The following is a 55,468-nucleotide window of genomic DNA, read 5'->3' as shown; positions in this document are numbered from 1 at the left end:
CCCTTGACCTCCAGCGCGTCGCCCGACAGCGCCATTTTCGACCGGTAGGTCTTGTCGGTATCGGGCGCCCAGATGGTGCCGCCGGAATAGGCGCCGCCGCCCTCGGCTGTCATGTCCCAGATGAGTTTTTTGCCCAGATGCGCGTAATCGGCCGAAGCCGCGCCGCTGGCATCGAAGGCCTGGGCGATGGTGCCGCAGATCGCCGCGCCGCAGGGCCCGATGGTCACATGCAGATAGCCGCCGGTCTCGCCCTCGGCGGTTTTCCAGGTGCCGTCCACCGGATCGGCCAGCGCCGCGCCGCCCAGGGCCGCCGCCAGTGTGAGCCCGAAGAATGCTGATTTCATGCCTGATCCTCCCTTTGCCGCCAGTCTCGCCCAGCTGCGATGCCGGGGCAAGCCCGGCGCGCGCCGCACGTTGCGTCAAAAATCGCGATATGCGATAGCGCGCCGACGTATCGGAAAGGTGACAGGCTCATGATCCTCTACCCCGCCATCGACCTCAAGGACGGCCAGGCCGTGCGCCTCCTGCGCGGCGAGATGGAAAAGGCCACCGTGTTCAGTGACGATCCCGCCGCCCAGGCCCGCGCCTTTGTCGAGGCCGGCTGCGAATGGCTGCACCTGGTGGACCTCAATGGTGCCTTTGCCGGCACACCGGTCAATGCCGCCCCGGTCGAGGCGATCCTCGCCGCCTGCGACGTGCCGGCCCAGCTGGGCGGCGGCATCCGCGACATGGCCACCATCGAAAGCTGGCTGTCCAAGGGCCTGGCACGGGTGATCCTGGGCACCGTGGCAGTGGAAAATCCCGCCCTGGTGCGCGACGCGGCCAGGGCCTTTCCCGGCCAGGTCGCCGTTGGCATCGACGCGCGCGAGGGCCGCGTCGCCACCAAGGGCTGGGCCGAAGAGACCGATGTGGATGCCACCGACCTGGCGCGCTCGTTCGAGGATGCCGGGGTGGCGGCGATCATCTATACCGACATCAACCGCGATGGCGCCATGCAGGGCCCCAATGTCGAGGCCACGGCCGCATTGGCCCGCGCGGTGCAGATCCCGGTGATCGCCTCGGGCGGCGTCTCGTCTCTGGCCGATCTTATCGCGCTGCGCGATTGCGGCGTGGCGCTGAACGGCGCGATCTCGGGGCGTGCGCTCTATGATGGCGCGCTCGACCTGCGCCAGGCCTTGGCGGCCCTGGCGGATTGATCAGGCGCATCGCCTAAGGTGCGTTGCTGCACGAAAGTTTTGCCAACCCCTGCGTCATCGACGGTGTCGACCACGGCCAGACGCTCTATGCCATGGGGGTCTCGGGCTGGTTCATGCTGATCACCCTGCCGGTTGCCGCAGTGCTGTTCCTGCTGCTGGTCTGTCTGATCATGGCCGACCTCGTACGCCGGGCCAGGCGCCGCCGAACCAACTGAGCACCGCGACCACCTATCGCATGGCATCCGCCGCCCCCCGCGTAGAAAGTCGGGGGCAGATACCGGCCGCCGGAGACGCGCGATGACCGCCGTGACCAAGACCCCCCTGCCCGACTCCTCGAGGCTGCCTGCACTGTGGCGCAGGGGCGATTTCCTTGACGGATATGCCACGGAAACCTCGCTTTCCGTGCAGTCTGCCGCGGCAATCGCCTTGGCCATGCCCGGCTGGGCCCGCGGTTTGCTGAGGGTGCGCAACGCGCTGGTCCGCCCCTTTGGTCTGCATGTCGCACCCCCGTCCGTTCCCGCGATCGGCCTGTTTCCGGTGGTCCACGAAACCGAAGCCGAGATGGTTCTGGGCTTTGACGACCGACATCTCGATTTCCGCATCGGCTTGGTCCGGGAGGGCCGCCTGCTTTACATGGGCACCTGGGTCCGCCCGCATAACCTGGGCGGGCGGGCCTATCTGGCGGCGGTTATGCCCTTTCATGTCCTGATCACGCGGAACGCCCTGGCGCGCGTCGCGCGCGCAACCGCCGTTGCATCCGAGCACCCGGCTGCGTAGAGAGAGCGCAACCGGAGACCAGTTCACCCATGCTCAAGACCCGCATCATCCCCTGCCTCGACGTGGCCGATGGCCGCGTGGTCAAGGGCATAAACTTTGTCGATCTCGTCGATGCCGGCGATCCGGTCGCGGCCGCCCGCGCCTATGACGCCGCCGGCGCCGACGAGCTGTGTTTTCTCGACATTCACGCCACCCATGAAAACCGCGGCACCATGTATGACCTGGTGCAGCGCACCGCCGAGCAATGTTTTATCCCGCTCACCGTCGGCGGCGGCGTACGCAGCCGCGATGACGTGCGCGCGCTGCTACTGGCCGGGGCCGACAAGGTCAGCTTTAACTCTGCCGCCGTCGCCGATCCCGAGGTGGTGGCCGAGGCCGCAGCGCATTTCGGCGCGCAATGTATCGTCGTGGCGATCGACGCCAAGACGGTCCGCCCCGGCAAATGGGAGATCTTCACCCATGGCGGCCGCCGCGCCACCGGCATCGACGCGGTCGAATTCGCCCGCACCGTCGCGGCGAAGGGCGCCGGAGAGATCCTGCTGACCTCGATGGACCGTGACGGCACCCGCGCCGGTTTCAACCTGCCGCTGACCCGCGCCATTGCGGATGCGGTGGACATTCCCGTCATCGCCTCGGGCGGCGTCGGCACGCTGGACCATTTGGTCGAGGGCGTGACCGAGGGCGGCGCCAGCGCCGTGCTGGCCGCCTCGATCTTCCATTTCGGCGATTACACCATCGCCGAGGCCAAGCAGCACATGGCCGCCGCCGGCATCCCGATGAGGCTGGCATGACCACCCTCGCCGCCCTCGCCGCCACCATCGCCGCCCGCAAGGGCGCCGATCCGGACAGCAGCTGGACCGCCAAACTCCTTGCCAAGGGCCCGGAGAAATGCGCCGAGAAATTCGGCGAAGAGGCCATCGAGGCGATTATCGAGGCGGTCAAGGGCGATCGCGCCGGCCTGACCGCCGAAGCGGCGGATGTGCTCTATCACCTGCTGGTGATGCTGGCCGCGCGTGACGTGACGCTGGATGATGTGCTGGCCGAACTCGCCCGCCGCCAGGGCCAGAGCGGCCTCGCCGAAAAGGCCGCCCGCAAGGGCTAGCCCGCCGCTTCTTCTTGTCTGCAAAAATGCGCTCGGGGCGCACCGGATCCGGTCCGGGGCGGGGTCAGACAGCCCGCTCCACATCAGCCACCCCGCGCAACGCCAAGAATTTTAATGCAAAATTCTTGCCCGCCAACGCCGCTTACAGTTTCGACGAAATCACCCCGGTGGCGAATCCGCCCATGCGCAGCTCGCCGAACAGGCGCTGGTATTCGATCTTCGGGCAGCGGTTCTGAATCACCGTCACCCCGCGCGCCTCGGCTTTGGCCGCGGCCTCGGCGTGTTCGACGCCGATCTGCTTCCAGATCGTCTTCAGCCGGGGAAACGCCTCCAGCGCCGCGTCGACAATCGGCGGCACCGCCTCGGACCGGCGGAAGATGTCCACCATGTCGACCTCGGCGCGGACATCCTCCAATGATGCCACCACCTCGCGGCCGAACAGCATTTTGCCGGCCTGGCCGGGATTCACCGGATGCACCTCGAAGCCTTTCAACGCCAGGTAGCGCGCCACAAAATAGCTGGGCCGCACCGGGTTGGCCGACACGCCGACCACCGCGATCACCCGGGTTCGCGTCAGCACCGATCTGAGGAAGGAGTCGCTATATTCTGTCATGGCCGCAGCTTACCCAGCTCTACGTGACAAAAAAAGCGCCCGGAGCAAACCGGGCGCAAGTACGGAACGAGGGACAGTAATATCAACCACGGGGTTCCGGCCCGCGGTCGCAGTTGATGTATGAGCCAGCCGTCAGAAGTGAAGGGAAAATCGCAATACTGTGATCTGGGCGCGGATCACTTGCGGCCCAGCACCGCCAGCCAGTTGCCATCGGCCCGTTCGACATGGCCGGAAATATCGGACAGCCATTGGTTCAACGCCCGCCGGTCATGCACCAGATACAGCCGGCCGTTGTGGATGCGCCACAGGTCCGGATCGCCCTTGGCGGCAAAGCCGCGCGCCATCGCATAGGCGCAATAGCCGCCATAGCGCGGTGCATAGGCGCGCGGCATCCGTTCGAAGACCTCGCGATTCTGCGCCGAGGAAAAATGCCAGACCGCGCCGCGCCATTTCAGCCGGTGCTCGGCGCTGCCCCGCCGCGCCACGCCTTCGGTGAAATAGGCCACCGGATCATAGCCGCCGATCGCGGCGCCCTCCAAGGCGCAGACCACCGGCGGCTTGGCGCGCGCGACGCCCGCCAGGGGCAACAGCGCGGCAGCGGCAACAAAGGTCCGGCGGGTCAGCATGTCTTTCTCCGGTTGGTCCGGACACAGAATGGTATGGCACCGCCCGGCTGAGAAGCCCCCAAACGCCGATGTGAGCGCGGCCACGCCAAGCTGTGACCTTTGTTACATACCCACCCCGCAACCCGGCATAGAGTCTGCTTGCCCAAAATTCGCCTAATGGGTGAATTACAGCCGCAAGGTGTGCTGCACCGCCCCGCCCATCCGAGGGAGAGTTTCATGCAATCGCCCATCGACAGCCTGCTGAAGGGCCAGCTTGACAGCCGGACCTTCCGCCAGCCCGACCCGATCCCGCTGCGGCAGAAACAGCTGGCGGTCTATGTCGGGCTGGTGGCGTTCTGCCTGCCGGTGGTGCTGTATATCGGCACCGGGATCGCGCCGTTCTGCCGGCCCAGTTCGATCAGCCACAGCTATTACGTGCCGTTTTTCGGCCCGCTCTTCATTGCTGCCATGGGCTTTATCGCCGTCTTCCTGTTCTGTTTTCCCGGCCACAGCAAGGCCGACGGGCGGCTGGCCACCCTGGCCGGCGCCGCGGCGCTGGGGGTGGCGCTGTTTCCCACCGCGCGCGACGGCTGCGCGCTCCGCCATTATACCGGCCAGATCTTTGTCACCTATCGCGAAGGTCCCGAGGGCAGCACCGTGCCCGAGCTGTTTTACGACTACCTGCTGTTCCCCAATGTCACGCTCCTGGGTCAGCCCATCGGCACCCAGGTGATCCATTTCCTCTGCGCCGGTATCTTGTTCGCCATCCTCGGCTTTTTCTCGCTCTGGTCGTTCCGGCGCAACAATGGCGAGGGCGTGATCGCCCATCCCGATGGCAGCTATGCGATGAGCGTGGCCAAGCGGCGGCGCAACCGCATCTACACGATCTGCGGGCTGGTCATCTTCGCCTGCATGGCCCTGCTGCCGCTTTTCGGGCAGACCGGCGATGGCGTCGACACCGCCCTGCCGCCGGTCTTCGTGATCGAAAGCGTGGCGCTATTCGCCTTCGGTCTGTCCTGGGTGGTCAAGGGCCGGCTGCTGCCGCTGTTGCGCGAACCCGAGGATCGGGCCCTGGCCCGGCCGGTCAGGACCGGCTGGCGTAAAGCGACACCGCCGCCGCGTTCGACACGTTGAGCGATCCGAAGGCGCCGGCGGCATCGATCCGCACCAGTTGATCCACCACCTCGCGCGTCTTGGCGCGTAGTCCCGGCCCCTCGGCCCCCAGCACCAGCGCCACCGCACCCTGGCGGCGGCCTTCCAGCGCCTGGTCCAGCGTCAGCTCGGCCTCGCCATCCAGGCCCAGCACCAGATAGCCCATCGCCTGCAACGCGCCGATCGCTTCGGCCAGGTTGCGCACCCGCAGATAGGGCTGGCGTTCCAGCGCGCCGCTGGCGGTCTTGGCCAGCGCCCCGGTCTCGGGTGCCGCGTGGTGGCGGGTGCCGATCACCGCGCTGGCGCCGAACACCTCGGCCGAGCGCAGAATCGCCCCCACGTTATGCGGGTCGGTCACCCGGTCCAGCAGCACCACGCGCGGCGCCTCGGCGCCGATGCAGACCTCTTCCAATCGGCCCCAGTCCAGCGGCCTGGCCTCCAGCGCCGCGCCCTGGTGGACCGAGCCGGGATCCAGCGGCGCCGGAAACTTGCGCGGATCGGCGATCTCGGGCTCGATCCCGGCCTGGTCGATGGCCTCGCCCAGCCGGTCACGGGCGTTCAACGTCACGATCAGGCGCAGTTTCTCGCGCCGCGGATTCAGCAGCGCGTCGCGCACCGCATGGATCCCGAACAGCCATACGGTCTCGGACGCCGCAGCCTTGCGCGCCTGTTCCTTTTCCACAACCCATTTCGGTTTTTTCATCGCCTCAGCCCCCGGCCCGGCCGCCTGCACATATCCCGGCAAACCGCCGGATTTTCCTGTTGACGCCCCTTTGGACCGCTAGTAATCACGCCTCCACGTCGGAGGCAATGCGCCTGCGTCGTGTGGGCGACAGGCCGCAAGGTGTGGCAGGGGACTGTAACTCCCTCGCGGAGACGCACGCCTGGTTCGATTCCAGGGTCGCCCACCATTTTCCACTTTCCGCGTATCTTATTCGGTGCCGATCGTCGGCTGACGCTGGCCAAGCGGCCGGGATAACTGGTGACACGCTTGGCCCCTATCCCGCAGGTGGCGCGACACTCGAAAAAATTTCTTCGTTTGAAGTGATCCGCGCCTATGCTTCTGACGTAGCAAAGATATGCTGATGGCCACCGATAACAGTGCGTGCAGGGAACAGCCCGGAAGGGTTGCGCAGGACAACGGACGGATTCAGGTGGGTCAGGATAAGACGGAGTTGTCCCAGGAAACGGTTTGGATGCTGGCGGTGCGCGATGCCCGCGACCGCGCCTCTTTCGAAGCGCTGTTCGACTTTTTTGCACCGCGGCTGAAGGGCTTTGTCATGCGGTCGGGCACCTCTGCCGACAAGGCCGAAGAGGTGGTGCAGGAGGTGATGTTGTCGGTCTGGCGCAAGGCGGCTCAGTTCGATCCGCATCGCGCCCAGGTTTCGGCCTGGATCTACCAGATTGCCCGCAACCGTCAGATCGACCTGATGCGCCGGGAAAACCGGCCCATGCCCGAGGAGCTGAAGGAAGAGCCGGGCAGCGAACCGGATGCCAGCCAGGTGCTGGCGCTGGCCCAGGAGGCGGCACAGCTGAAACGCGCCCTGGCCAAGCTGAAGCTGGAGCAGCGCGAGATCATCGAAAAATCCTATCTCGGCGAATTGACGCATCAGCAGATCAGCGACCAGACCGGCCTGCCGCTGGGCACAATCAAATCACGTATTCGCCTGGGCCTGGAGCGCCTGAGGCACGACTTGAAGGATCTAAAAGCATGAGTGTCATCCGGCACCATATTCCCGAAGAGATGCTGGTTGCCTATGCCGCCGGCACCCTGCCTCACGCGTTTTCCGTGGTGGTGGCAAGCCATGTGTCCATGTGCGCCGCCTGCCGGGCGAGCCTGGAGGCACATCAGACGATTGGCGGCATGCTGTTGGAAGACATGGCCCCGGTGGCCGTCTCGGACGGGTTGAAATCGCACCTGCTGTCGCATCTGGACGACCCGTTCCGGCCCGACCCTGTATATCAAAAATCCGGCGTACTGCCCGGCCCGGTGATGGCGGCATTGAAAGGCCGGCCGCCACGGTGGAAAAAGTTGGGCATGGGAGTCTGCCAGGACATCCTGTCGGAAGGGCCGGAGGGGTCGGTTCGGCTGCTCTACATCCCGCCGGGACAGGCGGTGCCCGATCACAGCCACGGCGGGTTGGAACTGACCCTGGTGTTGCAGGGGAGTTTCCAGGACGCAACCGGCCGATATGGCGTCGGTGACCTGGAAATTGCCAACGAAGATCTGGAACATACGCCGGTCGCCGATGCCGGCGATCCGTGCATCTGCCTGGCCGCCACCGACGCGCCGCTGCGCTTTCGCGCATTCGTGCCGCGCCTGTTACAGCCGCTGTTCCGGATCTGAAGGGGCGGCCTACTTGCCGCGATAGACCAGAAGATCGGGCAGATAGTCCAGCGCCCGGATCACCCAGGAGAACGGCGCTGGAAAATCGGTGCGAAACCGCTGCTTGGCCATCGCGTTCAGCACCTTTTGCGCCGCCTCCTCAGGGCTCATCAGCATCGGCATGCGAAACTCGTTCTTCTCGGTCAGGCGGGTCTTGATAAAGCCGGGGTTGACCACCCGCACCACCACCCCGGTGCCACGCAGGTCGTGGCGCATGGTTTCGGCCAGGCTGATCACCGCCGCCTTGCTGGCGCCATAGCCAATGGCCGCCGGCAGACCGCGATAGCCGGCCAGCGATCCGATCAGCGTGATATCGCCCCGCCCGGCCTGCACCATGCCGGGGACGATTTCGCCCATCACCCGCATGACGCCCAGGAAATTGACATCGCAGATCGCCAGCGCGGCATCGGTCTGCCAATCGGTGGCGCGCATCGGATCATAGGCGCCGGCATTATACACCACCCGGTCGACCGATCCGACCTTGGCCACCGCAGCGCGCACCTCGTCCATTTTGGTCACGTCAAAAGGCAGGACACTGGCGCGCGGCAATTCCTCGGCCAGTTCGTTCAGCCGGTCGGCGCTGCGGGCGGAGAGGATCAACGAGGCGCCCTCGGCCGAGAGCTTGCGCGCCAGCGCCCGCCCCATGCCTTCGCTTGCGCCGATCAGCCAATAGCTCTTGTTTGCAAACTCACTCATTCGGCGTTCCCTTGCATGGTTTGCCCCTGCGAGATCAGCGTCGCGGGCGGCGGCTGGCGGTTCAGGAACGGCGCGCGCTTGAGATAGAGGATCAGCGCCTGCCAATGGATCAGCGCCAGCACACGCCCCGCGCCCAGCGGCCGGCGCAGCGCGGCCCACAGCAGCGACCGGTTGGTGGCCGGCCGGCGCAGCCCCGACAACGTCGCCAGCACGCCATGGCTGCCGTTCTCATAGGAGATGCGGATATGGATCGCCCGCTGCGACCAGGCGAGGTTGAACATATAATCGCCCTGCACCGTCTGGAACGGCGAGACATGCATCAGCTTGGTGGCCTTCAGCCGGTCCGTCGGCAGGATCGGGCGGAAATCCTCATGGGCACAGAAATAGCAGTGGCGCTGGCCGAAGGTGCTGTTGACCTCGGCCACGAAGGCACAGACCTGATCGTTGCGCAACGACAGCCAGAAGCTGACCGGGTTGAAATGGAACCACAGAAAGGATGGCTGGGTCAGCAGCCGCAGCTCGACTCCCTCCAGCGGAAGGCCCCGTTCGGCCAGCAGCGCGCGGAACCACGCCACCCCCTGACCCGTGCCGCGCGGGCCGCCATGGTGACGGTCCCATAACGACCACAGGTTGAACCGGTTGCGCGACAGAACCACCGGTTTCAGCGGCGCGTCGAGGTCGCACAGCACATAGTCGACGCCATAGCGAAAGGCGTTTTTCAATGCGCCGCGCCGGACGTGAAAGGTCTGACCCTGGATGTGTTCAAGCATATCACTGAATTATACGCCCCCCGCGCCCGGACAGATCATTTTGGATCTCGTGCCGGCGGGAAATTTCCACAAATTGGTTTTCTTTTTTTGATCCAAGGTCGGGCGCGATACGTAAACGCTCACAAATAACAAAACCTTAGGGAAACCCATGTTCGATCAGACGCAAGGCCCGCGTAAAAAGATCGCGATTGTCGGCGGCGGCATTTCCGGCCTTGCATCGGCCTACTACCTGTCTCCCACCTGTGACATCACCCTATTCGAGGCATCACCCCGCCTGGGCGGCCATGCCCGCACGGTGATGGCCGGCCGCAATGGCGACCAGCCGGTCGATACCGGGTTCATCGTGTTCAACTACGTCACCTATCCCAACCTGACGCAGCTGTTCCGCGAGCTCGACGTGCCGGTGATCAAGAGCAACATGAGCTTTGGCGTCAGCATTGATGGTGGCAAACTGGAATATGGCCTGAGCAACCTGCGCACCATCGCCGCGCAGAAACGCAACCTGCTGCGGCCGCAATATTTCGGCATGATCGCCGATATTCTGCGTTTTGGTCGCAAGGCCGAGGCCGCGGCGCAGGACGATGACACCACCATCGGCGAGTTGATCGACGATCTGCGCTTGGGCCGGTGGTTCCGCGACCACTATCTGCTGCCCATGTGCGGCGCGATCTGGTCCACCCCGGTGGCCGAGATCGACCAGTTCCCGGCCAGATCGTTGGTGCAGTTCTTCCGCAATCACGCGTTGTTGGCCGGGACCGGGGAACACCAGTGGTGGACCGTCGAGGGCGGCAGCATCGAATATGTTCGCCGTCTGGAAAGCGCGTTGTCGGCGCGCGGCTGCGATATTCGCACCGGCACGCCGGTCACCGGCATCGTCCGCGACCCGGCGGGGGGGCGGGTGTTTTGCAAGGATAACGTCGCAGAACAGTTCGACGAGATCATCTTTGCCTGCCATTCCGACCAGGCGCTGGCGATCCTGGGCGATGACGCCAGCGTGCACGAAGCGGCCGCGCTGGGCGCGATCCGCTATCAGCCCAACACCGCCGTGCTGCATTGCGACACGGCGCAGATGCCCCGCCGCCGCGCCTGTTGGTCCAGCTGGTCCTACCGCGCGCAACAGGGCCGTGTCGGGGTCACCTACTGGATGAACCGACTACAGCAAATACCTGATAATGATCCAATTTTTGTCACTCTTAATCCCTCCTCCACGATCCCCGAGGACAAGATTTACGACAGCACCGAATTTGCCCACCCGGTGTTCGACACCACCGCGATCCGGGCACAACGCGCATTGCGCGAGATGCAGGGGATGAATCATACTTGGTATGCCGGCGCCTATCTCAGGCACGGGTTCCACGAGGACGGCATCGCCAGCGCCATGCGCGTCGTCCGGGCCCTGGGCGCCGCAGACCAAGCAGAAGGAACCGAAGATGCGTATTACGGACAAGGCCCTGAAATCGGAATTCCTGTCGGTTTGTGATCGTCTACGTGAGGGGCGCCTTACCCTGCACACGCCAGAGGGCGCGACCTATCGTTTTGGCACCAGCGGAGAGGAAGCCGAGCTGGTGATCCGCGACTGGTCGGCGGTGTCGGCGATGGCCGCCCATGGCCAGGTGGGCCTGGGCGAGGCCTATGTGCAGGGGCTGTGGGACACATCCTCGGTCGAAGGGTTTGTTCGGCTGGCGATGCGCAACCGCCATCACCTGGGCACCTACGATCAGGCTAGCCTGGCGAACAAGCTGAAATTCCGTGTGGTGGATTCAGTGCTGCGGGCCAATTCACGGCGCGGGTCGCGCAAGAATATCCGCGCGCATTACGATGTCGGCAACGAGTTCTACCAGCTGTGGCTGGACGAGGGCATGACCTATTCCTCGGCCCTGTTCGACGGGTCGGATGACGATCTGGCGCGCGGCCAAAGCCGCAAGAATGCCCGGGCGCTGTCGCGGTTGAGCGAGGGCGAGCGGTTGCTGGAGATCGGCTGTGGCTGGGGCGGCTTTGCCGAGGCCGCGGCGGAACAGGGTCGCGATGTGACCGGGGTGACGATTTCGCGCAACCAGCATGGCTATGCCGAATCCCGGCTGGACGGACGCGCCGAGATCCAGCTGCGCGATTACCGCGATGTCGAGGGGCGGTTCGACAATATCGTCTCGATCGAGATGATCGAGGCGGTCGGCACCCGCTATTGGCCCAGCTATTTCGCCACGCTGAAACGCAGCCTGGCCGAAGGTGGGCGGGTTCTGCTGCAGGCGATCACCGTGCGGGACGACGTCTTCGAAAGCTATCGCACCTCGTCGGATTACATCCGCCAATACGTGTTTCCCGGTGGCATGCTGTTGTCGGACGGGGTGATCGCCGATCAGGCGGCAAAGGCCGGGCTGAGTATTCGCGACACGTTTGCCTTTGGTCCCGACTACGCCCGCACCTGTCAGCAATGGGCCAGCCGGCTGACCGCGCAGAAACGCCGGATCGACGAGCTGGGCTATGGCGAGAGCTTTTTCCGCAACTGGAAATATTACCTCGAAATCTGCGCCGCGTCGTTTTCCATCGGTCACACCGATGTGGTCCAGGTGGAACTGGCCCATGCCTAGGCAAGCAGCGTTTCGCGCCGGATACGGCCGGGGCATCGCCGACAGCGCCGCCGCATCGTGATGCTGTATCCGCGTGTCAGCCTCTATGCGATGATGCTGGCCGCGGGCGGCATCCCGCTCTACATCCATTTGCCGCGCTTTGCCTCGGTCGAGCTGGGTATCGGCCTTGGGGCGCTGGGCACGTTATTGCTGCTGATCCGGGTGGTCGATCTGGTGCAGGACCCGCTGCTGGGCTGGATGATCGACCGCTGGCCCAAGGCACAGCTGGTCTTTGCCTGCACCGCGGCGGCCGGGTTTGCACTGGGCTTCCCGCTGCTGTTTTCGCTGGAGGCCGGGCCCGGTGTGTTCGCCCGGCTTACCGGCATTCTGCTGCTGCTGTTTTCCGCTTACAGCCTGGGGATGATCCTGATCTACGGGCGCAGCGCCACGCTGGCCAGGCGCGCCGAATCGCAGGACCTGGTGACCGTTGCCGCCTTTCGCGAAGGCGGAATGTTGGCCGGAGTGATCCTGGCGTCGATCGCGCCAACGCTGCTGGCCGGGCTTGGCGCCGCCGGGCAAGGCTATGCCGCCTTCGGGTTATGCCTAGGGGTCTTCGCCCTGGCCACCGCGGCGCTGACCGCGCCGATCTGGCGCCGTCCGGCGGTGCTGGGCGATCGGCTGTCGTTGGACGATCTGAAGGCAGCCGGAGCCACGCGGTTGCTGCTGATCGCGCTGGTCAACAGCCTGCCGGTGGCGCTGACCTCGACCCTGTTCCTGTTCTTCGTCGAAGACCGCCTGCAACTGACTGGCCAGTCCGGGCCGCTGCTGATCCTGTTCTTTCTCAGCGCTGCGGTCAGCGTGCCGCTGTGGACCGGGCTCAGCCGCAGGCTGGGCGCGAAACTGACGCTGCTTCTGGCAATGCCGCTGGCGATCCTCGGTTTTATCGGCGCGGCCTTCCTGGAGGCCGGCAACCTGGTTGGCTTCGCGCTGGTCTGCCTCGCCTCGGGCGCGGCGCTGGGGGCCGACATGGTGCTGTTGCCGGCGATGTTCTCGGTGGCGCTGACCCGCGCCGGGTTGAAGGCGTCGCTGGCCTTCGGCATCTGGTCCTTCGCCGGCAAGCTGGGGCTGGCGCTGGCCGCCTTCGCGGTGCTGCCGCTGCTGGAACGCAGCGGCTTTAGCCCCGGCCAGCCCAACAGCGCCGCCGCCCTGCACAGCCTCACCATCGCCTATGCCGTCCTGCCCTGCGTGCTGAAACTCGGCGCCTGGGCGCTGGTCCTCACGCTCCCCACGGAGAAACAACCGGCATGAAACTTGTGAGCCTCCTGCTCGCCCTCGGGCTGCTGGCCGTTCTGGCCAAGACCCTGTTTTTCAGCTTCCGCGCCCAGGACCCCGCCGATTATGCCGAGACCGGCCCGGCATTTTCGCTGAAACAGCATCTGTCGGGTGAACTGATCTCCGAAGGGCTGATCTTTGGACCCACCGGCAAAATGTCGACAAGTTTTGTCGCCCGGATGGTCGGCGAATGGGACGGCGATACCGGCACGCTGAGCGAAAGTTTCACCTATTCCAACGGGCGGGTGCAGGAGCGCAAATGGTTCCTGACCCTAGGCGAAGGCAACAGCTTTACCGCCACGGCGGATGATATCATTGGGGAAGCACAAGGCACGCTATCCGGTGCGACGGTGCGGCTGCATTATACCATCGTCCTGCCCGAGGATGCCGGCGGCCATACCCTGAACGCGACGGACTGGCTGTATCTGACCGAAGACGGCGTGATCATGAACAAGTCGGAAATGCGCAAATACGGGATCAAGGTTGCGGAACTGGTCGCCACCATGCGCCCGGTGGCCGAAGCGCCGCAGTGACGGGCCGCGCGCGGGCGGCGCCAAGAGGAACTGCCATCGGAGACCCGTGACAAACACCACGTCCGGCGCCGTACCGGCGGTTAGAAACGAAAAATGCCCGCCGCGGTTGCGACGGGCATTCGCGTGTTAGGGGCTTGCCCTTACATGCAGTCGCGAAGCGCCTGCGCGTCGGGGCCATCCGGCGAACGGCCGAGGTTGTAGGGCGCCGAGGCATCGCGCCACTGGGCGTAATCCTCCAGATACTCGATCATGCTCAGATAAACCTTGGCCGAGTTCGGGTTCTCGCAGGCGGTCTCGATGATGACCTCGTTGGCCATCGACTGAACCTGCGCCAGGGTTTCATCGTCATAGCGGTTGATTTCCACCGCTTCGTTGAACTCGGCATAGGCTTCGGTGGCGCGCTTTTCGGTGAAGGCCAGCGACCACAGCAGGGTTGCATCCGCCGCGATCTGCAGCTTTTCCTGCGTCTCCGGGCTCAGCGCGTCCCAGGAGGCCTTGTTGATCATCACGCCGAAGATCGAGGCCGACTGGTGCCAGCCCGGCGTTGCCCAATAGTCGGTCACCTGCTGGAACCCGGCTGACCAGTCGACATTCGGGGTGGAGAATTCCGCGCCGTCGATCACGCCGCGTTCCAGCGCCTGGTAGATCTCGCCACCGGCCATCGATACCTGATTGCCGCCCAGCCGCTCCAGCAGCTTGCCCTGCTCAAGCCCCGACAGGCGCAGACGTTTGCCCTGCAGGTCGTCCAGGGTCACGATCGGTTCATTGGTGCGGAAGCCGGATTCATTGTTGGTCACGCCATAGGGCAGATAGACCATGCCGTAATTGCCATAGATCTCGTTATACAGATCGGCACCGCCCCATTGCTGGATCCAGTTGACGTAATCGACCGCGTTGAACAGCGAGGGTGTGGTCGCCAGCGGCGAGAAGGCCGCGTCGCGGCCGGCCCAGTAGCCCGGCCAGTCGCCACCGGCCTGGATGGTGCCGGATTCGACCGCACCGAAGACTTCGCCCGCGGGAACCAGCGCGCCACCTTCGAAGAACTCGATGCTCAGCTCGCCGGCGGTCAGCTTGTTGGCCAGTTCGACGAATTTCTTGTCGGTCTCGATCAGTTCCAGCGACGACGGCCAGGTGGTCGTCATGGTCCAGCTTTGCTGGGCCAGCGCGGGCAGACCCGCGGTGGCGGCCAATGCCGCGCCAAGGGTCAAGGCTTTTATGGTCATGGGTCAATCTCCTCTCGATAAATTTAGTCCCGGCACGTCAAGCCGCCGGGACAGGACGCGCCGCCTCAGCCGTAAAGTGCGGCCGGCAGCCAGGTGACAAGCGACGGGTAAAGCGCAACCAGCAAACACATCACCACGATCAGCACGATGAAGGGCAACACCCCGACAACGATCTGGCCGGTGCGCACGTCGCGCGGCGCAATCGCCCGCAGATAGAACAGGGCATATCCAAAGGGGGGCGTCAGGAACGAGGTCTGTAGCACCACCGCCATCAGCACCACGAACCACAGCAGGCTGACCCCCTCCATTTCCTGCACGATGGGCAGGAAGATCGGGAAGGACAGCAGCACAATGCCGGTCCAGTCCAGGAAGGCGCCCAGCAGGAAGACGATGAACATCATCATGGTCAGCAGCATCCAGGGCTCCATGTCGAGGCCGCGAATGATTTCCTGGGTGGCGCGCAGGCCGCCGGTGATGTTGAACACTCCGGTAAAGGCGGTGGCACCGACCACGATGAACAGGATCATCGCCGAAGTGCGCCCGGTTTCCAGCAAGGCGCTGTAGAAGGTCGCCCATTCGAACCGGCCGCGCACGATCACGATCACCAGCGCCAGCGCCGCGCCGATGGCCGAGGCTTCGGTGGCGGTGGCGATCCCGGCCAGAAGCGAGCCGAGAATGCCGAAGATCAGCACCAGCGGCGGCATCGCCTCGAATGCCAGCATCCGCAGCAGCGCGCCGCGGCCGATCTTTTCATCGGGTTCGACCGCCGGGGCGAGATCGGGGCGCAGGACCGAGATCACGTAGACATAGAGCGCATAGCTCAGGCCCAGCAGCACGCCGGGGATCATCGACCCGGCAAAGAGTTCACCCACCGACAGCGGCGAGTAGCTGGCCATCAGGATCAACATGATCGAGGGCGGGATCAGGATGCCGAGGCAACCCGAGGCGGCGATCACCCCGGTGGTCAGCGTCGGGGCATAGCCATATTGCAGCATCGGCCGCAGCGCCATCACCCCCATCACGGTGATCGATGCGCCGATGATGCCGGTGGTGGCCGCCAGCAGGATAGAGATGAAGACAACCGCCAGCGCCAGGCCGCCGCGCACCCGGCTGAGCAGCAAGCGCAACGATTCGAACATCCGGTCGGTGACACCGGAATCCGACAGGAACCGGGCCATCAGCACGAAGAGCGGAATCGCGATCAGGGTGAAATTGTCCAGCACATCGCCGAAAATGCGGTTGATGACGATGCCCAGCACCATCGGCTTGCCGGCGATCACCGCGGTCAGCACGGCGGTGCCGCCCAGCACGAAGGCCAGCGGATGGCCCATGAACAGGCCCAGCACCAGCAGGCCGAACATCAGGGCGGCAAGGATTTCCGGACTCATGCCTGTCACTCCTGTTCCGGCCGCTGGCCGAGAAGAATTTTAAGCACTTCGGAAACTCCCTGGATCAACAGAAGGCCCGCCGCCACGCACATCGCCATCTTCAGCGGATAGACCGGCATCTGAATCGCGCCATACGTGGTCTCGCCCTGGTTCCATGACCGCAGGGCAAATTCCCAAGACCGGGTCACGAAGACCCAGGTGAACGGGAAAAAGAAGATGATATAGCCCAGAACCTCGACCACGCGCAGCGCATTGGGGCCCAGCCGTTCGGTCAGGATGTCGACCTGCACATGCGCCCGGTGGCGCAGCGCATAGCCGCCCAACATCACAAAGTAGAACCCGAACAGCTGTTTGGTGACGTCGAAGGCCCAGCGTGTCGGCTCTTCGAAGACATAGCGCAGGATGACGTCATAGATAATGATCGCTGCAAAAACCACGGCGATGATACTCACCACCCTGCCAACGGTTTCGTTAACCGCATCTATCGCACGGATAATCAAAATGTCCCCTCCCGCCGGTTGTCATTTCTGCTTTCGCGGCGCCGCTGCGTGCACCCTGCTGACCTTGCCGAGAAGTGTCAACGCGCGATTTCGAGGCGAACAGCTTGGCGCGAAAGATTCTTTAACTTGTTTCGAAGAATGAGCGCGTTTTTGGCGAACGCCTTCTAGATACTCACAAATTTTTGATGAGTCTCCAGGCGTTCTCCGACGCGGGAAACGCAGGACATCAACGAATCCCAGCAACCGCGTTCCGGGTCACGGACCGTTGAGAAACCGATCTGTGTGCCGAACAAAGCCGCCGGCGCAACCGGCTGCCCGATCCCGAAATTACGCTCAGGCCGGCAGCACCAGCAGATCATCACGCGAGAACCACAGGGCCCGGTCCTGTCCGGGCTGTGGCAGGTCGCCGCCATTGGATTGGTTGAACAGGTCGACCGACACCGCCTGCCCGGCCACCTCGACCTGGGCGCGGATCACCGAGCCCAGAAAACTGGTGTGTAGCACCCGCCCCTCGACCCGCAGGTCATCGCCGTTTCGCGGGGCCAGCGACAATGTCTCGGGGCGCAGCGCAACGGTGACCGCTGCGCCGGCCCTCAAGGTCGCGGCCTTGCCGGGCAGGCTGTGCCCGGCAAAGCGCACTGCGCCGTTTTCCCCGACCTGCGCCTCGAAAGTGTTCAGATGGCCGACGAAGCCGGCAACAAACCGGGTGTCGGGGCGGTTGTCGATCTCGGCCGGCACGCCGATCTGGTCGGCGCGGCCCTGGTACATGACGACGACGCGGTCCGAGATCGACAGGGCTTCTTCCTGATCATGGGCGACAAAGATCGTGGTGATCCCCAATTCACGCTGGATGCTGCGGATGTCGTCGCGCAGCGACACGCGGATCTTGGCATCCAGCGCCGACAGCGGCTCGTCCAACGGCGCCCTATGCCTGCTTGGTGAACGGAGGATGAGACATTTGTAGCAAGGTGGTAACGAAAGGCGGGCGCCTCACGCGCCCGCCCGAAACACCGCGAAACAGCTGCGCGGCGTGTCAGAACTTGCCGACGGTCCAGAAAAAGGTCTCGCCCGAACTGTCATCGACGCCGTCATTGTCGGTGGAGACAAAGACGGTGCCATCCGTAGCGATCGCCAGGCCCTCGACCTTGTCGACGACATAGCCGGCATTGGCCGCAAGATCGGGGATCAGATCGCGCACGACCTCCTTGGTCACCACCTTCAACTCTCCATCCAGCGGCGCCGGCTGCATCTCGGACAGGGCAACGCGCGTGATCTGCTTGATTTTCGCGGCATCGCCGATCTGGTTGTCTCGCTCGACGAGATAGACATGATCGCCATGTGCCACGATTTCCGACAGGCCGATCCAGCCGGTATCAACCGGATCCAGGGGATACAGCACGGCGCCCCATTTCTCGGTCTCGATGTTATAGGCAACCAGCTTGACGAACCCTTTGGCATCATCGCCCCATTCGCGCTGCACCGCCAGCCACAGCGTGTTGCCAACCTGGGTGATCCCTTCGAAGCCAAAGCGTTTCTCGACCGCGGCCAGCGCGGGTGGTATCGCGATTTCCCGGGTGATCTCGCCCGCGCTGTTCAGGTGATAGATGGCATGCGGGGTCAGGCGATCGCTCCGGCCTTCGGAGGCCACCCAGAAACCGCCCTCGCCGTCGGTGGTGATCCCTTCCAGATCGAGTTTCTGCGCCGGGCGGCCACCTCGGGTGATCTCGGTAGCGGCGATGATCCGGGCCGGCTGCTGCGCCGGGTCGATGGTGAAGATGCGCGGCTGGTACCCATAGAAGCTGTCATTGACGGCATAGATCATGCCGTCATCCGCTGCCACCATGCCCGAAATCGCGCCCCAGCCGATCAACTCCTCTGCCCCGGCAGAGGTCAGCTGCGGATAGGCGGCCGGGGCGTTCTGCAATTCATACAGCATCACATGGGCGCGAACGCCGCCGTCTTCCCCCAGGTCGACCTCGTTTGCGGTCGCCAGCAATCCGCGCGACGGAATCGCGATGGCGCCTTCGGGCGAAATGCCCGAGGGCAGCAGCTGGGTGAACACCGGGTTGGCCGGATCGCTTACGTCATAGACTGACACGGTCGAGGCGCGCTCGGACAGGATGAAGGCATAGGTCACATCGCCGAACTTGGCGATCTCCATGCCTTCGGGCTCAACGCCCTTGGCATCCGACCGCCGGTCGGGATAGTGGCCGGCCTGGATGATCGGCGTTTCGAACCCGGCGCCCGATTCCCACACCAGCGTCCCATCCTTGTGGAACACCGTGATCGAACGCGAACCACCATCCATATCGCCTTCATTGGCAAGCATGAAATGGTCATCGTCGATCCATTGCAGGCCGTCGGGTTCACGCAGTCGGCCTGGCTGGCTTTCGGTGAAAATCAGCGCGGCGCGTTCATCGGTGGCGTCGATTCCGTTCAGGTCGACCGCCCCGGCTGAAAACTGCGACAGCACCGAACCGTCGGCATTCAGCACCACGATGGCGTTGTTTTCCTGCAGCGTCACCGCGATTTCGCCGAGCCCGTTGATATCGACGAATTCCGGTTCCGGATCCTCGGGGGCAATCTCGGTCAGGCCGGTCAGGTCGATCTGCACCAAGCTGCCGCAATCCAGCGCCTCATCGGCAACGGCAATTGTCACCATGTACCCCGCCGGCATCTGGCCGACACGTCCATCGCCGAGATCTTCGTCGCGTTCGTTTTCGATCGCCACGGCGACCAGGTCGCCGGCATCGGTATGCGCGGCGGAATCGGGCTGTCCGCCAAGGTCGCAGCTGCCGGTGACCGTTCCGTCCGCCAGATCGACCGAGACCAGCTTGCCCGAGGGGGCGGTATAGGATTGCGAGGTGTTGACCGCGACAAAGGCGGTATTGCCGATCACCGTCACCGACGTTGGCTCACCATCCATATCAACCGTACCCTTGGGTTGCGGCTTGGCCGGATCGGTAATGTCGATCATGCCAATCGCCCCAAGCGGGCTGTCGGTATAGACCAGGGTCAGCCCGTCATCGGATGCCGCGATGATCTCGGCGGCGGATTCCGCCGCGGTATCGGCGTTGTTCCGCGGCGTTGCAAAGGAAGATATCCGATTGAAATTTGTCTCGGCCAGCGCCTGACCCGCGGTCAGGGCGAGAACCGAGGTCAAACAGACAGACTTGAAGGTCATGCGATGCTCTCTGCGTTAAATTGGGAAGACAGAAAGCGATTGATCCAGTTCCATGACCGCTTCGTGATGGTCGGGTAAAAGAAATGTAACAACAGGGCGGCAAGAGGCGGCGCTTCCAGACATCGCCGCGCCGGCGCAGGTTTTGGGCGAGCGCTGGCCGCTGACGTCGCCGCCGGGTCTTGCACCCGACGAAAAAGGGGCTGTGGCCATCGCAGGAAGGCGGTCAACGGCAACAGGAAGGCCGGACTGCGAAACGATCCCCGATTGCGCCAATTGACGAACCTGTGCCAGTGTCGCGGACAATCTCGCGGGTCCGGGAACAACAGGCACTTCATGAACGACGGCTCATTCTTCGGGTTCGAGGGCTATCACATCGCCCTTGGCGCCGTCGGCGCCACTATTATTCTGGCCTATTGGCTGCCGCGTTTCTTCAGCAACCGGGAGCCCGCGGCGTCGGGGCTGCTGATCCTGATCGGGATGCTGGCCTTTGCCGTGGTTCCGGGCCTGCCGCAAATCCCCGATCCGCGCAGCAATGCGCTGCCCTGGGAGTTGGTGGCGGAACTGACGGTTATCGTGGCGCTGTTTGCCACCGGGCTCAGGATCGACGATCTGTCCAGCCTTTCTCGCTGGGGGCCGACAATCCGGCTGCTGGCGATCACCATGCCGCTGACCATCTTCGCAATTGCCTTGCTGGGATACAGCTGGGCCGGGATGACGGTGGCCGGCGCCATCCTGCTGGGCGCGGTGCTGGCCCCGACCGACCCGGTGCTGGCCGGGGATGTGCAGGTCGGTCCGCCGCTGGAGGGCAACGAACATCCGGTCCGCTTTGCGCTGACAACCGAGGCGGCGATCAATGACGGCCTGGCCTTTCCCTTTGTCTATCTTGGCCTGCTGGTGGCGGCCGAGGGCTTTGCCCCCGGCACCTGGGGGCTGGAATGGATCGGCCGGGACATTCTGTGGCGGATTGCGGTGGGCGCCGCGATGGGCGCGGCTGGCGGCTGGGCGCTGGGCCAGATCCTGTTCGTGCTGCCCCGGCGGGCGCCGCTGGCCGATACCGCCTCGGGCGTGGTCGCCCTGGCCGGCGTTCTGCTGTGCTATGGCACCACCGAACTGGTCGAGGGCTATGGCTTCATCGCCGTCGCGGTCACCGGACTGACGGTGCGGCGCGTCGAGGCGGATCACCAGTTTCACCGCCGGCTTCACGATTTTACCGAGGCGATCGAACATGCGTTGACCGCCGTGCTTTTGGTGGCGCTGGGTGCCGTGCTGCCCGCGCTGTTAAGCCAGCTCAGCCTTGCCTCGGCCGCGATCGCGGTGGCGCTGGTTTTCCTCATTCGTCCGCTGACCGGCTGGATCGCGCTGGCGGGTTCGCCGCTGAAGGGGCGCGAACACTGGGTGGTGGCGGCCTATGGCGTGCGCGGCATCGGCTCGATCTACTACCTTGCCTATGCGGCCGGGAAGGTCGAGTTCTGGGACAAGGAACAGTTGTGGGCGCTGGTTGGCTTTACCATCCTGCTGTCCACCCTCGTGCACGGCTTTACCGCGGGCATGGCGGTGGGCAACCTTCAGGCGCACGGCGAACCGGACCAGCGCTGATCGCACCGGGCCCATCGCCCGGTGCGGCCGCGACACACAGCGTGCCGGCGGCCATCGCTTGACCGGCACGCGCCCGTTTTCGTGGCCTCAGTGCGCGATCATCACGTGGCGGGCGACGGTATAATCCTCCAGCGCGTACATCGACAAGTCCTTGCCATAGCCCGATTGCTTGAGCCCGCCATGGGGCATTTCATTGACCAGCATGAAATGGGTGTTCACCCAGGTGCAGCCATATTGCAGCCGCGCCGAGATATCGAGCGCGCGGCCGATATCCCCGGTCCAGACCGACGAGGCCAGACCGTATTGGCTGTCATTGGCCCAGGCCACCGCGGTGTCGGCATCGTCAAACCGCGTCACCGAAACCACCGGGCCGAACACCTCGCGCTGCACGATCTCGTCGCTTTGCAGGGCGCCCGCCACCACCGTGGGTTGATAGTAAAACCCGCTGCCTCCGGCGAGTTCACCGCCGGTGGTGATTTCGATATGTTTCAATTCCGAGGCGCGCTGGACAAAGCTGGCCACCCGGTCGCGCTGGCGCTGAGAGATCAGCGGCGGGATTTCATTCAGCGTGTCATCGGCATTGTCGAAGACGATGGAAGAGACCGCACCGGTCAGATCGGCGACCAGGTTGTCGTAGATCTTCGGCCCGGCATAAATCCGGCAGGCGGCGGTGCAATCCTGTCCCGCGTTGTAATAGCCGAAGGCGCGCAGCCCCTCGACCACCCGGCCAAGGTCGGCATCGTCCATCACGATCACCGGCGCCTTGCCGCCAAGTTCGAGATGCGTACGCTTTACCGATTTCGACGCCGCCTGCAGCACCTTCTTGCCGGTGGCGACATCGCCGGTGATCGACACCATGTCCACCTCGGGGTGGTTGATCAGCGCGTTGCCAACGCTGGCCCCCTGCCCCACGATCACGTTCACCACGCCTTCGGGAAACAGCCCGGCGATGATCTCAGCCATCAGCAGCGCGGTCAGCGGTGTCTGTTCCGAGGGTTTCATCACCACCGTATTGCCCCCGGCCAGGGCCGGGGCCAGCTTCCAGGCCATCATCATCATCGGGTAGTTCCAGGGCGCAATCGAAGCCACGACGCCAATCGGGTCGCGCCGGATCATCGAGGTATGGCCGGCCATATATTCCCCTGCCACCGGCCCCTGCATGTTGCGCACGGCGCCGGCGAAGAAGCGGAAACAATCGACCACCGCCGGGACCTCCTCGTTGAGCACCTCGTTGATGGGCTTGCCGCAATTCAGCGACTCGAGCTTGGCAAACTCCTCGGCCCGCGCCTCGATCGCGTCGGCCAGCGCCAGCAACTTGGCCGAGCGTTCGCCCGGCGCGGTCCGCGCCCAGCCGGGAAACGCCGCCCGGGCCGCCGCCACCGCGCGGTTGACCTGGTCCAGGTCCGCCTCGGGCATTGCCAGGATCAGCTTGCCGGTGCGCGGGTTCAGAACCTGTTCCTCGGTCTCGGTGCCTGCCTCCTGTGCGCCACCGATCAGCATCTTGGTCTGCATGGGTATCCTCCGTTATTTTCCTTGTCCGGCAACCTGTTCGGTGCCGCGCGTGAGATAATAGGCGCCCAGGATGGGCAGCAGGGTTACGACCACCACGATCATCGCCACCACGTTGGTGACCGGCCGCTCGCGCGGGCGCACCAGCTCTTCCAGCATCCAGATCGGCAGCGTTTGTTGCTGCCCGGCGGTGAAGGTGGTCACAATCACCTCGTCAAAGCTGAGCGCGAAGGCCAGCATGCCGCCCACCACCAGCGCGGTGGCGATATTGGGCAGGATCACGTGGCGCAGGGTCTGGAACATGTTGGCGCCCAGGTCCATCGATGCCTCGATCAGGCTGCCGCTGGTGCGCCGGAACCGGGCAACCGCGTTGTTATAGACGATCACCACGCAGAAGGTCGCGTGGCCCAGAACGATGGTCCAGGTGCTGAACGGGATTTCGGCGATGGAAAAGGCCGAGCGCAGGGCGATCCCGGTCACCACCCCCGGCAAAGCGATGGGCAGGATCACCAGCAGCGAAATCGTCTCGCGGCCGAAAAACCGGGTGCGGCTGACCGCGGCGGCGCAGAGCGTGCCAAGGATCATTGCCACCACCGTCGAGATCGAGGCCACCTTGACCGACAGCGTCAGGGCCTCCCAGACGTCCGGCCGGTTCCAGGTGACCGCGAACCATTTCAACGTCAGTCCCGGTGGCGGCCAGGCAAAGCTCTTTTCCTCGGTGGTGAAGGCATAGACGAAGATCAGCAGGATCGGCAGGTGCAGGAACAGCAGCCCCGCGACCACCGCGATCTTCAGCGGGAGTGAGGCGCGATCAGAGTGCATCGAAAGCCCCCATGCGTTTTGCCCCCCACAGATACAGCGCCATGATCACGATCGGCACGACCGCAAAGGCGGCGGCCAGCGGGATGTTTCCGGCGATGCCCTGGTGCTGATAGACCGCCTGCCCGATGAACAGGCGCGAGGTGCCGATGATCTGCGGGATGATGTAATCGCCCAGCGTCAGCGAGAAGGTAAAGATCGATCCGGCGACGATCCCCGGCAGCGCCAGCGGAAACAGCACGTAACGAAAGGTCTGGCCAGGTCGCGCGCCCAGATCGCCCGATGCTTCCAGCATCGAGGTCGGCACCCGTTCCAGCGCCGCCTGGATCGGCAGGATCATGAAGGGCATCCAGACATAGACAAACACGATGAAGGTGCCCGTGGTGCTGACCGAAAGCGAATTGCCGCCAACCACCGGCAGTGCCAGATACGCGTCAAGCAGCCAGTTCAGACGCAGCCCTTCCAAGGCCCAGGTCAGAATGCCTTCCTTGGCGAGGATCAGCTTCCAAGCATAGATCTTGACCAGGTAGCTGGACCAGAGCGGCATCATGATGCCCAGATAGAACACCGCCCGCCACCGCCCCTTGGCGAAGCGCGCCGCGTAATAGGCGATGGGAAAGGCAATCGTCGCCGACGCCAGCGTGGCGCAGATCGCCATGGTGATGGTGCGCAGGATGATGTCGAAATTCGCCGGCGTGAACAGTTCGGCATAGGTCGCCAGGGTAAATTCATAGCGGATCACGCCGCTGAAATGGTCGATCGAGAAAAAGCTCTGCAGCAGCAGCGCGAACAGCGAGCCCAGATAGATGATCCCCAGCCACAGCACCGGCGGCAGCAGCAGCAGGATCAACAGCAGCGCCGGACGCCGCCACAGCGTGTCGGACAGCCGCGTGCCGACCCCCTCGCTTTGGGCGGTCGTCGGTTGGCTGAAGCTGGTTCCGGCCATGCTCATGTCCCGGCCCGCATCAGGTGCAGGTCATCCTCGGCCCAGGTCAGCGCCACCTCGTCGCCCTCTGCCGGGCGCGGCGCGTCCTGCGGCAGCAGCGCGGTCAGCCGGGTGCCCTCGGCCTCGAAGCTCACCCGCGTGTTGTGCCCCAGGAAGCTGAGGCCGGTGACCCGCGCCCGCAGCGGCCCTTCGGTCGCCAAGCGGACTCGTTCGGGCCGGATCGCCGCCGGGCGGGTCTGGCCCGTCAGCCGTGCCACCAATGCCGCCGGCAGCACGTTGGACGAGCCGACGAAATCGGCGACAAACGGCACTTCGGGCCGGAAATAGATATCTTCGGGCGCGCCCACCTGGATGATCTTGCCCTCGTTGAACACGGCGATGCGGTCCGCCATCGACAGTGCCTCGCCCTGGTCATGGGTGACGAAGACAAAGGTGATCCCCAATTGCCGTTGCAGGCCCTTCAACTCCTCCTGCATCTGTTCGCGCAGCTTGAGGTCCAGCGCCCCCAGCGGTTCATCCAGCAACAGCGCCCGCGGTTTGTTGACCAGCGCCCGCGCCAGCGCCACCCGCTGGCGCTGACCGCCCGACAGTTCCGAGGGCTTGCGGCTGCCGTAACCGTCCAGCCGCACCATCTCCAACGCCGCCTCGGCCGCCGCGTGACGCGCTTTCTTGCCCTCGCCGGCGATCATGAGACCATAGGCGACGTTGTCGATGACGTTGAGATGCGGAAACAGCGCGTAATCCTGGAACACGGTGTTCACGTGACGCTTGTAGGGCGGCAGATCGGCCACCGCTTCTCCGAAAATCCGGATGTCCCCGCCGGTGGGCCGTTCGAACCCGGCGATCAGGCGCAGGCAGGTGGTTTTACCCGAGCCGGATGGCCCCAGCATGGCAAAGAACTCGCCCTCGGCAATTTCAAGGCTGACGCCATCCACCGCCCTCACCGCCCCGAAGTGGCGCGAGACGTTCGCAAAAGTTACGGCTGACATGGAAATGGTCCGGTCTTGGCCCGTGCCGCCCCAAGGCGGCACGGACGGGGTTGCAGAAGATCAGCGGCCGCCGATCACACCGATATAATCCGACACCCATCGGTAATAGGGCACGCATTCGTCCTGGCTTTCGCAATTGGCCACCGGAGTCTTCCAGAACTTGATCTTTTCGAACTGGGCAAGGCCGTTGGCGTCACAGCCTTCCTGGGTCTGCATGCCCGATCCGTCGGAACAGGCGGCCGGAACCGACGGAACCGCCCCGAACCAGACCGAGAGATCGGATTGCAGGTTCGAGCTGAGCGTGTGTTCCATCCACATATAGGCGCAGTTCGGATGCTCGGAATCGACGTGCAGCATGGTGGTATCGGCCCATCCCGTCGCGCCTTCCTGCGGGACCACCGAGGCCACGGGGACATTATCGGCCTGCAAGAGGTTTACCTGGAACGGCCAGGACCCGGAGGCGGCCATCCCTTCGTTCTTGAAATCGTCGATCTGGATGAACGCGTCGTGCCAGTAGCGGCTGACCAGTTCGCGCTGGCCACGCAGCAGATCCAGCGCGGCGGCATATTGGTCGGGCGACAGTTCATAGGGGTCGACGATGCCCAGGTCGGGCTGGTGATACATCAGGTAGTTGGCCGCATCGGCGATGTGGATCGGCCCGTCATAGGCCTGGACCCGGCCCTTGTTCGACTGACCGTCGGCCAGGGTGGTTTCCTCGAACACCACGCTCCAGGAAGTCGGCGGCTCGGCAAAGGCTTCGGTGTTGTACATCAGCACGTTGGGCCCCCACATATAGGGTGTGCCATAGTGCTGGCCGTCGACATAATGCCAGGGCGCTTCCTTCAGCCGCTCGTCCACGGTGTCCCAGGACGGGATCAGGTCGATATTGATCGGCTGAACCCGCTTGCCCGCGATCATCCGCAGCGAGGCATCGCCGCTGGCGGTCACCAGGTCAAAGCCACCCTCGTTCATCAGGGCCACCATTTCGTCCGAGGTGTTGGCGGTTTTGACCGAAACCATGCAGCCGGTGGCGTCTTCGAACTTGGTCACCCAGTCAAAATTCGCGTCGGTCTCGCCGCGCTCGATATACCCGGCCCAGGCGACAATCGACAGCGCGCCCTCGCCTTCGCCGATCTCGGATATTTGCGCCGGCGCGACGGTTGCAACCGAGGCGGCGGTGATCGAACTGACCACGGCTGTGATGACTCTCTGCTTCATAGCAATCTCCCTGCGGGGCGATCCGCGTGGCCCCACTGGCCGGTCAGAACTGACCAGCCGGCGCCGCCGGTTGCCCAAGATGATTTTGGTTTTGACCCGGTCGCATGCCGGGGCGCGATCCAGAATCGCCCGCTGTTCAGGCGCACGATTCATTTGCCGCATGGTCACTATGGTAAGACGCCTCTGCGTTCGCAAATTCATTAATCAGAAACTGGCATTCGGAATTTCCGATAGCTCGTACCGGCTAAAGCCGCAGATGTTTGCCCGCCTGTCCCATCCGCGCAAGCGAGATAAAGTCGCGCACCGCCGTCGACAGCGGCAGCCCGCGCCGCCACACCACACCAACCTGAACGATGGGCAAGGCGCCCGAGACATCGCGACTTTCGATCCGGTCGCCATCCAGCGACCAGGGCCGATAGACCAGGTCCGGCAACAGCGCCACCCCCGCCCCGGTGGCGACCAGGCTGCGCACCGCCTCGACGCTGCGGGTCCGGAACGCGATCTGCGGCTTTTGACCGAAGGCCGACAACAGCTTGACCGCCTCTTCTTCCATCTCGTCCACGTTCAGCATGATCAGCGGCTCGCGCGCGACGTCGTCCAGCCCGATGCTCTCCCGCCTGGCCAACTTGTGCTCGAGCGGCAGCCACAGGCGGAAGGCCGAGACATCGAGGATCTCGGATTGCAGCGCCATTCGGTCACGCAGGTTGGAAATCACCATGACGGCCACATCCAGTTCGCCGCCGATCAGCAGATGTTCCAGGTATTCGCCGGAATCCTCCAGCGCCGAAACCGTGACCGACGGGTTCATCCGGCGGTAGCGGGACAGCAGATCGGACATCACATAGCCCGCCATCAGCGAGGTCACCCCGATGTTCAGCCGGCCCGAGGTTTTCCCCGGTGGTTTCTTGAACGCGCGCCGCGCCCCGGACACGTCCGACAGGATCTTGGTGGCGTGGCGCAAAAACTGGTGGCCGCTGTGGGTGATGTTCAGCCCGCGGGCATGACGCTCGAACAATGTCACGCCCAGATCGGCCTCGAGGTTTTTCAACGCCTCCGTGACCGCGGATTGCGAGATTGACAGCGTCTGTGCCGCGCCGATGACCGAGCCCTTTTCGGCGACCGCAACGAAATAGCGCAACTGTTTCAGCGTGAATGACATATACCGGCACTTTCGGTTGCCCGGCCTGGGCCGGCAATTGGGTTTCCATGGACCAGCTAACGACAGCGCGGCCGTCGGAACAAGCCTTATGGCAACCGCAGCAAGGGTTTAGGTTCCCCTGGCAACGCCCTGCGCCGCCAAGTGGCTTTCGGCGCGATTGTTCAGTCTGGAACCGGATAGGTGATATGCGTCTGGTCTTCTTCGAACGCGTCGAAGCTCTTGGTCCATTGCCGGCCCGGCCAGAACAGATCGACCTGGCCCTCCGCAGGCCGATAGGCCGCAGTGTAGAGGGTGCCAAAGCCGCGGTCGAAGGCCAGGGAATACAGCGGCGGGCGCAGGAAGGCGCGGATGAACTTGTGCTCGGGCTCGGTATGCAGCGTCAGGCGCTGCAACAGATAGCGCTCGCGCTCGACCGTGGCGGTGACGCGGGCGTGAATGTTCCACTCGACGCGCTCCTGGTGGTTGGTCGCCACCGCGGCATGGCTGATCACGGTGCGCCGGTCCGGGGCCAGATAGGCGGTCACAAAGCGGCGGTCGCGGTCCAGCACGGTGACGTTATAGCTCATATGGCTGGGCACCCGCACCAGCACCTCCTGCGCCTCGGCCGTGGTGCGGCAGGTTTGCAGGATGTACCGCAGGATCAACGGCACGCCAAAGCCGGGGCCAACCTCCTGCCGGCCGCCAAAGGTCAGCGATACCGCCAGCCCATCCTCGTTCATGCCGTCCACCAGGCCGAAAAGGCCGTCCGACATGCCGATGACCCTGCGCCCCTGCCAGCCGGTTTTCAGCAACACCGCGTCGACGGCGGCAGGGTTATAGTCGTAGTTCCGCACGATCAGCGGCCGGTCACCGGGCCAGATCGCCTGGCTGCAGCCGGATAGATAGCGCGGCGGGCAGTAGAAGCTGAGGAACCGGGCCTCGCGGTCGCCACCGCCGGCAAGCTCGACCAGCTGTTCGTAAAGCGGCACCAGCTCGGGCATATGCCGGCGCAGCGCGTTCAGCCCCTCCATATAGGTGGGCCGCACCCCGATGCCCTCGCGTTCCCACCAGGCGAGGTAGGAGTCGCGATATGCCGAAAACAGGCCGGCCCATTTGGGGCCGGGCGCGTCTTCGCTGAGGGCGGTGAAGGTCAGGGACATGGGGTTTCATCGCCTGAATGGGGTGGAAGGGCAAGGGCCGGAGCCGAACCGGCCACGGCCTCCGCCGAGGTTGATCCGACTTAGGATAAGCCGGCAGAGCCGGGCGCGGTTCCCCCACAGCATTGACCTAATTCCGTGACCACCCGCGCCCGGAACACGCGCCGGTGCATCTGTCGGTGGGAACATGTCGTGTCACCGTTCGAGCCCCTCGAACCAATCGAGGACAAGATTTGCCCATTGGCTGGGAAACCCGTGCCCACCGGGATGCAACACGACCTCCACGCTGCCGGCATCACAGCTCCACCACCTGCGCCAAATTTCACCGCTCGCATCGTGGCCGGACGGTTTGGAAGGACAGCCGTTGGTGCGCCGCCAGAGTTGTAGTCCGCTCCAGATATCGGCCTGCGTAAACCGCCCCAGTCCAGGGTTGTCGATCGTGCGACCTTCCAAAGGCACCACCTGATCGGAAAAACCGTGAATATGCAGGAGATCGACAGGGCCGATACAGTCCCTGGTCTCCGGCAGCCAGAATCCTCCCGCGACGGCAGCATAGCCGCGGGCCAGGGTCGGGTGCAGGCAGGCGGCCTCCCACACCATTGACCCGCCGCGGGAAAAGCCCGTCAACAACACCCGGTCCGGGTCCACCGCCACGCGTGCGACCGCATCGTTCAGCACGTCGCTCAGGAATTGCAGGTCGTTACGCGGGTACGCCACCCATCCGTCCCGGATGGCCCAGTCCGTGGGATTGCCTTCGCGCCAGGGCAGCGCGGTGGGCGCAATGAACGCATAACCGCGCCCGGTGAACCCTTCGACCAGAGTCGTTGTTCCCAGAACTTTGGCACTGCTGCTGCCGTAGCCATGCAGATAGATAACAGCGGGTCCACCCTGCCATCCATCCGGCAGGACAAGGTGGTAGGCGCCGGTCGCGATCCGGCTGGGGTCTTGCGCACCGCCGCACGCGGCGACGGCGACCGGCCCCACGGCCCATAGCGTCAGCAGACAGGTGCGAATGAGTTGCAGCACATTGGTCCTCGCTCGTCATCCTGCGCGTCGCCAACCGGACGACATGGAATCCGTTGCGCGGCCACTTTGAGATCCGCCTCGGCAGTGCCGCCGCTCACCTGTGCCCTGTGCCTGCGACGCGGGCAGCAGGCCGGATTTCAGCCTTACATGATCTTGAACGCCGGATCCTCGAAGGTTTGCGCCGAGGGAAGCTGGCGCGCCTTATAACAGGCCTTGATCCCGTCGATCCAGCGCTTGGATTTGTCGGTCAGCTGAAAGCTTGGTGTCATCGACCGGCCGCGGGTGACCAGAATGCCAAGGTCGGCGCCCTCGTAACGATAATCGCCCACGTTGGAGATACGCAGGAAAAACGCCTCGTCCTCGGTCTCGACCGCGCGGCGGTGATAGTCAAAGCGGTTGAACACCACCTTGCCTTCCGGCGTCATCCGGTAAATGCCCGATTGCGGCGCCTCGGTGATGATGTCGACGCTGTCCTCGGTGTGCTTGATCACCATCTGCGACCAGCTGTCGATCATGTCGGGATCGGACCAGCGCGCGTTCAGTTCGTCCACGTCCAGATCGAAGGGTTTCTTCGAGAATTCAAGCAGGTGGAACAGGAACAGCGGCGCGTCGGCATGGGCAAAGGCGGCGTGGTTGGTCATCGACGAAGCGCCGGTAATACGCGGGTTCAGCTCGCCCAGCCAGATATCGTCGTTCTTCTTGTCGATCAGGAAATCCAGCTCGAAATAACCGCGATAGCCCTCTTTCCTCAGCTGCTCGCCGAACTGGAAGGTCAGCTCGCGCGCCTTCTGCCGCTGCTTGGGGCTGAACGCGGTCGAGAAGATCTCGTTGCCGCACCAGCCGCCCCGGTAGGGGGTCAGCTCCTTGAACCCCACCAGTTCCGTCATCAGCGGGCCAACGATAGTGCCCTGCGACGTGGCGCAGGCCTCGATCGCCGAGCCGCGGCAATCGATCCGCTTCATGATCTTGATCTCGCCCTCGCCGACGATCTCGTGTTCGTATTTGCGGAAATCGGCCTCGGACTTGATGAAGAACGTGGTGTGGCCGCTATCGCCAAAGGCCGATTGCAGCACCAGGTCATCGCCCAGCCCGGCCTTTTTGCAGATCTCCTGCAGATGGGCATAGTCCTTCACCTCGGACAGGGTGTTGGGAACCGAGGGCACATCGGCCTTGTTGCCGACGCGGACCGTTTCGATCTTGTTATCCATCGCGGTGCGCAGCTTGGCCTTGGGGAACCAGACCTCGCCACCAAGATCCTTGGCCAGTTTCTCGGTCTTCTCGTCGAACATCAGGAAGACGAATTTCGGCTTGCCGCCGCGCGCCTTCACGTAATCGACCACCTCCTTGTGCTGCAGCAGGTAGTTGTTGATGTCCTCGATCGACTGGAATTCGTCATGCGGCATTTCCGAGGGGCACAGCACGTTCGGGTGACGCCCGTCGAAACAGTCCATATAGCAGATATACTTGAAGTTCTTCACCCACTCGTCCAGCCCCAGCAGGTTGAAGTTGGTCGCGGACACGAAATAGATCGGATCCTTGTTGGTGTGGAAATACCGGCGGATTTCCGAGATGTTCTTGAGCGTTTTCTTGACCATTCCTTGGACCTCCCGTCGGTTTATTTTTTGGACAGCGCGTCGAGCGCTTCCTTGGTGAACACGCGCAGACCCAGATCGGCGCGGTATCCGTGGATTTCGCTGACATCCAGCGCCCGCATGAATTGCAGGATTTCGGGGCTGATCACCTGCCCCGGCACCAGGATCGGAAAGCCCGGCGGATAGGGGATGATAAAGCTGGTCGAGACCAGTTCCTCGCCGCTTTCCAGCCGTTTCATCAGGCCGTCGTCCAGCGCGAGATAGTCGCATTTGTCCTCGTCATAGGCGAGGAAATACGCGGTGCGGATATCGCCTTCGGGCGTGTCTCCCCCGGCACGGAACGCGTCGTGGAAGCGGCTGAAATCGGGCAGCGGCGGCACGTGTTCGATCAGCGCGGCGACGCGGTTTTCGAAGGACCGCTTTTCCATCTTCGAGGCGTCGTCCAGCAGGTCGTCCAGCTCGTTCGCGATCTCGACCAGCACCTCGATCAGATAGGCGACCGAAGACCGCGTGGTGCCGATATTGGTCATGAACAAGACGGTGTTGCGCGAGGTCTTGTTGATCTGGATCCCGTATTTGTCCATCAGGATCTTGGTCTTGAACGTGTCGCCATCCCAGCCGGTGCCGCCCACCGCCAGGGTGATGCGTGTCGGGTCCAGCACGAATTCGTCCTCGGCCCACATCGCCCATTTGTCGGTCCAGCCCTGCTTGGGGTCGTAATAATGGGTCGACGCGGTGGATCGATAGGTCTCGGGGATCACGTCGGCCACCGTCAGCACCTTGAAATACTTCTGCAGCAGCGGATGCGTGGACACCGCGCGGCGGATCGCCATGGCGCTTTCCACCTGCCTCTGCACGAACTCGAACCCCTCCAGTTCGACCTGCCGCCGCCCGACATCCAGCGAGGCGATGATCTGGTAATTGGGCGAAGTGGACGTGTGGGTCATGAAGGCTTCGTGAAAGGCCTGCTCGACCTCGCCTTTGAAATCCTGATCGTTGACATGGATCATCGAGCCCTGCCGCAGCGAGGTCAGGGTCTTGTGGGTGGATTGCGTGGCATAGACCCGGACCCGGGCGTCCGGCGGCGGCACCAGCCGGGTGTTCAGCCACTTGGCCTCGTCCGCATCCGCCAGCTTGGCCTGCTGCGCCTCCCAGGCGGCGGCAGCTTCGGGCGCCTTCAGCTTTTGCCGCAGCGCGTTGGCGGTGCTCATTGCGGTGCGCTGGCGATAGGTCGGTTCGAACCGGGCAAAGGCAAACCACGCCTCGTCCCACAGGAACACCAGGTCCTTCTTGATGGCGAGGCATTCCTCCATCACACGCTCGACGTTATAGACCACGCCGTCGAAGGTGCAGTTGGTCAGGGTGATCATCCGCACCTTGTCCAGCTTGCCCGCCGCCTTCAGCCTGAGCAGCTGATGCTTGATCTCGCTGGTGGGCACCGCGCCATACATCGAATATTCGTGCAGCGGATAGCTGTCCATGTAGACGACATTCGCCCCCGCCAGCACCATGCCGTAATGGTGCGACTTGTGGCAGTCACGGTCGACCAGCACGATGTCGCCGGGGCGGATCAGCGCCTGCACCACGATCTTGTTGCAGGTCGAGGTGCCGTTAGTGGCGAAATAGGTGTGTTTCGACCCAAAGGCCTGCGCCGCCATGTCCTGCGCTTCCTTGATCGGTCCGCGCGGCTCGAGCAGGCTGTCGAGCCCGCCGGAGGTGGCCGAGGTTTCGGCAAGGAAGATGTTGGGACCGTAAAACGCGCCCATGTCCTGGATCCAATGCGACCGCGAGATCGACTTGCCGCGGCTGATCGGCATGGCATGGAACACGCCGGTGGGTTGCTTGGAATATTCCTTGAGCGCGGTGAAGAACGGCGTCTTGTACCGCCGCCCGACGCCGCGCAGGATGTTCAGGTGCAGCTCCAGAAAGTCTTCCTGGTTGTAAAAAACGCGGCGGCAGCGGCCAAGGTCCAGCCCCGCGATATCTTCCGCCGACCGGTCGGTGATCAGATAGGCGTCCAGCTCGGGCCGGATCTTGGCGATCAGCCGGCAGGCTTCGGGCCCGTATTCATAGGGCTGGATCGCGTCGACCTCTTCTTCGTCGCCCACCCATTTCAAATATTGGCTGATCACCGGCAGCGCGTTTTTCGACTTCAGCGTCAGGCCGGGCCGGACCACGACGGCCTGCACGTTGTGGTTGAACAGGATGCCGATCAGCGCGTCTTCCAGCGAGGGCACCACCACCGGTTCGTAGATGAAGGGATCTTCCATTCGCCGCATCCGTTGCAGGCTGTGGCGCAGGAACCGTTCCTGGTGTTCATTGACCTCGTCGACGATCAGCACCTCGAAATAGGGCCGGCCCAGCGCCCGCGCCTCGGGCGCCAGCGAGGCTTCGTCTTCGTAATCCTCGTTATCGGCCTCGTCCGAGGACAGCGGGATCGCCCGGCGGCGATAGGCGCCCGAGGTCAGCGCCCGCGCCACCCGGCGCACCGAGGTCAGCAGATCCTCGTAATTGCCGTGATCAAGCAGTCGGCGCAGATGCGCAAAGCTGCTGCCGCCCGGAAACGCCCAGTAGGCCTCGATCGGTTCCAGCGCCTCGAAAAGCTGGGCCGCGGTTTCCAGCAGTTTCTTGCCCTTGCGGCCCTCGTCGCCGCTGCGCAACAGCCCCTCGGCCGCCTCGCGAAGCGCGCTCCATCGGTCCGAGCGCAGCTGGGTCGCACTGTAATAGTCGCGAATGGATGGGAGCGAACCGTCTCCGGATTGGGCATTCATCGCTGGGTCCTCCTTCACGCGATTGATGGTCCGCTCCTCCGTCGCCCTCAGTCCGAGCCGGTCTTTCCCTGGAAGACGGACAGGTTATGCGGCGGGATATCGGGCCGTTCGGTATGGTTGAGCGCGGTGCGCGGGTCCGACATGTGCAGGCCGCGCGTCGACCCCTGCCGCGGAGTCTCAAGCGGGCCGAGGGTCTTCAGATAGGCATCGGCCCCGCTGCTGCGGTCATAGACGCTGAACTCGGCCTCGCGGTCGCGGAAGCTTTTCAGCACCTGGCCCAGCCCCTTGATGCCGGTCTCGCGCTGGCGGCGGACCTGGTCGAGGTCGACCTCGATCGGGAACATGTCCTCCTGCCCGGCCGACTGGTGCAGCACCGTCGCCGCCGGATCGACCACCAGCGACCGTCCGACGCCGCCAGCGCCAAGGCCGTTGACGTCGATGACATAGCACTGGAACTGCGCCGCGGTGGCGCGCGCGATGGCCAGTTCGGCGTCGCGGTCGGTGGTGCCGGTCAGCACCGGGTGCAGCAGCACTTCGACCCCGGCGCTGGTCAGCTGCCGTGTGGTTTCGGGGAACCAGATGTCATAGCAGATCGACAGGCCGAAACGCCCGACCTCGGGCACGTCAAAGACGCAGAATTCGGTGCCCGCCGCGATGCCGGCCTCGTAGGGCCGGAACGGGAACATCTTGGAATATTTGGCAACGATGTCGCCATCGGGGTTGATCACCACCGAGGTGTTGTAGACGCGGCCGTCTTCGGCCCGTTCGAACATCGAGCCAGGGATCAGCCAGATGCCAAAGCGGCGGGCGTCGTCGCGAAATTGTTGGAGCGCGTCATTCGGAAACGGCTGCGCAAAACGGTCCAGCGGGCCGAAGGGCGCCAATTCCGAGAACAGGACCATCTGGGTCCAGGGAAAACGGGCCATCAGGACTTCCAGCCGGTGGCGCATGCCTTCGACGTTGGAATGCAGCGCCGAAACGTGCATCTGCACGCCGGCGATGGCGAAGGGGGTCATGTATTGCGGGTCCTTATTGTTGCTCGCCCGCCGCGCAGGAGGGGCGCAGCCGGGTCGTTCGTTTGTCGCGTCAGGCGCATGTCTGTCATCACCGCACCACGAGTACGGGAATCGGGGAATGTCTTACGACCTTGCCGGCATATGAGCCAACGAGAATCGAGCGCAAGTCGTCCGGCGGGTGCGAGGCCATCACAATCACGTCGGCAGCGACATCGCTGGCCGCCGCCAGCACCTTTTCGGGAATATGGCCATGGCCGACATGGACCCTTGCCTTGACGCCTTCGGGAATCCGCTCGTCCCGGAAGGTCTCGAGATCGAATTCCATCTTTTGCAGGGCCTCCTGTTCGAAGCCGGCGGGCAGATAGCTTGCCACCATCGCCGCACCGAGGTCATGCACGATGCCGAGCACGTGCAAGGTGCCGGTGTGGCCGCACATCTTCACCGCCATCGGCAGCGCCTTTTCCCAGGATTCCGGGTGGGTCAGGTCGATCGGCAGTAGGACATTGTCAAACATGGCGCGGCTCCCCTCGCTCAGGCCGTGGCGGCGACGCGGCGGGCGCGGCCGCGTTGCAGGAAGATCACCAGCGCCAGAACCGCCAGCGCCGGCAGGTACATCCAGTATTTGGTCGGCTGCTCGGCGGGTGCGAAGACCTCGACAATCTCCTGGTCCCAGTCAAGGCCGGCATCCTGCGCCGGGCTGCCGAAGGCGGCGTTGTCGATGATCACCTTGCCGTCGCTCTCGATCAGGTCGAGCCCGACGGCGGCCACCCTCTCCTCACCAGTCGCGCCTTCGGGCACCGGCAATAGCGCGGTAAAGGTGATCGGATCGCCCACCGCATTCACCCCGTTGATCGTCAGGCGCAGGTCCTGCCCCGCCTCGGCATCGCCCATCGCCTGTGCCAGTTGCGACGGCGGCACGTTTTCGAAGGGCGGCACGATCATGTCCATCCAGAAGCCCGGCCGGAACAGCGTGAAGGCCACCAGCAGCAGGATGATGGTTTCATGGACCTGGTTTCGGGCCAGGAACCAGCCCTGCGTCGCGGCGGCAAATAGCAGCATCGCGATCGTCGCCACGATGAACACGAATATCCCGTGCGCCCAGTCCACGTTGATCAGCAGAAGGTCGGTGTTGAAGATGAACAGGAAGGGCAGCGCCGCCGTGCGCAGGCTGTAGAAGAACGCGACCAGCCCGGTGCGGATCGGGTCGCCGCCCGATACCGCCGCGGCCGCGAACGAGGCCAACCCCACCGGCGGCGTCACATCGGCCATGATGCCGAAATAGAACACGAACAGGTGCACCGCGATCAGCGGCACGATCAACCCGTTCTGCTGGCCCAGCGTCACGATCACCGGCGCCAGCAGCGCCGAGACCACGATGTAATTCGCCGTGGTGGGCAGGCCCATGCCCAGGATCAGCGACAGGATCGCGGTCAGGAACAGGATGGCCAGGATATTGCCGCCCGACAGCACCTCGACCACGTCGGCCAGGGCCGAACCGACGCCGGTCTGGCTGACTGCGCCGACGATGATCCCGGCGGTCGCCGTGGCGATGCCGATGCCGATCATGTTGCGCGCACCGGCCTCAAGCCCGCCCAACAGTTCGCCGAACCCGCGCTGCGCCGCGGCGGCGATATTGCCCTCGTTGCGGAAGATCGCTTCGATTGGGCGCTGGGTGATCAGGATGAACACCATGAACGCCGCCGCCCAGAAAGCCGAGAGGCCGGGCGACAGGCGGTCGACCATCAGCGCCCAGACCAGCACCACCACGGGCAGCAGGAAATGCAGCCCCGAGCGGATTGTCGGCCCCGGCAGCGGCAGTTTGGTCACCGGCGCGTTCGGATCCTCCATCTCCAGCCGCTTCTCGCGCGAGGCGACGTAAAGCAGCCCGACATAGGCCGCGACCAGCAGCAGGAACACGACATAACCCGCCGAAGCGCCAAAGGCGGGGCGGATCCAGCCCATGCCGTAATAAACCGCGAAGGACAGCGCGCAGATCACCGCGACGGTGAAGGCCAGGCTGATCAGCCAGGCCACCAGCGGCTTGGGCGCCTGCGGGCGCGGCAGGCCCTGCATGTTGGCCTTCATCGCCTCAAGATGCACGATATAGACCAGCGCGATATACGAGATCACCGCCGGCAAAAACGCGTGTTTGACCACGTCGAAATAGGGAATGCCGACATATTCCACCATCAGGAAGGCCGCAGCCCCCATCACCGGCGGCATGATCTGGCCATTGACCGAGGAGGCCACCTCGACCGCGCCCGCCTTTTCCGAGGAAAACCCGACGCGTTTCATCAGCGGGATCGTGAAGGTGCCGGTGGTGACCACATTGGCGATGGACGAGCCCGAGATCAGGCCGGTCATTGCCGAAGACACCACCGCGGCCTTGGCCGGACCGCCGCGCAGATGGCCCATCAGGCTGAAGGCGACCTGAATGAAGTAATTGCCGGCCCCGGCCTTGTCGAGCAGCGAGCCGAACAGCACGAAAAGGAACACGAAAGAGGCCGAGACCCCCAGCGCGATGCCAAATACGCCCTCGGTGGTGATCCACTGGTGGTTCACCACTTCGGACAGCGAATTGCCCTTATGCGCAATGATCCCCGGCATCAGCGGACCCAGGAAGGTATAGGCCAAGAACACCGTCGCCACGATCATCAGCGCCGGGCCCAACGCACGGCGCGTCGCCTCCAGCAGGATCATCAGGCCGAAGGCGGCAACGACGAAGTCCTGCAGGATCGGCGCGCCGACCCGCTGGGCGATGCCGTCATAGAAGACGAACAGGTACAGCGATGCGCAGGCCCCCAAAATTGCCAAGGCCCATTCCCAGACCGGGATCCGCGTTTTGGGCGAGCCCAGCAGGATCGTCCCGATCATCGCCAGGCCAACGATCGGGATCCACCAGACCGGCGTGTCTTCTTTCGCGCCGAAGATGAACAGGAAGGTCAACAGCGCCGGCACCACAACCCCCAGCCCGATCTGGAACGGCGTCCGGGTGGCGGGATAGGCGGCAAAGGCAAGGAACAGCGCAAAGGCCAGGTGGAAGGACCGCGCCTCGGTATCGTTGAAGACGCCAAAGCCCAGCATGAAGGGCAAGGGACTGGCGATCCAGAGCTGGAACAGCGACCAGATGATCGCGATCACCGTGATCAGCCGGGCAACCGGGACCGAAGGCGAGCGACCGCCGATATCGGAGGAAGCGACAAGTTCGTCGATTTCCGCCTGGCTGAGACCACCCCTGCCCGCTGCCTCCTGCTCGACTGCGGATGCTTTTTGCTGGCTGCTGTTATCCGTCATATGCGCGCCCCTGCTGACTGGGCGGCTGCCTCGGCGGGACAGTGTGTCCCGTCCGGGAAGTCACCCGGCTTCCTGACCGGACAAGCGCCAAGCGCCAATCCGGAGATGGGATCGTAGGGCCCCGCCCAAGCGGCGGGGCCGGAGGTCGGCGGTTGAGGTCAGGATCAGTTGATCCAGCCGCGCTCCTTGTAATACATCTCGGCACCCGGATGCAGCGGGGCCGACAGGCCGGCCGAGATCATGTCCTCTTCGTTGAGGTTCTCAAAGGCAGGGTGCAGATCTTTGAAACGGTTGAAATTTTCGAACACCGCCTTGACCACCTCGTAGACCACTTCGTCCGGCACATTGGCCGAGGTCACGAAGGTCGCCTTGACACCAAAAGTTTCCACATCCTGATCGGTGCCCTTGTACATGCCGCCGGGGATGACCGCCTTGGCGTAATAGGGGTTCTCCGACACCAGCGTGTCGATCGCCGGGCCGGTCACTGGCACGATATGCGACTCGATGGTCGATGCGGCCTCCTGGATCGAGCCATTGGGGTGGCCGACGGTGTAGATGATCGCATCGACCTTGTTGTCGCCCAGGGCCGCGGATTGTTCAGCCGGCTTGAGTTCGGAGGCCAGCGAGAAATCGTCGATCGATTTGCCGACGGCATTCAGCACGACTTCCATCGTCGCGCGCTGGCCCGAGCCCGGATTGCCGATATTGACGCGCTTGCCGAACAGGTCGTCAAAACTCTTGATGCCTGAATCGGTGCGGGCCACCACGGTGAACGGTTCGCCATGGACCGAGAACACCGCGCGCAGGTCTTCCACCTGCTTGCCCTCGAACTGCGAACTGCCGTTATAGGCGTGGTACTGCCAGTCGGACTGGGCCACGCCCATATCCATGTCCCCCGCCGCGATGGCGTTGATATTCGCGATCGACCCGCCGGTCGACGGCGCGGTGCATTTCAGCCCGTGGCTGTCCGAGCCGCGATTCACCAGCCGGCAGATCGACTGGCCGACGACGTAATAGACGCCGGTCTGGCCACCGGTCCCGATGGTAATGAATTTTTCCTGGGCCGTGGCGATGGAGCCGGACAATGCGACGGCAGCGCCAAGTGCAGCCATTTTAAGCAAATTCATGACATTCTCCCTATTTTTTGGTCGTCATTGCCGAAACACCTGCGACCATTTGATGCAGTAAGGCTAGCAGCCTTGCCAAACATGACAATGCAAAATCTGAAAAATGGCAACTTGACACGCAGTTGCACATCAACCGGCGCGTGCAGGAATTCAGAATGTCGGGGGGGTGCAGGCGCTGATCACGACGCAGGGGGCGTCGTTGATATTGCGGAATCGATGCGGCAACTGGCTGCTGAACAGGTAGCCGTCGCCGGGGTTCAGCACGCGCACCTGGTCGCCGACGGTTACTTCTATGATGCCGGACACGATTATTCCGGCCTCTTCGCCATCATGTTTGAGCAGTTCCGGCCCGGTATCTGCGCCCGGCGGATAGGTCTCGTGAAGCACCTGAAGCGAGTGGCGCGAGGCGTTTCCAAGCTGGCGCAGCGACACCCGCGCAGCGCTTTCGCCGAGGCCGATATCCTGCGGCGAAAGCTCGATATACTCATCGGGCGAGTAAAAATACTTTTGCCGCTCCTCGCGCTCCACCACCGTGAAGAACTCGGACATGTTCATTGGAATGGCATCGAGCAGACGTTTGAGCGAGGCCACCGAAGGACTGGATTTATTCTGTTCAATCAAGGATATGGCGCTGCTGGTCAGCCCGGCGCGCGCGGCCAGGTCGCGCTGCGACATGCCGCGCGATTCGCGTACCTCCCGCAGTCTTCCGCCGATATCCAACCGATGAATCCCCTAGCTCAGGCGTCAAATTTATTAAGCGCCGATATTTTCCGCCGGTCAACCGCACTTTTAACCAAAGCGAAATCAGGCGCTTACCTGCCACACCGGCCAGCGTCCGCCCAGACCGCGCAAAACGTTTGACAACTAAAGTGGACGAATGGCAATAATATTGAACATTTTGTGCGCCGGGAGATACGCCATGACCACCGCCACCAAATCGCGCAAGACCCGCAGCAAGGCCGCTGCCACCACCACCGCCAAGACCAGCAGCAAGGCCGCCAAACCGACCGCCACGGCCGCCAGCGCGTCCAATGCCGCCCTGCTTGCACGGCGCGAGGCCGCTGTTGCCCGGGGCGTCGCTTCGGCCGCGCCGGTCTTCGCCGAGCGCGCCGAGAATGCCGAGCTTTGGGATGTCGAGGGCAAGCGCTTTATCGACTTTGCCGGCGGCATCGCCGTGCTGAACACCGGCCACCGCCACCCCGCCGTGATCGCTGCCGCCAAGGCGCAGGAAGATCGCTATACCCATACCTCGTTCCAGGTGGTGCCCTACGAGCCCTACGTGGCGCTGGCCGAAAAGCTGAACGCGCTGGCGCCGGGGGATTTTGCCAAGAAGTCGTTGCTGGTGACCACCGGTGCCGAGGCGGTCGAGAACGCGGTGAAGATCGCCCGTGCCGCAACCGGGCGGCCCGGCGTCATTGCCTTTACCGCCGGCTATCACGGGCGCACGCTGCTGACCCTGGGCCTGACCGGCAAGGTCTCGCCCTACAAGCGCGATATCGGTCCCTTCCCGACCGATCTCTACCGCCTGCCCTTCCCCAGCCAGCGCGACGGAATCTCGGTCGCGGATTCGATCCGCGCGCTGGAGATGCTGTTCCTGACCGATGCTCAGCCCGACCGCGTCGCGGCGATCATTCTTGAACCGGTGCTGGGCGAAGGCGGCTATCACCCCGCCCCGCCCGAATTGTGGCAGGCGCTGCGCACGATCTGCGACCGCGAGGGCATCCTGCTGATCGCCGACGAGATCCAGGCCGGGTTTGGCCGCACCGGCACCTGGTTCGCGGTCGAGCATTCGGGCGTTGCCCCCGACCTGATCACCGTGGCGAAAAGCATGGCGGGGGGCTATCCCATCGCCGGCGTGATCGGCCGCGCCGAGGTGATGGACGCCATGGCGCCTGGCGGGCTGGGCGGCACCTATGGCGGCAACCCGGTGGCCTGTGCCGCCGCGCTCGCCGCCATCGAGGCCATCGAGAGCGAGGGGCTGCTGGCCCGGTCCACCGCGATCGGTGAAAACATGCGCGCCCGCTTTGCCGATATGGGCGCCCGTGTCGCGCCCTACCGGATGTGGGACATCCGCGGCCTGGGCGCGATGCTGGCGGTCGAGTTCGTGACCGATTTCGACACTGCCACGCCGGACGCTGCACTGACCAAGTCGGTGGTCGCCCATGCGCTGAAACGCGGGCTGATCCTGCTGCCCTGTGGCATGCATGGCAACGCGCTGCGCATCATGGTGCCGCTGACCGCGTCGGATGCGATCCTCGACGAAGGCATGGGCATTTTCGAGGCCGCGCTGGCCGACGCAATGGCGGAACGCGGCGCCTGATCGCACGCATATACCCGCGCTCCGGTTGGGGCGCGGGTTGCTTTTTTGCAAAGCTGCGTCAGGCTGGGCGCTGTCCCGGCCCGCTGGGGCCTGCGTTTCGAGGAGGTCGCAATGTCTCACATCTTCCCCCGCAATTGCCGCCAATCCCCACCGGTCGCCGTCGGCGGCGACGGCTGTTACCTGATCGATGCCAGCGGCAAGCGCTATCTCGACGGATCGGGCGGCGCGGCGGTGTCCTGCCTGGGACATAGCGACAAAGCCATCGTCGCGGCGATCAAGGCGCAGGCCGACACGCTGGCCTTTGCGCATACCGGCTTTTTCACCTCGGAACCGGCGGAACAGCTGGCCGACCTGCTGGTCGCCAACGCCCCGACAGGGATCGACCGGGTCTATCTGGTGTCGGGCGGTTCCGAGGCCACCGAGGCGGCGATCAAGCTGGCGCGGCAATATTGGGTTGAAAAGGGCGAACCGCAGCGCGGCAAGCTGATCGCGCGCAAGCAAAGCTATCACGGCAACACCATCGGCGCGCTCAGCGCCGGCGGCAACGAATGGCGCCGGGCGCAGTTCGCCCCTCTGTTGCTGGACATCAGCCATATCGACCCCTGTTACGAATACCGGCTGCGCCAGGACGGCGAGAGCCTTGAGGATTACGGCCTGCGCGCCGCGCAGGCGCTGGAGGACGAGATCCTGCGGCTGGGCCCGGACACGGTGATGGCCTTCATGGCCGAACCGGTGGTCGGGGCGACGGCCGGGGCGGTGCCCCCTGCCCCCGGATATTTCAAGCGTATCCGCGAGATCTGCGACAGATACGGCGTGTTGCTGATCCTCGACGAGGTGATGTGCGGCATGGGGCGGACCGGAACCCTGTTCGCCTGCGAACAGGACGGGGTGGCGCCCGATATCGTCTGTATCGCCAAGGGGCTGGGCGCCGGATACCAGCCCATCGGCGCGATGCTGTGCAGCGCCGAGATCTATGCCGCCATCGAATCCGGCTCGGGCTTTTTCCAGCACGGGCATACCTATATCGGTCACCCCACCGCCGCCGCCGCGGGCCACGCGGTGGTCTCGGCGCTGCTTGACCGCGGGCTGGTGCAGCGCGCGCAGCAACAGGGTGAAAAACTGGCCGAACGGCTGAACGACCGGTTCGGCCAGCACCCCCATGTCGGCGACCTGCGCGGGCGCGGATTGTTCCGCGGCATCGAACTGGTGGCCGACCGCGACAGCAAGGCGCCTTTCGACCCGTCGCAGGGGGTTGCCGGCAAGCTCAAGAAGGCAGCGTTCGAGCAGGGGCTGATCTGCTATCCGATGTCCGGCACCATCGACGGCCGGACCGGCGATCACGTGCTGATTGCCCCGCCCTTCATCATCGAGGATACCCAGCTGGACGAACTGACCGACAAGCTGGGCCGCGCCATGGATGCGGTGATCTGAGCCCGAGGCAACGGGAACCCGCTGCGGCCGGCAAAGGCTGGGCGATGCGCCGCCGTGGGGCCGGCGGGGTGACCGGTGGCTCTTCCGGCCGACCCACTCACCTCGAACCGCGTCACGTCTTGGGTTCGAAATGCGCGTTGGAAACGGTGATCGCCCAATCGACCCGGCCGGGGCTGATGTCGTAACTTGATCGGGTGTCCAGCAGCGCAGGCGCCATTTGGGTCAGGACGGTGTTCCCGAACCCCTTGCGCTGCGGCGCCCAGTCACCGGCGGCGGATGTCTCGCACCAGCTTAGCTGAAGCATCGGAGTCTCGCCGGGTTCGATCGACCAGGCGATGCTGATCTGGCCGTCATTCTGGCTGAGCACGCCGTATTTCGCCGAATTGGTGGCCAGTTCGTGAATGGCCATTCCGACCGCCTGAACGCATTGCGGTTGCAGGGACACGGACGGCCCGGAAATGATCAGCCGCGGGTCGTCCTGCCCGACGAAGGGGTCCAAATGCCGCGCGATCAAGTCGACAAGATCGATCGATTTCCAGGCGCTTTTCACCAGGAGATCCGTCGATTCCGACAGCGAGGTGACACGCGCCTCGAAACTGCGGATGAAATCCTCTTGCGTGCGCTCGACACGTGCCGTTTGACGCAGCATCGCGGTGACGATGGTCAGCATGTTCTTGGCGCGATGAATGACCTCATGCGCGATCAGGTCGCGCGCGCGCTCGGCCCGGCGTACCTCGGTCACATCGCGGTGAATGTTCGACACCGCCACCACCTCGCCGCTCACATCCCGGATCGGGGCGCAGCTGATCCAGACCTCGCGATAGGTCCCGTCTTTGGAAACCCGCGTCGCCTCGAAGCTCTCAAGCCGGCCGGCAAGGATTTCATCCCGGTAATAGCCAACCCGTTTGGGCCAGTCCGGCGGATATAACAGCTCGAGCGATTTCCCCAGCACCTCGGCCTCGGCATAGCCGTACAGTCGCTCGGCCGCCCGGTTCCAGGTGATGATCCTACCGTCCAGATCATAGCTGAGAATGGCATCCGAGGTCGTCGCAACCAGGGCGGCCATGGCACTGGCGGTAATATGCGCGTGTTCCACCGCTTCGCGTTCGACATACCGAGTGGTGATGTTGCGGTGCTGAACGATAAGGTAGGGGCGATCATTTCGGATCAGCCGGTTCGCCGTGAGTTCGAACCATCTTTTCACGGTCGGGCTGTCGCAGGGATATTCACAATGAAAGGTTTCGCCGGTCTGCAGCGTCTTGGCGAACCCGTCTGGTACGATCGACGCCTCGGCACTTGAGATTCCGACCGCACATTCGCAGGTGTCCAAATAGTTCACCCCGCGATAGCAATTCGCTGTATCGCCTCCGTTTTCCTGGCAAAACCGGTCCCACGCAGCATTCGCCGCGATGATGATGCCCTCTTCGTCAAGGATCACCACCTCATCAGAGATCGCGTCGATAAAGGCTTGAACGTCAATCCCTTCGATCGACAGTTGCACGTCGTTCGGCAACCCGCCCTCCCTGCGCGCGTCGGATATTCCGGATATTCCGGATATTCTGGGTCATGCGCCGAGTGATTGCAATCTTGCCGAAATCCGCGGGTGGGTGGGCGACGCTTTTGCCCGGAAACCTTGCACTTGCAGTCCGGCATGCGCACCGGGATCGGTCAGAACGCCGTGTTCTCCGCCCCTTTCAGAACCAGCATGGCGCGGGCCTCGTCCGGGGTGGCAACTTCCAGGCTCAGCCCCTCCAGCAAGCTGCGCAGTTTGGTGACCTGCGCGGCATTGCTTTCGGCCAGTTGCCCCGGCGCGATCCAAAGCGAGTCCTCCAGCCCGACACGGACATTTCCACCCTGGGCCGCCGCCTGCGCTGCCACATTCATCTGGTTGCGGCCCGCGCCCAAAACCGACCAGATATAGGCATCGCCGAACAGCCGGTCCGCCGTACGTTTCATATGCGCCACGTCTTCCGGGTGGGCCCCGATTCCGCCCAGCAGGCCAAAAACGGTCTGAACAAGGAACGGCGCCTGCACCAGCCCGCGATCCACGAAATGCGCCAGATTATAGAGATGCGACGTGTCGTAGCATTCGAACTCGAACCGCGTGCCGTTTGCAGTGCCCACCTCCAGGATGTGCTGGATGTCGGCAAAGGTGTTCTTGAAGACGAGGTCGCGGCTGGCTTCAAGATGCTGACGCTCCCAGTCGTGCGTGAACGCCTTGAAGCGATCAAGCATCGGGTAGAGGCCGAAATTCATGCTGCCCATGTTCAGGCTGGCGACTTCGGGTTTCAGCTCGGCCGCTGGGCGCATCCGTTCGGCGACGGTCATGTGCGGTGAACCTCCGGTGGTCAGGTTCAGAACCGCACCGGTTGCCTGTTTCAGCCGCGGCAGGAACTTGCGGAACGCCTCGGGGTCTTGCGTCGGCTTCCCGGTATCCGGATCGCGGGCGTGCAGGTGCAGGATGGCTGCGCCGGCCTCGGCGGCGTCCAAACTGTCCTGGATGATTTCCTCCGGCGTCACCGGCAGGTGGGGCGACATCGAAGGCGTATGAATGGCACCGGTCACGGCGCAGCTGATAATGACCTTGCGGGAACTGGGCATGGGGCGGGTCTCCTCGCCGTTGGGGTGTCAGGCGCGATTGCCGCGCAGGAATTGCATGAGGGCTGTCAGGCGGCTGTCGCGCCGTGCCTGTGCCCGGGGGAGTTCGGCCAGAGGCACCGTGGCGCGGCGCTGCTGTTCGATCCGGTTCAATACCGGACCACTCCAATCCACAGGATCTTTCTGGTGTTGGGCCATGGTCATGAACATGCCCTGATAGCGATTGACGTACTCGCGCACGCCACCGGGCGCGTTGAAGTCGATGGTTTCGAACGGGCCGCTCACCGCCCATCGCGGGGCCAGACCGTCGCGGATACCGATATCCACCGCCTCGGGCCCCACGATGCCCTGATCCACCAATCGGAAGGCTTCCTGCAACAGCGCGCCTTGCAGGCGGTTCATCAGAAAACCGTCGATTTCGCGCTCCATGCGGATCGGTGTCTGGCCGATGCGTTCCATCAGCAATGCGGTCCGTTCGACCACCTGCGGATCGGTCCAGGGCGCCGGCACCACCTCGACCGCGGGGATCAGGCTTGGCGGATTGATCGGATGCGCCACGACACAGCGATGGCGGCCAGACAGGGCCTCGGTGAATTTCGACGGCAGCAGCGCCGACGTGGAAGAGGCCAGGACCGCCGTTGCCGGCGCAAGCCGGTCCAGCTCGCCCCAGACCGCCTGCTTGATCTCCAGGTCCTCGGGGACGTTTTCCTGGACGTGATCGGCACCGCTCAACGCCTCGTCGAGCGTTGCCGCCACATTGATACGTGAACAGACCGTGTCGGCACTTTCGCCGAACAACAGGTCGGCGCCGGCCATCTGATCGGCCATCCGGGCAACATGACTGAGCGCGGCCGCTGCCACGGCGCGAGAGGTGTCAAACATGCTCACCTCGCAGCCGCCGCGTGCAAAGCTGACCGCCCAGGCACTGCCGATAAGGCCGCTGCCGACAATCGCAATCCGGGTCATCACAGCGATTCCACGTTGCCACAGACGCTGAGGGCCTGCCCCGAGATGTTCGATCCGCCGGGACTGGAAAGAAACAGGCACATGGCGGCGATATCCTCGGCCGTCACCATGCGCCGCAGCGAGACCTTGGCAAGGTTGCGGTCGCGCATTTCCTCGAAGGAGATGCCCAGCTGGTCGGCGCGGGCCTGGATCACCCGATCGATGCGCGGGCCCTCGACGATGCCCGGCAGGATCGCATTGGCGCGCACACCCTGCGGCCCCAGTTCGACCGCCAGGCTCTTGGCCAAGCCGACCACCCCCCATTTCGCTGCCGAATACGGGGTGCGAAATCCGAAAGGCAGCCGCCCGGCAACCGAGGCCATGGCGATGAACAGCCCCTTGTTTGCCCGCAGTTCCGCCTCGCCGAAGCGGGCGGCCAGATAGGCGCCGCGCAGGTTCACCTCGATGCAGCGATCCCAGTCGGACTGGCTGATTTCGCTGACCGGCGCCGTCGGGCCCGCAACCCCGGCATTGGCGACAACCACGTCCAGCCCCCCCAGGCGGTCCTGTGCCTCGTCAAAAAGCGCCTGTGTCTGCGCCTCATTCGAGGCGTCTGCCACGCTGCCGGTGATCGCACCGCCGACCACCGCCTCGACCGCCGCCGGGTCGACATCCGAAATATGGACCCGCGCGCCGCTTTCGACGAAGCCGCGCGCGATGGCCTGACCAATCCCGCCCGCCCCGGCGGTGACAAGAACACGCAGCCCGCTGCGCGGCGTCAAAGACGCAAGTATGCTCATGGTTTTAACTCCTCCACCAATCTCGTCCTGGCTGAGACCGACGCCCGCCCCCAGCCTGGTCGGGCCGCGCCCGGCGGCCCGCAATTCCACCTTGTCCGATGGCTAACCGTTCCCGGCGGCTTCATCTGCGTCAAGCCGGCCTGGACGTCCCCGCCGGCTGTTTCAATGTCATGGCGACTGGCCCTGCGCAGCGCCCCGGTGGACTGGTCCAGTCGGAGACCATCATCAATGTGGTTAGGGCCGCGTCTGCCCGGGTCATCGCGGGGCTGGATTTCGGTCTTGGCCATTCTGGCATCACATTGACCTGGTTCGCGGTGCTGGTGGCGGTGAACCTGCAAACCTCGTTCCTGACGCCGCCTTTTGGCTATGCACTGTTCTATCTGCGCGGTATAGCACCGCCGGACCTTAGCATCTCGCAGATCTACCGCGGCGTCATTCCCTTCGTCTTTATCCAGATTGCGGGTCTGGGGCTGTGCATCTTGTTCCCGTCTCTCGTGCTCTGGCTGCCAGACATCGTTTCGAACTGAGGATATCATGACCGAACTTTTCGATCTTTCCAGCCGCCGGGTCGTCGTCACCGGGGGCACCAGCGGCATCGGCCTGGCCATCGCCGAGGCCTTTCTGAACGCTGGCGCCCGGGTGATCGTCACCGGCCGTTCCGAGGCGCGCGGCGCCGACGCGCTCGCGTTGCTGGCCCCACATGGAGAGGCACATTTCGTGGCCGGTGACGCCGGCACCGAGGCTGCGGCCGACACGTTGAAAAGCCGCGCAACCACGCTGTTGGGCGGGGTGGATACGCTGGTCTGCGCCGCCGGGCTCAACCGTCGGAGTCCACCCGAGGACCTGTCCCTGGCCGATTGGGACGCCGTGCTGGATGCCAACCTCAAGGCGGTGTTCCTGAGCTGCCGCGCCCTGCACCCGCTGCTCAGAGACAGCGGCGATGGGCGGATCATCACCCTCGGCTCGATGCTCTCGGTCTTGGCGAACGAGGCCAGCAGCGCCTATGCCGCAGCCAAAGGTGGGGTTGTGCAATTCACCCGTTCGATGGCGGTGTCCTGGGCCGAGGACGGCATCCGCGCCAACACCATTCTGCCGGGTTGGGTGGACACGCCGCTCACCCAACAGGCGCGCCGCGAGATGCCGGCGTTGGACGCCCGGGTCAAAGCCCGCACCCCCTTGGGGCGCTGGGGCAAGCCCGAGGAAATGGCCGGCGCGGTGCTTTTTCTGGCCTCGCCCGCCGCGCGCTTTGTCACCGGCGCGGCGCTTCCCGTCGATGGCGGTTATCTCGCGCGCGGCTGATCGCGGCCACCGCCGAAACATCGCGCGTCGCATCATCGCCGATCCTGGTTGCGCCCTTCATCCACCTGACAAGTGACGGCGCCGACCTTGCGCTGGCCTTGTCAGCCCGGAATTTGGTCGGGCACGCCAGATCGGCGCGGTTTGAGCCGCCGAGCGGACCTGCCAGAGTCCTTCCCCGGCCGGTTGCTCAAACGACGCGGTCGTTGCCCCCATCCACCGAGATTTGCGCGCCGGTCGTGCAGCGGAAGGTCGCATCGACCAGGGCCACCACCGCCCGACCGACATCCAGCGAGCCGATCTCGGCCCCGAGAAGGTTGCGGGTCTTGTATTGCTCGATCGTCAGCCCATACCGCTCGGCCGAACTTTTGAGGGCCTCCGGGGTCCAGAGCTTGGTGTCAAACACGGCGTCCGGATGCACGATATTCACTCGGATCCCCTCCGGCGCAAGTTCCAGCGCCAGAACCCGCATCATCTGAGTCAGTCCGGCCTTGGACACCGAATAGGCCGCGGCGCGCGGACCGGGCGCGGCCACGTTCCGAGATCCGATGAAAACGATCGAAGGATCGACGCCATGGCGGAGAAAGGGAATGGCATGTTTCACCAGCATCCGGTGGGACGTGAGATTGACCGCAAGCGAGGCATCCCAGACCGCGTTGTCCATGGTTTCGACAGGATCGCCGGTTCTGAAGATGCCGGCATTCGACACCAGGATGTCGATACCGCCATAGCTGCGCACGATTTCGGCAAGGGCGGCCTGAACTTCTGCCTCGGCGGTGAGGTCCAGCACCACCGAGTCAAACCCCTCCTCTGCCATGTGCACACGGATCTCCGGATCGATATCGAGCCCGACCACAACCGCACCCGACTTGCGCAGGGACTCGGCGCACGCCCTGCCGATGCCCGCCGCGGCGCCGCTGACAACCGCGATCTTGCCGGCAAGTTCCGGGTCGGGCTTTTGCGCCCGTAGCTTGGCCTGTTCCAGCTCCCAATATTCGAGATTACGCAGTTCCGCCTCGCTCAGGCCCTGCCAATTGCCCAGCCGCGCGGCATGGCGCAAGGCCTCGACATTGGCGCGGGCCACGTCGCGCGACACGCCCGCGCGTTTGAGGTTCGGTCCAAAGCTGCGGACATGGCCGGAAGCAAAGAGCCCCCAATGCGGTGCGGCCGGCAACATGGTCAGCCCGGGATCGTTCGCCGCTTCGAAATAGCCGCGGTAGGTCGCAGCGAAGGTCTCAATCGCGCAGACCGGATCGGTGCCGAAGAGCACCGGAAACGGCTTGTTGTGGATGACATGCTCGGGTGTCAATGTGCCGCGTCGCGCCGCCGCGGCAAGCGGCTCGACCTCCGCCGCCGGAACCTGCCCTGCGGCCAGTGACAGCACTGCCCTGCCCCGGGCCTTAGCCACCGCGCCGCGGGCGCGCGCCACCTCCACCGGGTCCTGCCCGACATCAACGGCGGCGGGCAAAGCCCCGACACGCGCCTCCAGCGCCTGTTCGGCCAGCGTAACGATTTCGATCATCCGATTATATGCCTGCCGGGCGCTATCGGCATAGGTGAACACGCCGTGATGCTGCAGGATGACCGCCGAACAACGCTCGAGCCCGCCAGCCGCAACGGCATCGCGGAACTGGATCGCAAGGTCAAAGCCCGGCTTGACATAGGGCAGCACCAGCACGTCGTCGCCATAGATCTCCTCGAACAGATCGGGGGCGCTGTTGGAAATGGTCAGCACGGCGTCGGGGTGTGCATGATCGACGAAGCGATGGGGAATAACCGCATGCACAATCGCCTCGATCGACGGGTTTGCGGCCCCTGAATCGAGCCGTGCGCAATTGACCTCGTTGACCATGTCCGCGTCCGAAAGCTGCGGCAACCGGGCAAGTTGCAGCAGCGGCGCAAGCTTGAGCCCGGTAAAGCCCTCGACCCACATCTTGCCCAGATCATAGCCGCTGGCCTTGACCCAGATCGCATCATGGGTGACGCCGAACCTGTCGGTATGCTTGGATTTTACCGAAGTGTTCCCGCCTCCGTGCAACACCAGCCGGGGTTCCTCGCCGATAAGCCGTGAAGAATAGGCCCGCAGTTCGAGATCGCTTTCGCAGGCCGCTGCGTTTGCTTCATCCCAACGGTTCAGCATCGGGCCACCCACGTTGCACAGGTTTTACCGTCACGCATGGAATCACGCCGCCACGTTCTGACCGGTATCGCGGAACAGCTCGTAAGCCTCCTGGCCGGTGGCGCCGCCATGCACCACTGCTTCGAGCGCCTTCAGCATGCCGATCGAATTTTCCGACTGGAACACATTGCGCCCCATGTCGACACCCGCTGCACCCTGGTCGATCGCGCGATAGGCCATTTCCAGCGCGTCGCGTTCAGGCAGTTTCTTGCCGCCGGCGATGACGATGGGCACCGGGCATCCCAGCACGATTTTCTCGAAGCCTTCGTCCACGAAGTAGGATTTTACCAGCTGCGCGCCGATTTCGGCCGCGATCCGCGTGGCGAGGCCGAAATAGCGGGCATCGCGCACCATGTCGGCACCCACCCCGGTCACCGCCATGGTCGGGATGCCATAACGGGTGCCGGCGTCGATCAGCTTGACCACATTGGAGATCGATTTGTGCTCGTATTCCGCGCCGATATAGACCTGCGCAGCCATACCCGCCGCGCCAAGGCGCACCGCGTCCTCGATTTCCACGCTGACCAGCTCGTTCGAGAGTTCGGTCAGGATGCTGTTGCCGGCGCTGCATCTCAGGACGACCGGCTTGCCGGTCTCCGGCGGGATCACCGTGCGCAAGGCGCCGCGCGTGCACATCAGCACATCGGCATGCGGCGCCAGCGGCGCGATGCTCAGGTCCATCCGCTCCAGCCCGGTGGTGGGGCCCTGAAAATAGCCATGATCGAAGGCCAGCATGACCGTACGCCCGGTCTCAGGGCGAAAGATCTTGGCCAGGCGGGCCTTCATGCCCCAATCGTGGTTCGCCCCGCCTTTCAGGAAGAAGCGGCTGGTATCAACCGGGCGATCCTCGCCCCAGTCCTTGCCATCCTTGATGTCGTCCAGATCTGCCATCGAACTCTCCGTCCCTTACTCTTGTTCAGTCGCCCTGACCGGCGGCATAGGTTTTCATCGCACCGAGGATGATCGATACCGAGATCGCCCCCGGATCGGGGTGCCCCAGCGAACGCTCGCCCAGCGAACGGGCCTTGCCGGTGGTGGCGATCATCTCCTTCGTTGCCTCGACCCCCTCCAGCGCGCCACGCTCGGCGGCGCTGAGCACCTCCGAAAGGTCATCGCCATCTGCCTCGGCCGCCCTGCGCGCGGCCCAGGCGACCGCGTCGACCATGGTCTTGGCCCCCTCCTCCACGCCGCCGCGCTTGGACACAGCAGCGGCCGACTGGCCGAGGAAATCGCGAAAGGCGGTGGCGGTCAGGGTATCGACCTCGTCAAAGGCCTTTGCCCCGCCCCTGAAAAAGGTGCCGAAGACGGCGCCGGCGGCACCGCCGGTCTTGGACATGATCGCCATGCCGGTTTGCTTGAAGGCGCCCTGCACCGAAAGGTCCGGCGTTGCCCCCAGCGCCTCGAGCGCGGCCTCGGCGCCCCGGCGCATGCCAATCCCGTGGTCCCCGTCACCGGTTGCGAGATCGGCCTCGGTCAGGACATCGACCTTGCCGATCAGCGCCTGTGCCACCTCGCACAGCATTTCGGTGACCTGCGGGGCTGAGAGTTGCTTTGCCATCGCTCACCTCACATGTTGGAAAGCCCGACCGACCGCGCCGGCAGGTCGAGGTAGTGTTTCAATTCGTCATCGAGCTTCATCAGCGTGACCGAAAAGCCGGCCATCTCTTGCACGGTCAGCCAGGTGCCGACATCGGTTCGATGTACCGCCACACCGCGCGTATCGAGGATCTCCCTGATGCGCCGGTTGACGATCAGCATCTCCATCATCGTGGTGGCGCCTAGGTTGTTGAGCATGAGCGCGATCTCGTCGCCCTCCTGAAGCGGCATGTCGGCCAGGATCTTCTCCATGATCTGGTCCGCAACCTCGTTGGCCGTGGCCAGCTTCTGACGGGCGATCCCGGCCTCGCCATGGGCACCCATTCCGATCTCGATCTCGTCATCGGCCAGTTCGAAGGTCAGCTTTCCCGTCTCGGGGATCGACCCGGCAGAGACCGCCACCCCCATTGAGCGCAGGTTGCTCACCGCCTTGCGCGCCACCCGCTCGACCTCGTCCAGCGTGTCCAGTTCCTCAGCGGCGCCGCCGGCGACCTTGATCGCGTAGATATCGCCGGCGATGCCGCGCCGGTCATGCGCGCGTTCCGGCGGGGCGGCGGCCACGTCGTCATTCACCCGGACGGTGCGGACCTCGATGTCTTCTTCCTCCAGCAGTTCGGCAGCGATATCGAAGTTCATGTTGTCCCCGGCATAGTTGCCGTAGAGAAACAGGATGCCCTTGCCCCGGTGCGCCGCCATCGCGGCATCGAAGATGGTATCGGGCGAAGGCGCGGCGAAAACCTGACCGCAGGCTGCCGCATCGCCCATGTTCTTGCCGAGAAACCCATGGAAGACGGGCTCGTGCCCGCTGCCGCCGCCGATCAGCAGGGTCACCTTGCTGTCGGGAAGATCGGTGCGGATCAGGATATCCTTGCCGGCAATCCGCTCGACCCGGCCATCATTGGCAAGGGCCAGCCCATCCAGCATCTCGGTCACCACGTCGCGCGGATCGTTGAGGATTTTCTTGGGAGCCTTGGGCATCACGCCTCCTCGGTATTGACTGTTTTCTCGGGGATATGGTCCAGCACCATGAACAGGATCACACCGGTCAGCAGCACGGGAAAGCCCCATGCGAACAGCTCCTGGACGAAGGGCTGGCAAAGCATCAGGAAGCCGGACACGATCAGTATCGAGGCCAGCCGATAAGCCTGTACAAGCAAACGGTTGAAACGCATCACGCCATTTCCTCTTGCTGATGGGAGACCCGCGCGCCGCTTTTCATGTCGAACAGGAAGCCGGCAGCGGATCCCACACGGAAGGCGCAGTTCATGCCCTGCTGCATGACCTGCCCGTCCTCCAGAACCTTGCGGAACACCCCGCCGCCGAATTCGATCTGCACGGCACATTCATAGCCGCGATTGTCCACCGCGTAGACCGAGGCCGGGCTGGCGCCCGCGTTTCCGGGCGCGACGATCGCGATATCCTCGGGCCAGACGCCAAGCCTGTGGGCGCCCGAGACCCCGGCCGGCAGGCCATAGCCTTCCGCCGGCAAGATCTGCTCGCAGCCGCGGATCCGGATCTCGCCGCCGTTCACATCGGCATCGAAGAAGGCCATCGCCGGGCTGCCGATCAGCTCGCCCACCAGGGCGTTGGCGGGGCGGGCAAAGATCTCTTCGATCGTGCCGGACTGGTGGATGCGCCCATCGTGGATGATCCCGATCCGGTCGGCGATGGAGATCGCGCCATGATAGTCATGGGTCGCGTAGAGCATGGTCGAGCTCTGCTCGCGGTGGATATGGCGCAGCTCGCTGCGCAGGCCCTCGCGCAGCTTGAGGTCGAGCGCCGAGAGCGGTTCGTCCAGCAGGAACATCGCGGGCTGACGCACCAGGGCGCGGGCAATCGCGACGCGCTGTTTCTCGCCGCCCGACAAGGTGGCGACATCGCGGTCCAGATGCTGTGAAATCCGCAGCAATTCGGCGGTGTGCTGCACCCGCTGCCGGATTTCGCCCTCCTCTTCCCGGTAAGTCGGAGAACGCAGGGCAAAAGCGATGTTGTCATAGACGTTCAAAACCGGCAGCAGGTTGAACCCTTCGAACACGATCGACAGATCCCGGCAGGCCGGATCGAGATCGGTGATGTCGCGC

General features: G+C 64.2%; 54 protein-coding genes and 1 tRNA gene (2 of these 55 only partly in view). 18 read left to right on the top strand and 37 right to left on the bottom strand.

All coding sequences use genetic code 11. From position 1 onward, the window contains the following. On the bottom strand, nt 1-344 hold the 5' portion of the coding sequence (locus tag CVM52_RS03455; RefSeq protein WP_100161203.1) for a DUF2147 domain-containing protein. It extends 55 nt beyond the left edge of the window; the window shows 344 of its 399 coding nt (coding positions 1-344); the start codon lies at nt 342-344; the stop codon falls past the left edge of the window. A 129-nt stretch (nt 345-473) separates the two neighbouring features. Here CVM52_RS03455 and hisA point away from each other — a divergent pair, with 129 nt between their 5' ends. The 5 genes from hisA to CVM52_RS03430 all read left to right on the top strand — a co-directional run bounded on the left by hisA (nt 474) and on the right by CVM52_RS03430 (nt 3,075). Continuing rightward, nucleotides 474-1,196, top strand: coding sequence for a 1-(5-phosphoribosyl)-5-[(5-phosphoribosylamino)methylideneamino]imidazole-4-carboxamide isomerase (gene hisA / locus CVM52_RS03450; protein WP_100161202.1), 723 nt, complete (start codon nt 474-476; stop codon nt 1,194-1,196). A gap of 23 nt (nt 1,197-1,219) precedes the next feature. Then, nucleotides 1,220-1,411, top strand: a complete 192-nt coding sequence (locus CVM52_RS03445; protein ID WP_100161201.1) for a hypothetical protein — start codon at nt 1,220-1,222, stop codon at nt 1,409-1,411. Between the two features lie 82 nt (nt 1,412-1,493). Further along, nucleotides 1,494-1,973 (top strand): DUF2867 domain-containing protein, encoded by a 480-nt coding sequence (locus tag CVM52_RS03440; protein WP_100161200.1) that lies wholly within the window; start codon nt 1,494-1,496, stop codon nt 1,971-1,973. Nucleotides 1,974-2,002: 29 nt separating this feature from the next. Further along, nucleotides 2,003-2,764 carry an imidazole glycerol phosphate synthase subunit HisF gene (gene hisF / locus CVM52_RS03435; protein WP_100161199.1) on the top strand — a complete coding sequence of 254 codons (762 nt, stop codon included), beginning with the start codon at nt 2,003-2,005 and terminating at the stop codon, nt 2,762-2,764. Beyond that, nucleotides 2,761-3,075, top strand: a complete 315-nt coding sequence (locus CVM52_RS03430; RefSeq protein ID WP_100161198.1) for a phosphoribosyl-ATP diphosphatase — start codon at nt 2,761-2,763, stop codon at nt 3,073-3,075. The genes hisF and CVM52_RS03430 overlap by 4 nt, the downstream gene beginning before the upstream one ends. Nucleotides 3,076-3,217: 142 nt before the next feature. Here CVM52_RS03430 and CVM52_RS03425 read toward each other — a convergent pair whose 3' ends face one another. Both CVM52_RS03425 and CVM52_RS03420 read right to left on the bottom strand, forming a co-directional pair. Next, the gene (locus tag CVM52_RS03425; RefSeq protein WP_100161197.1) at nt 3,218-3,688 is read right to left on the bottom strand and encodes a CoA-binding protein; all 471 of its coding nucleotides are present in this window, start codon (nt 3,686-3,688) and stop codon (nt 3,218-3,220) included. Nucleotides 3,689-3,864: 176 nt separating this feature from the next. Continuing rightward, a complete protein-coding gene (locus CVM52_RS03420) occupies nt 3,865-4,314 on the bottom strand; it encodes a YHS domain-containing (seleno)protein (RefSeq protein ID WP_100161196.1) in 450 nt (149 codons plus the stop codon). A 216-nt stretch (nt 4,315-4,530) separates the two neighbouring features. Here CVM52_RS03420 and CVM52_RS03415 point away from each other — a divergent pair, with 216 nt between their 5' ends. Beyond that, the gene (locus CVM52_RS03415; protein WP_100161195.1) at nt 4,531-5,427 is read left to right on the top strand and encodes a hypothetical protein; all 897 of its coding nucleotides are present in this window, start codon (nt 4,531-4,533) and stop codon (nt 5,425-5,427) included. Here CVM52_RS03415 and rlmB read toward each other — a convergent pair. After that, nucleotides 5,378-6,148 carry a 23S rRNA (guanosine(2251)-2'-O)-methyltransferase RlmB gene (rlmB, locus tag CVM52_RS03410; RefSeq protein WP_100161194.1) on the bottom strand — a complete coding sequence of 257 codons (771 nt, stop codon included), beginning with the start codon at nt 6,146-6,148 and terminating at the stop codon, nt 5,378-5,380. The genes CVM52_RS03415 and rlmB overlap by 50 nt on opposite strands. 124 nt (nt 6,149-6,272) lie before the next feature. On the opposite strand from rlmB, the gene CVM52_RS26775 reads away from it, so the two are divergent. The 3 genes from CVM52_RS26775 (at nt 6,273) to CVM52_RS03400 (ending at nt 7,792) form a co-directional block, all read left to right on the top strand. Further along, nucleotides 6,273-6,356 (top strand) — tRNA-Tyr (locus tag CVM52_RS26775). 264 nt (nt 6,357-6,620) lie between these two features. After that, nucleotides 6,621-7,160 carry a sigma-70 family RNA polymerase sigma factor gene (locus CVM52_RS03405; protein ID WP_306372746.1) on the top strand — a complete coding sequence of 180 codons (540 nt, stop codon included), beginning with the start codon at nt 6,621-6,623 and terminating at the stop codon, nt 7,158-7,160. After that, a complete protein-coding gene (locus CVM52_RS03400) occupies nt 7,157-7,792 on the top strand; it encodes a ChrR family anti-sigma-E factor (protein WP_100161192.1) in 636 nt (211 codons plus the stop codon). The genes CVM52_RS03405 and CVM52_RS03400 overlap by 4 nt, the downstream gene beginning before the upstream one ends. 9 nt (nt 7,793-7,801) lie before the next feature. Here CVM52_RS03400 and CVM52_RS03395 read toward each other — a convergent pair whose 3' ends face one another. Together CVM52_RS03395 and CVM52_RS03390 are read right to left on the bottom strand one after the other, a co-directional pair. After that, nucleotides 7,802-8,527 (bottom strand): SDR family NAD(P)-dependent oxidoreductase, encoded by a 726-nt coding sequence (locus tag CVM52_RS03395; RefSeq protein WP_100161191.1) that lies wholly within the window; start codon nt 8,525-8,527, stop codon nt 7,802-7,804. Beyond that, nucleotides 8,524-9,297: a DUF1365 domain-containing protein gene (locus CVM52_RS03390; RefSeq protein ID WP_100161190.1), complete on the bottom strand. Its 774-nt coding sequence runs from the start codon at nt 9,295-9,297 to the stop codon at nt 8,524-8,526. Before CVM52_RS03390 ends, CVM52_RS03395 begins: the two co-directional genes overlap by 4 nt. A gap of 148 nt (nt 9,298-9,445) precedes the next feature. Here CVM52_RS03390 and CVM52_RS03385 point away from each other — a divergent pair, with 148 nt between their 5' ends. From CVM52_RS03385 to CVM52_RS03370, 4 genes are read left to right on the top strand one after another with little or no spacing between them, the layout of a single operon-like run. Next, nucleotides 9,446-10,777, top strand: coding sequence for an NAD(P)/FAD-dependent oxidoreductase (locus tag CVM52_RS03385; protein ID WP_100161189.1), 1,332 nt, complete (start codon nt 9,446-9,448; stop codon nt 10,775-10,777). Continuing rightward, nucleotides 10,728-11,885: an SAM-dependent methyltransferase gene (locus CVM52_RS03380; RefSeq protein ID WP_100161188.1), complete on the top strand. Its 1,158-nt coding sequence runs from the start codon at nt 10,728-10,730 to the stop codon at nt 11,883-11,885. Before CVM52_RS03385 ends, CVM52_RS03380 begins: the two co-directional genes overlap by 50 nt. 60 nt (nt 11,886-11,945) lie before the next feature. Continuing rightward, nucleotides 11,946-13,172 carry an MFS transporter gene (locus CVM52_RS03375; protein ID WP_100161187.1) on the top strand — a complete coding sequence of 409 codons (1,227 nt, stop codon included), beginning with the start codon at nt 11,946-11,948 and terminating at the stop codon, nt 13,170-13,172. Next, nucleotides 13,169-13,729 carry a DUF3833 domain-containing protein gene (locus CVM52_RS03370; protein WP_100161186.1) on the top strand — a complete coding sequence of 187 codons (561 nt, stop codon included), beginning with the start codon at nt 13,169-13,171 and terminating at the stop codon, nt 13,727-13,729. Before CVM52_RS03375 ends, CVM52_RS03370 begins: the two co-directional genes overlap by 4 nt. Before the next feature lie 140 nt (nt 13,730-13,869). On the opposite strand, the gene dctP is transcribed toward CVM52_RS03370, so the two are convergent. The 6 genes from dctP to CVM52_RS26525 all read right to left on the bottom strand — a co-directional run bounded on the left by dctP (nt 13,870) and on the right by CVM52_RS26525 (nt 20,327). Next, a complete protein-coding gene (gene dctP, locus CVM52_RS03365) occupies nt 13,870-14,952 on the bottom strand; it encodes a TRAP transporter substrate-binding protein DctP (RefSeq protein ID WP_100161185.1) in 1,083 nt (360 codons plus the stop codon). A gap of 65 nt (nt 14,953-15,017) precedes the next feature. Continuing rightward, entirely contained in the window at nt 15,018-16,340 is a 1,323-nt protein-coding gene (locus CVM52_RS03360; RefSeq protein WP_205964858.1) for a TRAP transporter large permease, read from the bottom strand. Between the two features lie 5 nt (nt 16,341-16,345). Continuing rightward, nucleotides 16,346-16,840: a TRAP transporter small permease subunit gene (locus CVM52_RS03355; protein WP_100161184.1), complete on the bottom strand. Its 495-nt coding sequence runs from the start codon at nt 16,838-16,840 to the stop codon at nt 16,346-16,348. A 333-nt stretch (nt 16,841-17,173) separates the two neighbouring features. Next, nucleotides 17,174-17,758, bottom strand: a complete 585-nt coding sequence (locus tag CVM52_RS03350; protein ID WP_240620850.1) for an ABC transporter ATP-binding protein — start codon at nt 17,756-17,758, stop codon at nt 17,174-17,176. Between the two features lie 115 nt (nt 17,759-17,873). Beyond that, entirely contained in the window at nt 17,874-20,024 is a 2,151-nt protein-coding gene (locus CVM52_RS03345; RefSeq protein ID WP_100161182.1) for an esterase-like activity of phytase family protein, read from the bottom strand. A 15-nt stretch (nt 20,025-20,039) separates the two neighbouring features. Beyond that, the gene (locus tag CVM52_RS26525; RefSeq protein ID WP_133119777.1) at nt 20,040-20,327 is read right to left on the bottom strand and encodes a hypothetical protein; all 288 of its coding nucleotides are present in this window, start codon (nt 20,325-20,327) and stop codon (nt 20,040-20,042) included. Nucleotides 20,328-20,357: 30 nt separating this feature from the next. Here CVM52_RS26525 and CVM52_RS03340 point away from each other — a divergent pair, with 30 nt between their 5' ends. Continuing rightward, on the top strand, nt 20,358-21,620 hold the full coding sequence (locus CVM52_RS03340) for a cation:proton antiporter (protein ID WP_100161181.1): 1,263 nt from the start codon (nt 20,358-20,360) through the stop codon (nt 21,618-21,620). An 87-nt stretch (nt 21,621-21,707) separates the two neighbouring features. Here the strand turns inward: CVM52_RS03340 and CVM52_RS03335 are convergent, their stop codons facing one another. From CVM52_RS03335 to CVM52_RS03265, 15 genes are all read right to left on the bottom strand, one after another. Then, on the bottom strand, nt 21,708-23,132 hold the full coding sequence (locus tag CVM52_RS03335) for a gamma-aminobutyraldehyde dehydrogenase (protein WP_100161180.1): 1,425 nt from the start codon (nt 23,130-23,132) through the stop codon (nt 21,708-21,710). Nucleotides 23,133-23,144: 12 nt separating this feature from the next. After that, nucleotides 23,145-23,951: an ABC transporter permease gene (locus CVM52_RS03330; protein WP_100161179.1), complete on the bottom strand. Its 807-nt coding sequence runs from the start codon at nt 23,949-23,951 to the stop codon at nt 23,145-23,147. After that, nucleotides 23,941-24,894, bottom strand: coding sequence for an ABC transporter permease (locus CVM52_RS03325; protein WP_240620849.1), 954 nt, complete (start codon nt 24,892-24,894; stop codon nt 23,941-23,943). Before CVM52_RS03325 ends, CVM52_RS03330 begins: the two co-directional genes overlap by 11 nt. A gap of 2 nt (nt 24,895-24,896) precedes the next feature. Then, nucleotides 24,897-25,883 (bottom strand): ABC transporter ATP-binding protein, encoded by a 987-nt coding sequence (locus CVM52_RS03320; protein WP_100161177.1) that lies wholly within the window; start codon nt 25,881-25,883, stop codon nt 24,897-24,899. Nucleotides 25,884-25,943: 60 nt separating this feature from the next. After that, on the bottom strand, nt 25,944-27,101 hold the full coding sequence (locus CVM52_RS03315) for an ABC transporter substrate-binding protein (RefSeq protein ID WP_100161176.1): 1,158 nt from the start codon (nt 27,099-27,101) through the stop codon (nt 25,944-25,946). Nucleotides 27,102-27,345: 244 nt separating this feature from the next. After that, nucleotides 27,346-28,260 carry a LysR family transcriptional regulator gene (locus CVM52_RS03310; protein WP_100161175.1) on the bottom strand — a complete coding sequence of 305 codons (915 nt, stop codon included), beginning with the start codon at nt 28,258-28,260 and terminating at the stop codon, nt 27,346-27,348. 161 nt (nt 28,261-28,421) lie between these two features. Continuing rightward, nucleotides 28,422-29,399 (bottom strand): C45 family autoproteolytic acyltransferase/hydrolase, encoded by a 978-nt coding sequence (locus CVM52_RS03305; protein ID WP_205964857.1) that lies wholly within the window; start codon nt 29,397-29,399, stop codon nt 28,422-28,424. A gap of 192 nt (nt 29,400-29,591) precedes the next feature. Beyond that, nucleotides 29,592-30,422 (bottom strand): CE1 family esterase, encoded by an 831-nt coding sequence (locus tag CVM52_RS03300; protein WP_100161174.1) that lies wholly within the window; start codon nt 30,420-30,422, stop codon nt 29,592-29,594. Between the two features lie 143 nt (nt 30,423-30,565). Continuing rightward, on the bottom strand, nt 30,566-32,041 hold the full coding sequence (locus CVM52_RS03295) for a biotin carboxylase (RefSeq protein ID WP_276308627.1): 1,476 nt from the start codon (nt 32,039-32,041) through the stop codon (nt 30,566-30,568). After that, nucleotides 32,038-34,785, bottom strand: coding sequence for an aminotransferase class I/II-fold pyridoxal phosphate-dependent enzyme (locus tag CVM52_RS03290; RefSeq protein ID WP_100161172.1), 2,748 nt, complete (start codon nt 34,783-34,785; stop codon nt 32,038-32,040). The genes CVM52_RS03295 and CVM52_RS03290 overlap by 4 nt, the downstream gene beginning before the upstream one ends. Before the next feature lie 47 nt (nt 34,786-34,832). Continuing rightward, nucleotides 34,833-35,801 carry a carbon-nitrogen hydrolase family protein gene (locus CVM52_RS03285; RefSeq protein ID WP_100161171.1) on the bottom strand — a complete coding sequence of 323 codons (969 nt, stop codon included), beginning with the start codon at nt 35,799-35,801 and terminating at the stop codon, nt 34,833-34,835. Nucleotides 35,802-35,889: 88 nt separating this feature from the next. Next, a complete protein-coding gene (locus CVM52_RS03280) occupies nt 35,890-36,315 on the bottom strand; it encodes a universal stress protein (protein WP_100161170.1) in 426 nt (141 codons plus the stop codon). A gap of 17 nt (nt 36,316-36,332) precedes the next feature. After that, nucleotides 36,333-39,095, bottom strand: a complete 2,763-nt coding sequence (locus tag CVM52_RS03275) for a TRAP transporter permease (protein WP_100161169.1) — start codon at nt 39,093-39,095, stop codon at nt 36,333-36,335. Nucleotides 39,096-39,259: 164 nt separating this feature from the next. Next, entirely contained in the window at nt 39,260-40,222 is a 963-nt protein-coding gene (locus tag CVM52_RS03270; RefSeq protein ID WP_100161168.1) for a TAXI family TRAP transporter solute-binding subunit, read from the bottom strand. Between the two features lie 150 nt (nt 40,223-40,372). Beyond that, on the bottom strand, nt 40,373-40,942 hold the full coding sequence (locus CVM52_RS03265; protein WP_100161167.1) for a cupin domain-containing protein: 570 nt from the start codon (nt 40,940-40,942) through the stop codon (nt 40,373-40,375). A 199-nt stretch (nt 40,943-41,141) separates the two neighbouring features. On the opposite strand from CVM52_RS03265, the gene gabT reads away from it, so the two are divergent. Together gabT and CVM52_RS03255 are read left to right on the top strand one after the other, a co-directional pair. Then, nucleotides 41,142-42,542: a 4-aminobutyrate--2-oxoglutarate transaminase gene (gabT, locus tag CVM52_RS03260; protein WP_100161166.1), complete on the top strand. Its 1,401-nt coding sequence runs from the start codon at nt 41,142-41,144 to the stop codon at nt 42,540-42,542. A gap of 111 nt (nt 42,543-42,653) precedes the next feature. Beyond that, on the top strand, nt 42,654-43,973 hold the full coding sequence (locus tag CVM52_RS03255; RefSeq protein WP_100161165.1) for an aspartate aminotransferase family protein: 1,320 nt from the start codon (nt 42,654-42,656) through the stop codon (nt 43,971-43,973). A 112-nt stretch (nt 43,974-44,085) separates the two neighbouring features. Here the strand turns inward: CVM52_RS03255 and CVM52_RS03250 are convergent, their stop codons facing one another. The 4 genes from CVM52_RS03250 to CVM52_RS03235 all read right to left on the bottom strand — a co-directional run bounded on the left by CVM52_RS03250 (nt 44,086) and on the right by CVM52_RS03235 (nt 48,316). After that, on the bottom strand, nt 44,086-45,486 hold the full coding sequence (locus tag CVM52_RS03250; protein ID WP_100161164.1) for a sensor histidine kinase: 1,401 nt from the start codon (nt 45,484-45,486) through the stop codon (nt 44,086-44,088). 155 nt (nt 45,487-45,641) lie between these two features. Next, nucleotides 45,642-46,574 carry a 3,5-dioxohexanoate:acetyl-CoA acetone transferase gene (gene kce / locus CVM52_RS03245; protein ID WP_100161163.1) on the bottom strand — a complete coding sequence of 311 codons (933 nt, stop codon included), beginning with the start codon at nt 46,572-46,574 and terminating at the stop codon, nt 45,642-45,644. 27 nt (nt 46,575-46,601) lie between these two features. Further along, nucleotides 46,602-47,537, bottom strand: a complete 936-nt coding sequence (locus CVM52_RS03240) for a 3-hydroxyacyl-CoA dehydrogenase (protein WP_100161162.1) — start codon at nt 47,535-47,537, stop codon at nt 46,602-46,604. Beyond that, on the bottom strand, nt 47,537-48,316 hold the full coding sequence (locus tag CVM52_RS03235) for an SDR family oxidoreductase (protein ID WP_100161161.1): 780 nt from the start codon (nt 48,314-48,316) through the stop codon (nt 47,537-47,539). Before CVM52_RS03235 ends, CVM52_RS03240 begins: the two co-directional genes overlap by 1 nt. 98 nt (nt 48,317-48,414) lie before the next feature. On the opposite strand from CVM52_RS03235, the gene CVM52_RS27620 reads away from it, so the two are divergent. Beyond that, on the top strand, nt 48,415-48,843 hold the full coding sequence (locus CVM52_RS27620) for a TRAP transporter large permease subunit (RefSeq protein ID WP_240620848.1): 429 nt from the start codon (nt 48,415-48,417) through the stop codon (nt 48,841-48,843). Nucleotides 48,844-48,850: 7 nt separating this feature from the next. Beyond that, a complete protein-coding gene (locus tag CVM52_RS03225) occupies nt 48,851-49,615 on the top strand; it encodes an SDR family NAD(P)-dependent oxidoreductase (RefSeq protein ID WP_100161160.1) in 765 nt (254 codons plus the stop codon). A gap of 187 nt (nt 49,616-49,802) precedes the next feature. On the opposite strand, the gene CVM52_RS03220 is transcribed toward CVM52_RS03225, so the two are convergent. The 6 genes in view from CVM52_RS03220 to CVM52_RS03195 are tightly spaced (at most 42 nt apart) and all read right to left on the bottom strand, a layout consistent with a single transcriptional unit that may run on beyond the window. Then, on the bottom strand, nt 49,803-51,752 hold the full coding sequence (locus tag CVM52_RS03220; protein ID WP_100161159.1) for an SDR family oxidoreductase: 1,950 nt from the start codon (nt 51,750-51,752) through the stop codon (nt 49,803-49,805). A gap of 42 nt (nt 51,753-51,794) precedes the next feature. Further along, complete coding sequence (lsrF, locus tag CVM52_RS03215) at nt 51,795-52,682, bottom strand: 3-hydroxy-5-phosphonooxypentane-2,4-dione thiolase (protein ID WP_100161158.1); 888 nt, start codon at nt 52,680-52,682, stop codon at nt 51,795-51,797. Between the two features lie 25 nt (nt 52,683-52,707). Continuing rightward, the gene (dhaL, locus tag CVM52_RS03210; RefSeq protein ID WP_100161157.1) at nt 52,708-53,349 is read right to left on the bottom strand and encodes a dihydroxyacetone kinase subunit DhaL; all 642 of its coding nucleotides are present in this window, start codon (nt 53,347-53,349) and stop codon (nt 52,708-52,710) included. A gap of 8 nt (nt 53,350-53,357) precedes the next feature. After that, entirely contained in the window at nt 53,358-54,365 is a 1,008-nt protein-coding gene (locus CVM52_RS03205; protein ID WP_100161156.1) for a dihydroxyacetone kinase subunit DhaK, read from the bottom strand. Further along, a complete protein-coding gene (locus CVM52_RS03200) occupies nt 54,365-54,559 on the bottom strand; it encodes a hypothetical protein (protein ID WP_100161155.1) in 195 nt (64 codons plus the stop codon). The genes CVM52_RS03205 and CVM52_RS03200 overlap by 1 nt, the downstream gene beginning before the upstream one ends. Further along, on the bottom strand, nt 54,559-55,468 hold the 3' portion of the coding sequence (locus CVM52_RS03195) for an ABC transporter ATP-binding protein (protein ID WP_100161154.1). 197 nt of this gene lie beyond the right edge of the window; only the last 910 of its 1,107 coding nucleotides appear in the window; the start codon falls outside the window, past its right edge; the stop codon is at nt 54,559-54,561. The genes CVM52_RS03200 and CVM52_RS03195 overlap by 1 nt, the downstream gene beginning before the upstream one ends.

The organism is Pseudooceanicola lipolyticus (genome assembly GCF_002786325.1).
Taxonomy (GTDB): Bacteria; Pseudomonadota; Alphaproteobacteria; order Rhodobacterales; family Rhodobacteraceae; genus Pseudooceanicola_C; species Pseudooceanicola_C lipolyticus.
The sequence above is the reverse complement of the archived record's forward strand: the minus strand, read 5'-3'. Positions and strand labels throughout refer to the sequence as shown.

Bases quoted from the DNA above. Each gene is read 5' to 3' on its own strand.
- kce (WP_100161163.1), bottom strand. From the start codon at position 46,574: ATGCCCAGTTCCCGCAAGGTCATTATCAGCTGCGCCGTGACCGGTGCC.
- CVM52_RS03375 (WP_100161187.1), top strand. From the start codon at position 11,946: ATGCTGTATCCGCGTGTCAGCCTCTATGCGATGATGCTGGCCGCGGGC.
- CVM52_RS03275 (WP_100161169.1), bottom strand. From the start codon at position 39,095: ATGACGGATAACAGCAGCCAGCAAAAAGCATCCGCAGTCGAGCAGGAG.
- CVM52_RS03290 (WP_100161172.1), bottom strand. From the start codon at position 34,785: ATGAATGCCCAATCCGGAGACGGTTCGCTCCCATCCATTCGCGACTAT.
- CVM52_RS03380 (WP_100161188.1), top strand. From the start codon at position 10,728: ATGCGTATTACGGACAAGGCCCTGAAATCGGAATTCCTGTCGGTTTGT.
- hisA (WP_100161202.1), top strand. From the start codon at position 474: ATGATCCTCTACCCCGCCATCGACCTCAAGGACGGCCAGGCCGTGCGC.
- CVM52_RS03310 (WP_100161175.1), bottom strand. From the start codon at position 28,260: ATGTCATTCACGCTGAAACAGTTGCGCTATTTCGTTGCGGTCGCCGAA.
- CVM52_RS03235 (WP_100161161.1), bottom strand. From the start codon at position 48,316: ATGAGCATACTTGCGTCTTTGACGCCGCGCAGCGGGCTGCGTGTTCTT.
- CVM52_RS03285 (WP_100161171.1), bottom strand. From the start codon at position 35,801: ATGACCCCCTTCGCCATCGCCGGCGTGCAGATGCACGTTTCGGCGCTG.
- rlmB (WP_100161194.1), bottom strand. From the start codon at position 6,148: ATGAAAAAACCGAAATGGGTTGTGGAAAAGGAACAGGCGCGCAAGGCT.
- dhaL (WP_100161157.1), bottom strand. From the start codon at position 53,349: ATGGCAAAGCAACTCTCAGCCCCGCAGGTCACCGAAATGCTGTGCGAG.
- gabT (WP_100161166.1), top strand. From the start codon at position 41,142: ATGACCACCGCCACCAAATCGCGCAAGACCCGCAGCAAGGCCGCTGCC.
- CVM52_RS27620 (WP_240620848.1), top strand. From the start codon at position 48,415: ATGGCTAACCGTTCCCGGCGGCTTCATCTGCGTCAAGCCGGCCTGGAC.
- CVM52_RS03320 (WP_100161177.1), bottom strand. From the start codon at position 25,883: ATGTCAGCCGTAACTTTTGCGAACGTCTCGCGCCACTTCGGGGCGGTG.
- CVM52_RS03390 (WP_100161190.1), bottom strand. From the start codon at position 9,297: ATGCTTGAACACATCCAGGGTCAGACCTTTCACGTCCGGCGCGGCGCA.
- lsrF (WP_100161158.1), bottom strand. From the start codon at position 52,682: ATGGCAGATCTGGACGACATCAAGGATGGCAAGGACTGGGGCGAGGAT.
- CVM52_RS03340 (WP_100161181.1), top strand. From the start codon at position 20,358: ATGAACGACGGCTCATTCTTCGGGTTCGAGGGCTATCACATCGCCCTT.
- CVM52_RS03415 (WP_100161195.1), top strand. From the start codon at position 4,531: ATGCAATCGCCCATCGACAGCCTGCTGAAGGGCCAGCTTGACAGCCGG.
- CVM52_RS03440 (WP_100161200.1), top strand. From the start codon at position 1,494: ATGACCGCCGTGACCAAGACCCCCCTGCCCGACTCCTCGAGGCTGCCT.
- CVM52_RS03220 (WP_100161159.1), bottom strand. From the start codon at position 51,752: ATGCTGAACCGTTGGGATGAAGCAAACGCAGCGGCCTGCGAAAGCGAT.
- CVM52_RS03400 (WP_100161192.1), top strand. From the start codon at position 7,157: ATGAGTGTCATCCGGCACCATATTCCCGAAGAGATGCTGGTTGCCTAT.
- CVM52_RS03345 (WP_100161182.1), bottom strand. From the start codon at position 20,024: ATGACCTTCAAGTCTGTCTGTTTGACCTCGGTTCTCGCCCTGACCGCG.
- CVM52_RS03385 (WP_100161189.1), top strand. From the start codon at position 9,446: ATGTTCGATCAGACGCAAGGCCCGCGTAAAAAGATCGCGATTGTCGGC.
- hisF (WP_100161199.1), top strand. From the start codon at position 2,003: ATGCTCAAGACCCGCATCATCCCCTGCCTCGACGTGGCCGATGGCCGC.
- CVM52_RS03200 (WP_100161155.1), bottom strand. From the start codon at position 54,559: ATGCGTTTCAACCGTTTGCTTGTACAGGCTTATCGGCTGGCCTCGATA.
- CVM52_RS03335 (WP_100161180.1), bottom strand. From the start codon at position 23,132: ATGCAGACCAAGATGCTGATCGGTGGCGCACAGGAGGCAGGCACCGAG.
- CVM52_RS03360 (WP_205964858.1), bottom strand. From the start codon at position 16,340: ATGAGTCCGGAAATCCTTGCCGCCCTGATGTTCGGCCTGCTGGTGCTG.
- CVM52_RS03370 (WP_100161186.1), top strand. From the start codon at position 13,169: ATGAAACTTGTGAGCCTCCTGCTCGCCCTCGGGCTGCTGGCCGTTCTG.
- CVM52_RS03205 (WP_100161156.1), bottom strand. From the start codon at position 54,365: ATGCCCAAGGCTCCCAAGAAAATCCTCAACGATCCGCGCGACGTGGTG.
- CVM52_RS03430 (WP_100161198.1), top strand. From the start codon at position 2,761: ATGACCACCCTCGCCGCCCTCGCCGCCACCATCGCCGCCCGCAAGGGC.
- CVM52_RS03255 (WP_100161165.1), top strand. From the start codon at position 42,654: ATGTCTCACATCTTCCCCCGCAATTGCCGCCAATCCCCACCGGTCGCC.
- CVM52_RS03270 (WP_100161168.1), bottom strand. From the start codon at position 40,222: ATGAATTTGCTTAAAATGGCTGCACTTGGCGCTGCCGTCGCATTGTCC.
- CVM52_RS03305 (WP_205964857.1), bottom strand. From the start codon at position 29,399: ATGTCCCTGACCTTCACCGCCCTCAGCGAAGACGCGCCCGGCCCCAAA.
- CVM52_RS03395 (WP_100161191.1), bottom strand. From the start codon at position 8,527: ATGAGTGAGTTTGCAAACAAGAGCTATTGGCTGATCGGCGCAAGCGAA.
- dctP (WP_100161185.1), bottom strand. From the start codon at position 14,952: ATGACCATAAAAGCCTTGACCCTTGGCGCGGCATTGGCCGCCACCGCG.
- CVM52_RS03315 (WP_100161176.1), bottom strand. From the start codon at position 27,101: ATGAAGCAGAGAGTCATCACAGCCGTGGTCAGTTCGATCACCGCCGCC.
- CVM52_RS03330 (WP_100161179.1), bottom strand. From the start codon at position 23,951: ATGCACTCTGATCGCGCCTCACTCCCGCTGAAGATCGCGGTGGTCGCG.
- CVM52_RS03325 (WP_240620849.1), bottom strand. From the start codon at position 24,894: ATGGCCGGAACCAGCTTCAGCCAACCGACGACCGCCCAAAGCGAGGGG.
- CVM52_RS03280 (WP_100161170.1), bottom strand. From the start codon at position 36,315: ATGTTTGACAATGTCCTACTGCCGATCGACCTGACCCACCCGGAATCC.
- CVM52_RS03225 (WP_100161160.1), top strand. From the start codon at position 48,851: ATGACCGAACTTTTCGATCTTTCCAGCCGCCGGGTCGTCGTCACCGGG.
- CVM52_RS03240 (WP_100161162.1), bottom strand. From the start codon at position 47,537: ATGACCCGGATTGCGATTGTCGGCAGCGGCCTTATCGGCAGTGCCTGG.
- CVM52_RS03420 (WP_100161196.1), bottom strand. From the start codon at position 4,314: ATGCTGACCCGCCGGACCTTTGTTGCCGCTGCCGCGCTGTTGCCCCTG.
- CVM52_RS03425 (WP_100161197.1), bottom strand. From the start codon at position 3,688: ATGACAGAATATAGCGACTCCTTCCTCAGATCGGTGCTGACGCGAACC.